The sequence below is a fragment of the Candidatus Pelagibacter communis genome (assembly GCF_012932795.1).
In the GTDB taxonomy this organism is placed as follows: Bacteria; Pseudomonadota; Alphaproteobacteria; order Pelagibacterales; family Pelagibacteraceae; genus Pelagibacter; species Pelagibacter ubique_S.
Genome location: NZ_LANA01000001.1, coordinates 56,927 through 114,597 on the forward strand (window position 1 = coordinate 56,927; position 57,671 = coordinate 114,597).

A 57,671-nucleotide genomic window follows, 5' to 3' on the forward strand; every position below is an offset into this window, starting at 1 on the left:
CTATGATCTTTGTAATGTCTTTTAAGCCAATCAATCCCTTTTAAGTTTGTAGTAAAACCATGTTGAACAACTAAATCCTTACCAAATCTTAAAACATCAGCAGCATCAAATAAAGGTTCTTCTTCTGTGGTTACAAAAAATTTATCTTCGGTCCATTTTAGTCTTTTTTGAATTCCTATTTTGTCAGATAGATAATCTTTTCTATAATCTGCATCAGTTAATCTTGGCTTTGGAGCTGACTCATGTTTCATATTAGGATCATCATCATAATATTTTTTTAATAAAGGCCTATAACAAAGATACTCAAACCATCTACATCTATAGCTCATCGTAGCCTCTAAAATTTCATTTCCTACTGTTAATAAAACATCTCTTGGAGGCATACATCCAAACATTGTGTCTGCTTCCCAATCTGGTGTTGAAGTTTTTTGATTAAAATTAATTGGGTCTGGTCTGTCTACTTTAATACCTCTTTTAATTAATATGTTGGAAAAATTATCAAGCAATTGATTTGCTTTATCAACTGTATCTTTTGTTCTTGGTCCAAATTGACCACGCATATCTGAGTCTTCTGGAACCTTGGCGTCTAATGCTGGTTCCGGTGCAGGAATACAAGTTCCATCTGCTTTACCAACAATTACATGTTTTAAAGGATCCCATTCATTCCAACTATTAACTATAGTTTTTATTTTACTCATAATTTATGATTTAATAATATTGTGTTCTGGACCAAAAGGAAATTTGGTAATATTTTCTACACTATCTTTTCCTAAAACTAATATATCATGCTCCCTATAACCACCTGCTCCTGGAGTGCCTTCAGGTATCATGATCATTGGTTCCATAGAAACAACCATATTCTCCTCTAAAACAGTGTCAACATCCTCTCGCAATTCTAATCCAGCTTCTCTTCCGTAAAAATGAGATAATACACCAAATGAGTGACCATATCCAAATGTTCGGTAGTGGAGATAACCAAGTTCCGCAAAAAGTTCATTTAATTCATGACAAATATTGGAACATTTTACACCTGGTTTAATTAATTCCAAACCTCTTTTATGAACTTTAATATTTGCTTCCCAAGCTTTCAAGGATGCATCATCGACGTTATCAATAAAAAGAGTTCTCTCAAGAGCCGTATAATACCCAGAAATCATAGGGAATGTATTCAAAGATAGAATATCTCCTGATTTTAGTTTTCTATTAGTTTTTGGGTTATGTGCACCATCTGTATTCAGTCCTGATTGAAACCAAACCCAGGTATCCATGTATTCTGCATTAGGATATGTTTTTGCAATTTCACGTTCCATTTTATCTCTTCCTGCTATTGCAATTTCAAGCTCACTTTCTCCAACCTTAATATGTTTTTTTATTTCCTCGCCTCCAAGATCAGCTATTCTTGCTCCATTTTTAATAATTTTTATTTCTTCAGCTGACTTAATCATTCTAAGTTGCATCAAACTCTTTGACACATCACTGAAGATTGAAAATGTAAAAATAGAAATTAGTTTTTCTTTAATGTCTAAAGTTACATGATCGTTCTCAATACCAATGTTTTTTGGTGGTTCATCTCTACCTACAATTGAAACTATTGCTTTTAAAAAATTATCTCTTTTCCAATCAGTAAATATCACATTATCACAATGCGATCTTCTCCAAGGTTGACTGGCATCTATATTAGCTGAAATTGTTGAGATTTTATCAGAAGTTACAACACAACCATAAGGTCTTCCAAAAGAACAATAGATAAAGCCTGTGTAATAAGCAATATTATGCATTGAAGTTAAAATAACCATATCTAGATTATTTTTACTCATTATGATTCTTAAATTATTTAATCTTCTTTGGTATTCTTGATCTGTAAAAGGAAGTTTTGCTTTATCGCCATTTTTGAGAGTAAAAAAATCTGGTCTTTCCATCTTAATTAATTTAATGCAATGAATCTTCTATTGGTTTTAATAGTAAGACTATAATAAATAATAGACATGAAAAGAAAGAAACCACCTATAATAGTATTAGTTGAAGGTATTTCATTAATTCCTAAAAATGGTACCCACACCCAAAAAATTCCACCAATAACTTCCATTAGTGATAGTAAGGTAAGCTCTGCTGCTGGTATAGCTTTTGACCCTATGGAATATAAAATCAAACCCATACAGACTAAAGTTCCATGAAAAGAAAATAAAGCACTATTATAACTCGTTGATAAAAAAACCATATCATTACTTAAAATAATTATTACTGAAACTGCAACACAAAAAAATCCAGCAAAAGCAACTGTAGTAAATTTTGGTGTTTCTTTTCTCCATCTTAAGGTTACTGAAAAAACTGAAAAACCAATTGATGAAATCATTCCAAATACAAGACCTAGTAGAGAGCTTTTTTGAGTATTCCCCAAAGCTATAATTACAATCCCAACAGTTGCAATAATAATTGCTACCCAAACATTAATTGATATTCTTTCTTTCAAAAATAAAAAACCTAATAACGCAGTAAAAAATGGCATTGCTGCCAAACAAAGTAAAGTAATAGCAGCACTTGTATTGGTAATTGAATATATAAATGTGATCATAGCAACCCCAAGTCCAGTACCACCAATAATACCTGATATTCCTATTCTAAAATAATTTTTATAAAAATTTTTTCCTTCTTCAAAAAAAAGATACAAGTTAATTACTAAAAAAATTGTTAATCCACGAGCAAAAATATACTGCCAAGGAACTAAATTTGGATCGTTCATATATCTAACTACTAAAGGACCAAAAGACCAAATTATACCAGCCATTAAAACAACAGGTATGGCTATTTTATCGTTTTTTAATTCAATCATTATTAGATATTTAATGCTAATTATTTTGCACTACAATAAAAATAGCTCTATTCAAAAAAAATTTTTGTTTGGTCCAATGGCAGAAAAGCAATCAATTAACTCTCCTTTTTTAAATTTAGACTGTCCATCTTTAAATAGACCCCATACATTTGACTGAACAAATGATTTAATTTTGAAGGATTCTTGACCTTTTAAAACCTCCAGTTCTAATTTTCCATCTTTGGTTGAAGTTAGTCTTGCTTTTAAAAATCGAATTATTTCTTTATTTTTAGAGTAATCATTTTTCAGTTTAGCTTTAAATGGTTTTTCAGCCTTAACACCTAGAATATTAAGGAGATAAGGATAAACAAAAAATCTAAAACAAGCTGAAGATGAAATAGGATTTCCAGGAAGGCCAAATATTGCTTTTTCAAAACCTTTTAATTTTGCAAATAGAATTGGTTTGCCTGGTCTTATTAAAACTCCTTTAAAAAAATTAGATAAATTTAACTTTTTAACAACGTATGGAACAAAGTCGTATTTTCCAGCGGAAACAGCTCCAGAAGTAATTATAATATCTATTTTTGATTTAATACTTTTCTCTATTTGCTTTTTAAAAAGTTTTGTGTCTTTATCTCTTAAAATTCCACCATCAATAAAATTAAACATAAAATTTTTAGATAGTGAATTTATGTAATGACTGTTAGAATTTCTAACTTTCCAATTAACAATTTTTTTATTATTAGAAATTTCATTTCCAGTTGAAAAAAATAAAATATTTGGTTTTTTTTTAACTTTTATCTTTGTAACTCCTAATGTTTTAAAAGCCAAAACATGTGCTGATTGGATGATTGATCCTTTTTTTATTATTAAATCTTTCTTTTTATAATCAGAGCCTGCAAATCTTATATGTTGGTTTTTTTTTATTTTTTTGTTTATTTGAATATATTTTTTATCTCTATTAAAAATTATTTTTTCAATAGGAATGATTGTGTCAAAGCCTCTAGGTATAAGTGCACCAGTCATCACTTCAACTGTTACATTCTTTTTAATTTTATTTATTATTGGGTTATCTCCAGCAGATATAGTTTTTAAAATTTTGAAGTTTTGAGAGTTTTTTTTATTTAACTTGTTTGTTTCGTTAGAATTAATGGCAAATCCATCGAATGCAGCATTTGTAGCTGCTGGATAATTTACAGTTGAATAGATATCTGATACATTAATTCTATTTAATGCCTTTGATGATTTTATAATTTCATCTTGAATTTTAATTTTTGATTTTATTAAAATTTTCTTAGCTTTTTTATAATTAATCATTTTAATTTTTTTTTAGTATTTTTTTTGCTTCTTCTAAATCTTCTTTGGTATTTATATTAAAAAAAGGATCAAATTTTTTAGGCTCTATATCAATTGTTTTTACTCCTATTTTATTTGCCCAATCCTCTACTTTCCTAAAATTATTATTAATCAAATCATTTTCTAATGGTTTTAATAATTTAATTGACCATAAACCAAAAATATTGTGCCTTTTATTGTTTGATTTAATAAAATAGAGCAAGCTACCTTTCGTTTTAATTCTTTTTTGATATTCATCAATAATTGAGATTTCAAAAAAGGGTGTGTCTGATGGAAATGTTGCAATCCATTGATACGATTTTTGATTTTCTTTAACCCATTTCATTGCACTTAAAACCCCTGCTAATGGTCCAAAGTCATCAAAACAATCAGGAATTATTGTTACATTTTTTATTTTTTTTGTATCTAAACTGAGGCTTGAGACAATAAGTATCTCTTCATATCTATTACTAATTTTTGATAAAACATGCTCTAACAATGTTTTATCACCAAGTTTTGTCTGGTTTTTATCTTCACCAAATCTCTTTGATTTTCCGCCCGCTAGCACAACAGCTAAAATATTGTTATCTTCCATAAATAAAATATAAAACATTAATCTCTTAATTAAAGAATTATAATGGACTTAAAAATTTTAGAAATTGCATCTGACACAAAAAACCACAAAATAGTTAAAAATCATACACACCAATCGAAAAATAAGAACCCCTTATGTGGTGATGAAATGGAAATTAGCTTAATAGTTAAAGACAATATAGTTCAAGATATAGGATATCAATGCAGATCATGTGTATATTGCCAAGCTTCTGTTAGTTTACTTTCAAAGTGGGTTATGCAAGCACCAATAGAAAAAATTTCAGATTTTGTCTCAAATGCTGAGTTTTTCTTTGATGAAAATTTTGAACAATTAAAAAAAATTAATATAAAAGATTTGAAAGTTTTTAAAAAAATAATGAATCCAGAAAATATTTCTAGAAAAGAATGTTTATTGCTTCCTTTTAAAACTCTTTCAAAAGCCCTAAAACTTTAAACTAACAATAAAAATAAAAATAAAAAAATATGATAAATACGATAAAAGAAAACTTTAACAGAGCTCTATATGCTTTAATATTTTCAATAATCACAATTGGTACCCTTTCATTCTTAAGTTTTGAAACTCCTTATGGATTGTTTTTAGCTGGATCATTTGGGTCTTCTATGGTTTTACTTTTTGGATATCCAGAAAGTCCTTTTGCTCAACCCAAAAATGTTTTCTTTGGACACCTAGTGACATCTGTAGTTGGTGTGTTAGTTTTAATGTTTCTTCCAGTTGATCAATTTTTACAAATAGCTATCGCTGTAGGTCTTGGTATTTTTGTAATGATACTTCTTGGTGTAACCCACCCACCAGCAGGTGGAAATCCTATAGTTATAATTCTAGGTGCAGTTTCTTATGATTTTTTACTAAACCCAATTATTTTTGGTTCAATAATAATAATTGTTTATGCAGTTATTCTAAATCGTTTCATTTTAAAGAAAAACTACCCAAGTAGTTGGAAAAAATAATCTTTTCCTTGTTTCAAATTTAGCCAGTTTAAATATACTGGCTAAATGAATTCTAATTATAAAATCATAAAATTTAGATCTAATAACTCGAAAGAGGTTAGTGATCAAATATCCATTGAAGAGCCATTGGAAATAATACTCAAATATAAAGATAAAGAAAATTGGATAGAAAATACTATATCCATTACGATGAGAACACCTGGGGATGATGAGGATTTAGTTACTGGCTTTCTTTTTAATGAAAGAGTAATTGAAAAAATTAGCCATATAGAAAATATTGTAGCTAGTGGTGAACCTGTTGGACAATATAAATTACAAAATAAAGTTATTATTACAATAAACAATTCAGAGAATATAGACATCGATAAAATTAAAAGAAATTTTTTGACTAATTCATCATGTGGTGTGTGCGGAAAAACTTCTCTCGAATCTTTAGAAATTATTAAGAAAGATAAAATATTGAAATCTATACCTAAAATACATCATGAAATTGTAATGAAATCTCCAGATATATTAAAACAAAAGCAATCTGAGTTTTCAAAAACTGGTGGAATTCATGCCAGCGGGTTATTTAGGGCTAATGGAGAAATTATTGCTGTAAAAGAAGATGTAGGCCGACATAATGCCTTAGACAAACTAATTGGATTCGTTTTAAAACAAAATTTACTTGATAATAGCTCTCAATTTCTAACCTGCTCTGGCCGACTTAATTTTGATTTAGTTCAAAAAGCTCTTATGGCTAATATAGGTGTCTTAATTGGTGTGGGTGCGCCAACCAGTCTCGCTATAGATTTAGCTAATAAGTTTGACATGACATTAGTTGGCTTTGTAAAAGAAGGTAGCTTTAATATTTATAGTAATAGTGAAAGAATTATAATAAAAAAATAAAAATTTTAATAGGGTAAATTGTGTCAAAAAATATCAGTAACTTATCAGGAAGAATTGGTCTTAAAAAAAACCTGTTTGAAAAAATTTCTGAGAGATCTTTAAATTCTAAAGACTCTAGTGGTATCAAAGAAATAGCTAATGAATACCACATGGGTATATCTACTATTCATGGTGCAGAGAGTTTTTATGAATTTTTAAGACCATCTCATAGAGCAAAAAAAGCTTTTGTCTGTAATGGAAGTGCTTGTATGTGTTCTGGAACACAGGAACCTTTAAAGAAAAAATTAAAAGAAAAACTAGGTGATGATAAAGTTGGTGAGATGTTCTGTCTTGGCCACTGTTATGAAAATAAAGCGTTTCACTATGATGGTGAAAACTATGCTGGCAATGATATTGATAAAATTGATGAGATAATCAAAGGAGAAGAGATTACACAGGAAAAATTTTTCTCAAAAAGTTTTGCTTCAACAAGTTTTTTAATGGATGATAAGCTTTCAAACTTAGATCAATTTAAAGATGTTTTAAATAAATTTATAAATACAGATAAACAAGAAATTATAAAGTCACTTTTAGATTCAAACTTAACAGGCAGAGGTGGTGCTGGTTTTCCAGCTGGAATGAAATGGGACTTTTGTAGAAAAGCTCCCTCTGAAAAAAAATATGTTATATGCAATGCTGATGAAGGTGACTCAGGAGCTTTCTCTGATAGATATTTATTAGAAGATCAACCACTTAAAGTTTTATTTGGAATGATTATTTGTGGATATGTTATTGGAAGTGATGAAGGTGTTTTATATATAAGAGGTGAATATCCAAAATCTATTGAAGCAATAAATGGATGTATTAACTCTTTAAAAAAAGAAGGGTTATTAGGTGAAAATATTCTTGGAACAAATTTTTCTTTTGATCTAAATATTTGTATAGGACAAGGAGCGTACATATGTGGAGAAGAAACTGCTTTAATTGCATCAATTGAAGGAAGAAGAGCAGAAGTTGATGTCAGACCACCCTTCCCTGTTACTGAAGGACTTTATAAAAAACCAACAGTTGTTAACAATGTTGAAACTTTAGCTGCGGCTACTGGTATACTTATTAATGGAGCTGATAAATTTTCAGCAATTGGAAATAAAAAATCTGCAGGTACAAAGTTAGTTTGTTTTGATAGTTTTTTTAATAATCCTGGTGTTTACGAAGTCGAAATGGGAACTCCAATGAAAAAAGTTTTAAATGATATTGGTGGAGGTTTTAAAGAACCTATTAAAGCATTACAAATTGGTGGCCCACTTGGTGGTGTTATACCAATTACTGAAGTAGAAAAATTAAACTTAGATTTTCAAGAGTTTACTGCTGCCGGTTTCATGTTGGGACACGCAAGTATAGTAAGCATTCCAAAAGACTTTCCAATGGTCGAATATATTCATCATTTATTTGAGTTCACAGCTGAAGAATCATGTGGAAAATGTTTTCCTGGTAGACTTGGTTCTTACCGTGGTAAGGAAATGTTTGACCAAGCAAAGAATAAGACTGCCAAAATTCCATTAAAGCTATTAAATGAGCTGCTAGTAACAATGAAAAAAGGCTGTTTATGTGCTTTATGTGGTGCAATACCTACTCCAATCATGAACATATTAAAATATTTTGGTGATGAAATGAAGGATGATATGGTGAAAGATAATTAATGAGCTCAGAAAAAAGAAAAATTGCATATATAGATGGTAAACCATATGAAATTGGTCCTAACCATACTTCTGTTTTAAAATTTGTAGAAAGCTATCTTGGTGAAAAAAAGATTCCTGCTTTATGTAACGATCCAAACTTAGCACCTTATGGAGCTTGTAGAGTTTGTTCAGTTGAGGTTGCTTTAGTTAAAGATGGTCCAACTAAAGTTGTAGCCTCATGTCATACACCAGTTGGTGAAAACCAACATATTTTTACAAACAATGAAAATTTAACGTCTTTAAGAAAAAATATTGTTGAACTAGTTTTAACCGACCATCCAATGGAATGTGGAACTTGTGAGGTTAATAATAACTGTGAACTTCAAGATGTAGCCAATGATTTAGGCATATCAGATCATAGATATAATGTACCAAAACAACATAGAGGTATTCCAAGAGACACCTCTCATGATTACATGAGAATGAATTTAGATAACTGCATTAATTGTGGAAGGTGTGTCAGAGCTTGTGATGAAATTCAAGGTTCATTTGTTTTAACGATGAGTGGAAGAGGATTTGAGTCTAAAATTACAACAGATAATGATGCGTTATTTGGGGACTCGTCTTGTGTATCTTGTGGAGCCTGTGCACACACTTGCCCAACAGATGCCATCTCAGATGTATATCAATCTAAGTCAGTTGCTGTTGATGAAAAAGTAAGAACGACTTGTTCTTATTGTGGAGTTGGTTGTAATCTAGAAGCTTCAATTAAAAATAATAAAGTTGTTGCAATTTCTACACCTGAAAAATCTGAAGTTAACGCAGGTCACACTTGTATTAAAGGAAGATATGCTTTTGGATTTTATGATCATCCTGACAGATTAAAAACTCCTTTAATTAAAAGGAATGGAAAATTTGAAGAAGCTTCTTGGGATGAGGCATATGACTTCATTAAAAAAGAATTAAACAGAATTACAAAAGCAAATGGACCAGATGCAGTTGCTGGTATTTCTTCGGCAAGATGTACTAATGAAGAAAATTATGTTTTCCAAAAAATGATTAGAGCAGCAATAGGAACTAATAATATAGATTGCTGTGCAAGAATTTGTCATTCACCTACGGCGTGGGGAATGCAACAAACATTTGGAACTGGAGCAGCTACAAATTCTACAGAGGATATTTACCATGCAGATTTATTTATGGTGATTGGAGCAAATCCAACAAATGCTCACCCAGTTACTGGTGCTAAAATTAAGCAACAAGTAATGAAGGGTAAAAAATTAATTGTATTAGATCCAATTACTACAGAGCTTGCTAAACTTGCTGATTATCATATTAAACTGAGACCAGGAACAAATGTAGCCATATTAAATATGATGTTGCATTATATTTTGAAAGCAAACCTTTATGACAAAGACTTTGTCAGAGATAGAACTGAAGGTTTTGCAAATTTCATTAAAGAAATTGAGAGACAAGATATGGATCATCTAGCGAAAGTTGCTGGTGTTGATAAACAGTTAGTTAAAGAAGCTGCAATTGCTTATGCAACCGCAAAAAACTCTATGGAATTCCATGGTTTAGGAGTTACAGAACAGGAGCAAGGATCTAAAACGGTAATGTTAATTGCTGATCTTGCAATGATTACAGGAAATATTGGTAGAAGAGGTGTTGGCGTTAATCCATTAAGAGGACAAAATAATGTTCAAGGTGCAGCAGATATGGGCTGTCAACCTCACCAAGGAGCTGGATACTTTGAAGTTTCAGACAAAAAAAATCAAGATTTTTATACAGAAAAATATGGAGTTGTTCATCCAACTAAACAAGGATTAAAAATCCCGGAGATGTTTGATGGAGCAATTAATAAAGATGTAAAAGCTGTCTGGATTATTGGAGAGGATATTGTTCAAACAGATCCTAATAGTGCACATGTTATAGATGCAATGAATGCATTAGAATTATTAGTAGTACAAGAAATTTTTATGAGTGAGACTGCGAAACTTGCAACAGTAGTATTACCTGGAACAACTTTCTTAGAAAAAAATGGAACTTTTACTAATACAGAAAGAAGAATTCAAAGAGTGAATCGAGCCGTACCTCCTTTGCCTGGTACTAAAACAGATGGAACAATCGTAACAGATATGATGCAAAAATTAGGATTTGATCAACCTGAATATGATGCTGATCAAGTTCTTGCGGAAATAGCAGATGTAGTTCCTTTCTTTAAAGGTGTAACAAGAGAAAGACTTGGTAAAATGGGATTACAGTGGCCAGTACAAGAGGATGGTACTGATACACAAATCTTACATGAAAAAACATTCAAATTAGGAAAAGGGCAACTTAAAAATTTTGATTGGAAAGAATCTAATGAGATAGCTACAAATAAAAAAGATTATCCATTAATTTTAACAACTAGTAGAGTTCTTCAACATTATAATGCTGCTACTATGACAAGACGTACTAAAAATATTAATATAGTTTCTGAAGACTTGCTATTAGTTCACCCTAATGATGCAAAAAAAAGAGAATTAAATACTGGTGATATTGGTAGACTTTATTCTGGCAGAGGTGAAGTAGCTTTAAAAGTAGAGGTAACAGATAAAGTTAAAGAAGGAATTGTATTTACAACATTCCACTTCCCAGAACATATGGTTAACATGGTGACTGGTCATGGAAAAGATGAAGAAACAATGTGTGCAGAATATAAAGTTTCTTCTGTAGAAATTCAAAAAATATCCAATCAATTTAAAACTGTCGTTGAACCTAAAGAAAATCAAGCAGAACTTTCATAAATACTCATTTTTTATAGGTGCTTTAAAAAATTATTAAGTTTATAATTTTAAAAATGACTAATTCAAATATTGACATTAATAAAGCAGGTTGGTCTTTTGATAATACATATGCAAGACTACCTAATGATTTATTAGTAAAACAGAACCCAATTCCAGTAAAATCACCAGAACTTATAATTTTAAATAAAGATCTATCCAATGATTTAAATTTAAATTTTACAAACATTGAAAAAGAAAATTTATCTCAGCTATTTTCTGGAAATTTATTGCCAACGGGGTCAGAGTCAATTGCACAAGCATATGCAGGACATCAATTTGGGCATTTTACAATGTTAGGTGATGGGCGAGCAGTTCTTATGGGTGAACACGTATTAAAAAATGGTGACAGATATGATATTCAATTTAAAGGATCAGGAAAAACACCATTTTCGAGAAGTGGTGATGGAAGAGCGGCGCTAGGACCAATGCTAAGAGAATATATTGTAAGTGAAGCAATGCATGAATTAGGGGTCAATACGACTAGAAGTTTAGCTGTTGTTAAAACTGGAGAAAATGTAATTAGAGAAACACATTTACCTGGTGCTGTATTAACAAGAATTGCTACTAGTCATATCCGTGTGGGAACATTCCAATATATTGCAGCCACACAAAAAGAACAAAATTTAAAAATCTTATTTGATTATGTAATCAATCGACACTATCCAAATATTAAAAATTCCAAAAATCAAGCTTTAGATTTATTAAAGACAATAATAAATGTACAAATTAATTTAGTTATCAGCTGGATGCGTGTTGGGTTTATTCATGGTGTGATGAATACAGATAATGTGTCAATTTGTGGTGAAACAATTGATTATGGTCCATGTGCATTTATGGATACTTATAGTCCCGAAACAGTCTTTAGTTCAATTGATCATCAAGGAAGGTATTCATTCTCAAATCAACCGAAGATTATTAAATGGAACTTAGCAAGATTTGCAGAGTGTATCTTAACACTTATAGACGACGACAAAGATAGAGCTATAGAAATTGCATCTGAAGCAATTAATTCATTTGAAAATATATATGAAGAAAAATGGCTTAATATGATGCGTGATAAATTGGGGTTATTTGGTGAAGATATAAATGATCAAATATTAATTATGGAACTTCTAACTTGGATGCACAAAAATAAAGCTGATTACACTAATACTTTTTGTTTTTTAATGAATGAAAAGTTTTCTGATAATAAAATTTATAATGATAAAAACTTTCTTATTTGGAAAGAAAAATGGGAGTACCGCTTAAAATTAAACAATAATAGTCCAGAAAAGTATTTAAAATTAATGCACTCAGTAAACCCAATAATTATTCCAAGAAATCATAAAGTTGAAGAAGCTTTGACAGCTGCAAACAATGGTGATTTAGAAATTATGAATAAATTATTAACAGTTTTAAATAGACCATATGAAAATCATAGTAGTATTATTGATTTTCAGTCTCCTGCACCATCAACTAATAAAGCTTATCAAACATTTTGTGGAACTTAACCCTTAGAGAACATAAGGTTCAGGTCTTGCATTGTTATCAAGAACTCTTTCGACAGAAAAATCACTTATATCAATCGTTTGATAAGATCCTGTAGAGATTAATTCAGTTAGTGCTCTTCCTATTCCAGGAGCTTGCATTAATCCTCTACCTGTAAATCCTGAAGCCATATATACATTTTCATATTTTGGATGTTTGCCAACCACCGCATTATTATCTAATTTGTTACAATCATAATAACCAGCCCATCCACCAGTTAATTTTAATTCTTCAAAAGCTGGAATTCTTTGTGCTAAGGCTGGCCATACTAATTCTTCAAAATCATTCCAAGCTGGTTCTAAATCAGTAGCATCAAATACTGAATTCGGTGAACCCGCTAAATATTCCCCACCTTCTGGTCTCCAGTAAACACCTGTTGTTAAATCACCCGTTAAGGGCATTTCTTTAATGTATTTAGGACATTTAACTCTAAAAACAGTATGTTTTTGAGGAACAACTGGAATATCTTTTAATAATTCTTTAGTCCAACATCCTGCTGCAGATATGATTGTTTTAGCTTTTATATCTGAAATACTTTTTACGTCACCTTTAATAAATTCCGCACCTAATTCAATTGCTTTACTTTTTAAAGCACCATGAAACATAAAAGGGTCAATCCATCCTTCACTTTGGTTGTCTGTATAAGTTGCTGTTTCAATGCCTTCACTGTTAATATATGGAAATATTTTTGATAATTCAGAATTTTTAATATTTTTTGTACCAGCATCACAAGCTTTGTGATTTTTTAAAGCTTTATACTGTTCCTCAGCATGCTCAGGACCAAACATTAATAAATATCCATTAGTGACCATACTTGCTGTTGGGTTTGGATTCTTTTCAGTTTTTAACAGTTCTGGTATTTGAAAAATAAATTCTCTAGCAAACTTACCTAATAAAATATTTTCTTTTTGAAAAAACTGTCTTCTAAATCCACCGAGTGATAATGGAAAAGAAGCAGTTTTATAAGTTGGGTCTCTTTCTATAACTTTAACTTTTCTACCTTCTTTAGATAAAAAATAGGCTGTAGCAGTTCCTATTATTCCACCACCAACTATTACAACATCGTCCATAATTTTTTTAATTTAATATGATTAAGCTTGAATTAAGCAATAATGCAAAGAGACACCAAAGTAAATAAGGAATCATTAAGTAATAACTGTACAAGTTGACACGCTTAAATCTCATTATAAGAATGATTATCAGTAATATTAAAATTACCAATACAATTAGAGCTAAAATAATTTTATGAAAAACAAAAAAAACTATACTCCAAGTTGTATTAAAAATTAAATGAATAAAGTAGATGTAAATAGTATTCATATCTCTATTTTTACTATGCCAGAATTTCCAGATAGCAATTGCCATAAACAAATAAAGCGTAGTCCAAACTGGTGCAAAAATCCAGTCAGGTGGATTAAATGAAGGTTTAATGATTGAAGAATACCAGGGCTCCTTAAACCCAACTGTGGCCAAACCCCCTATTACAGATGATGAAAAGGTAACAAGAGCAAATAGAAAAAAAGATAAGAATTTGTTTTTTAACATATTTCTATTATACAATAGAATATGGAAGAAAAAAAAGTTATTTGGATAACGGGTGCTAGCAGTGGAATTGGCAAAGCTTTAGCTTTAAAGTTTGCAAATGAAGGATGGATAGTAGCGGCATCTGCAAGACGTGAAAATTTATTACAAGAATTAAATAAAGAAAATTCAAATATTCACTCTTTTCCTTTGGACGTTACTAATATCGATCAATGTAAATCTGTTTTTAAAAACATCATTGAAAAATTTAACAATATTGAAATATCTATATTTGGAACTGGCATACATGACCCCAAATCAGAGAGAGAATTCAATCTTGATAAGATTAGAAAGATTATGGAAGTTAATTATTTTGGAACAATAAATTCGATTAACTCTGTTTATAATTATTATAATAATAAAAAAAGTGGTCAAATATCAATCATTTCCTCTGTTGCTGGATATAGAGGTTTACCTGCTGCAGGAGCTTATTGTGCATCTAAATCTGCGTTAACAAGTTTCGCAGAAAGCCTTCACTTTGAAATGAAAAGAAAAAATGTAAGAATTTCTCTAGTTAGCCCTGGATTTATCAAAACTCCAATGACGGATCAAAATGATTTTCCAATGCCAATGATAAAGTCACCAGAATTTGCTGCAGAACAGATCTATATAGGCTTAGTTAAGAAGAAAGGATTTGAAATTCATTTTCCGAAAGCTTTTACTTATTTTTTGAAGTTTTTAAGTATGCTACCAAGTAGTATTTATTTTAAAATTGTTGAAAAAGGGATGAAAAAAATAGATTACTAATCTTTAACAAACATAACCGTAAGTTCAGCAACTTTTATTCCAAACTTAGTCATTGTAGCTCTATTAATTGCTACTTTTTCATCTTGCATAAAAATCCAATCGTCAAAAGTAATTTTCATTTCTTTGCCCTTAATAGGTACTAATAAGACATATTCAAATTTAAAAGCAGGACCATATGAATAGCCTTTAGCCTTACCAACAACATCACCTGCTGTTCCTTCATAGTTATGTTCATCTAATTTATCAATTGTCCATTGTCTTTCTTGAACTTCACCATCATTCCAATTAAACTTTTCATTTAAAATTAATTGTTTACCATCCCACGTACCATTTAAATCAGCTGAAAATTGTCTAGTCACTTTTCCAGATCTATTTTGTAAAATTCCCCAAGCTTTAACATTTCCAGAAAGATATTCTTCGATAATTAATCTTGGTTTTTGGTCTTTAAAATCTGTTGGTTTCATATTGTTTCCTGTGCAACTGGTTAATAAAATTAATGATATAAAAGTAAATATAAATTTCATATGTTTATTTATTATATAAAGAGAATTGAATCAAATCTATATTTCTTGATTTAAAACCAGCCTCACAATATGAAAGGTAAAATTGCCACATCTTTTTAAAAGTTAAGTCAAAACCTTGATCTTTAATTATATCCCATTTTTTATTGAACTCTTCTCTCCAAACAATAAGTGTGTCTGAGTAATGATCTGCATAAGAGTTATATTCTCCAAATTTTAAACCATTAATATCAATATAATTTTGTATTTCACTTTTGGATGGTAAAAAACCACCAGGAAAAATATACTTTTGAATAAAGTCTTTCTTATTTTTATATCTGTCAAACAAACTATCATCAATTGTTATGGCTTGAATGCCAACTGTACCTGATGGATTTAAATTTTTTTTTATTGTATTAAAGTAACTGTCTAAATAATTCTGCCCTACTGCCTCAATCATTTCTATAGATGCAATATGATCATACTTTTTCTTAAGATCTCTATAATCCTTAATCTCAATGTTAACTTTTTCATTAAGCCCACATTTATGAATTCTTTCTTTAGCAAATTCAAATTGTCTTTTAGAAATGGTTATACAATCTAATTTCACATCATAATTAGTGCCTAGATATTCAGCAAAACCACCCCAACCACAGCCAATTTCAAGTATATTACTGCCAGCAGCAGGCTTTAAAAGATCAGTTAATTTTTGATATTTATTATTTTGCGCAAGGTAAAGATCTTGTTTTGAATTTTCAAATATTGCACTTGAATAAGTTAAAGATTTGTCCAACCAAAGAGAGAAAAAATCGTTACCAAGGTCATAATGTTTTGCAATATTTTCCTTACTTCTATTTTTTGTATTTTTAATAAATTTATTCTTTAAGAAATTAATTAAAGGCAAATCGAAAATACCAGAAAACTTATAAATAGTTTTTATGTTTCTAGCTGTTAATTCAATTAAATCAGAAAGATTATTAGTAATAAAAAAATCTTTCATATAAGATTCTCCCAAACCTATACTGCCACTTTTAATTAAATTGTAAGTAAGGCTTTCATCTTTAATTTTTAACGATACTTTTAAACTATCTTCTGGATTACCAAATTTTAAAACTTCTCCATCAATTTTGATTATTTCAAGGAAACCATGTTTAATTTTTTTTAGTGCATTAAATACAATTAAATCTGAAATTTTATAAATTATCATTAATTCTCTATTGTAATATTATTTTTAATCTTAATTTTTTTACTTATAAACTTAATTCCTTTTGTCCATAATTTAAATGCCTCAAAGTGTATCGCTAAAATAATCTTAAATGTCATAAGCGGATGTTTTAAATAGGATTTGATCAAGTTGGTGTTACTTAATTCACTTTTAACACCATCTTGTGATGCATAAAGAATTTTACCTTCTGGATCTTGTAAATCAATAATTACTGAAATCTTATTACCTGGTTTTAATAGTCTAAAAAAATAAATACAATTCATTGCTATAAATGGTGAAACATGAAATTTTTTTTTACAGACATGTTGTATTAAATTTTGATCTTTTTTGGCTTTAAAAACATAAGTATGTTGCTCACCAAATGTATTTTTAACTTCATAAAGAATAGATACTAAATCCGAATTTTTATCATAGATATAAAATACACTTAAAGGATTGAACACATATCCAAATATTCTAGGATAACACAAAAGTTTAATTTTAATGTTATCACAATCAATATCATTTTTTTTTAGATTATCTATTACCCAATTTTTAAGTGAACTTCCATCTCTGGGACCATGATCTTTATTAAAAAAACTAATAATATTAAATTTATCATACGAGAACAGTTTTAAAGTTTTATCTAATAACTTTATTTCTGATAAATCTATGAGCAATGAGAATACCCTATAATTGAAGGTATGAATTTTTGGTTTAAACCTTTTGTGAATTACAGTTCCAGTGTAGATATATGAATGTTTAATCATTTAGGGTTTTTAGCATTTCAATAGATGACTTTATTCCATCCTCATGAAAACCATAACCAAAATAACTCCCACAAAATAAAATATTCTTTTTATTCTGAATTTTTTGGAGATTCTTTTGGTTTAATAGTGCGTCTGTATCAAAATAAGGGTGAGTAAAACTGACTTTTTTGTATATTTTATCGGCAGAAATTTCTCTAAATGGGTTAATTGTTAAAAAGATATTTTTATCTATCTTTAGATTCTGTAACTGGTTTAACCAATATGTTACTGATGTTCTTTCAATATTATCTACACTCATTGATGAATTCCAAGAACACCATGCCTTCTTATTTTTAGGCATAATACTTTCGTCAAAATGAATAACAGCTATATTTCCTCTATATTTAAAATTTTTTAATATAAGCTCTTCATCTGAAGTTGGATTATCAATTATTTTTAAAGCCTCATCAGCATGTGTTGCAATTACAATTTTGTCATAATCAAAAAACTCATTCTCTTCACCATAAAAAATTTTAGCTCCAAAATCACTTCTAACAACTTTATTTATATTATAATTTTTAAAGTATTCTCCACTAATTTGACTTATTACCTTATCTACATAGGTTTTACTTCTATTGGCAACAGTAAACCATTGAGGTCTATCTTTTATTTTAAACAAACCATGATTTTTAAAAAAATTTAAAAAGAATGATAATGGCATTTGTGTAGCCTCATAAGGTGGCATTGACCAAATTGCTGATACCATTGGAACAATATGATAATTAATAAAATAATCTGATATTTTTATTTCTTCTAAGTATTTCCCCAATGTTATTGATTTAACTTCTTTTGTTTCTATTTTTTCACAGTTTTTATAAAAACTAATTATTTCAAAAAACATTTTAATAAACTTTAAATTCATCAAATTTTTTTTATTTGAAAAAATTCCCCCTAAACCTTTGCCACAATATTCCATATCATTATCCTTTACAGATACTGAAAATGACATATCACTTTTCTCAATCTCTATTTTATTTTCTGAAAAAAAATTAATTAAGTTTGGATAAGTATTTTTATTAAACACCATAAATCCAATATCTACTGCAACTTCTTTATTGTGGTCATAAGCAACTTTTAATGTATTTGCATGGCCACCAAATTGATTTTCTTTTTCAAATAAATCAACTTTATGTTTTTTAGATAAATAATAAGCTGCACTTAATCCAGATATACCAGCACCTACAACAGCAATTTTCATCTTGGTAAATATTTAAGCTGCAGTATCTTCGTACTCATCCATAGAAGGACATGTACAAAATAAGTTTTTATCACCATAGACATTATCTACCCTACCAACTGGAGGCCAATATTTATTTGTTTTTAAAAACTCAGAAGGATAAGCAGCCTCTTCTCTTTCATACTTATGATCCCATTTATTTGATGATAATTCAACGTGAGTATGTGGCGCATTCTTCAACGGGTTGTCAGTCTTATCAAATTCTCCTGATTGAATTTTATCTATCTCTTGTTTTATCTTTATAAGGGTAGAGCAAAACTTGTCAATTTCACTCAAACTTTCACTTTCTGTTGGTTCAATCATCATTGTACCAGCAACAGGCCAAGACATTGTTGGAGCATGATAGCCAAAATCAATCAATCGTTTTGCAATATCCTCCTCTGTTATTCCTGTATCACTCTTTATTGTTCTAATATCAATGATACATTCATGAGCTACATTGCCACTTTTACCCTTATACAAAATTGGAAAAGAGTCTTTTAGTTTATGTGCAATGTAATTTGCATTTAATATTGCAACTTGAGATGCTTTTCTCAAGCCTTCAGAACCCATCATTTTTATATACATCCATGATATTGACAAAATACTTGAGCTACCCCAAGGTGCTGCAGATACTGCTCCCATTCCAGTCACTGGTCCACAATCTTTTATTACAGAATGTTTTGGTAAAAATATTTCTAAGTGTTTTTTACATGCTATTGGTCCCATACCAGGTCCTCCACCACCGTGCGGTATACAAAATGTTTTGTGTAAATTTATATGACAAACATCAGGACCAAAATTTCCTGGTTTAGCTATTCCAACTAGTGCATTTAAATTTGCTCCATCCATATAAACTTGTCCACCATGGCTATGGATTAGTTGACAAATATCAGTTATTTTTTCTTCAAACACACCATGTGTTGAAGGATAAGTAACCATTAATGCAGCTAAATTTTCTGAGTGCTCCTCAGCTTTATTCTTTAAATCTTCATAATCTACATTTCCATACTGATCACATTTCACCACAACAACTTTCATACCAACCATTTGAGCACTTGCAGGGTTTGTGCCATGCGCAGAACTTGGGATCAAACAAACATTACGATTTGTTTCTTTATTTTTTTCATGAAATTTACGTATTACCATTAAACCAGCAAACTCACCTTGTGCTCCAGCATTTGGTTGCAATGATACTCCAGAAAACCCTGTTATTGATCTCAACCAATTTTTTAAATCAGTGAATAGCTCTCTATAACCATCCATTTGTTCTACAGGAGAAAAAGGGTGTGGTTGAGAAAACTCTTTCCATGTAACTGGTATCATTTCTGAAACTGCATTAAGCTTCATGGTGCATGAGCCCAAAGCAATCATTGATTTATTTAAGGCAATATCTGAATCTTCTAATTTTTTTAAATATCTTAGCATTTCAGTTTCTGAATGGTAACTGTTAAAAACTGGATGATCTAAATATCTTGAAGTTCTTAATAAATTTTTTGGAATATTAGATAAGCTCTCATTCATGGATTCTTTAATTGTTTCTGAACAATTAAAAATTTTCAATAATTGATTTGCTCTATAAAGGTTTTTTCTTTCATCAAAAGAAACTGCTAACATTTCAGAATTTACTTTTCTAATGTTTACTCCTTGATCTAGGGCATTTTTATAAATCTTATCAGTTTTATCTAAAGTTTTTACTGTGACAGTGTCAAAAAAATGATCTGAATAAAGTTCATAACCAGATTGTTTTAATTTATCTGCAAAATTTTTAGTTAATTGAGAAACACTTTCTGCAATTTTTTTAATACCTTTTGGACCATGATAGACAGCATAGGCTGCAGACACTATTGCTAATAATGCTTGTGCTGTACAAATATTACTTGTGGCTTTATCTCTTCTTATATGCTGTTCTCTTGTTTGAAGGGCAAGTCTATATGCTTTTTTTCCATGTCTATCAACCGACACACCTACTATTCTACCTGGCATTGATCTTTTATATTCATCTTTTGTTGCAAAAAATGCGGCGTGGGGACCTCCGTAGCCCATTGGAATTCCAAAACGTTGTGAGCTACCGACTGCAATATCAGCACCTAATTCTGCTGGTGTTTTTAGTTTAGCAAGAGCTAATAGATCACATGCAAGAACAGCTTTTCCATTATGTTTATGTATTTTACTTATAGCTTCACTAGGATCTTTAATATCTCCCAATGTGCCTGGATATTGAATAATCCCACATATAATATCTTCTTTAATATCTTTATCTTCGTCACCTACTACTATTTCTAAACCGAGTGGTTCTGCTCTTGTTTTGATTACATCAATAGTTTGTGGGTGACAATTTTTTGAAACAAAAACTTTTTTAGTCTCAGATTTAGATATTCTATAACTTAATCCCATAGCTTCTGCAGCTGCTGTTCCTTCATCTAAAAGAGAAGCATTAGCAATATCCATACCTGTAAAATCTATAATCATTTGCTGAAAATTAAGTAACATCTCAAGTCTCCCTTGTGCGACTTCAGGCTGATATGGTGTGTAAGAAGTATACCACCCTGGGTTTTCCAGTATATTCCTAAGTATTACATATGGTGTATAAGTTCCATAATAACCCATTCCAATGAAGCTTGAATAAACTTCATTTTTTTTTGCAATATTTTTTAATTTTCTAAGAGCTTTATATTCTGAGTTTGGATCTCCAATATCTAGATCATCTTTAAGAAGAATTTTTTCTGGGACAGTATCTTTTATTAATTCATCAAGATTTTGATAACCCAATTCTTTGAGCATAATACTCTGTTCATCAACAGATGGACCTATATGTCTTTGTATAAAATCTTTTTGAGCATTTTTCAACATTTAACTACCACTTTCTTTTGAAAATTTTTCGTATTCATCTTTATTCATTAATGAGTCCATTTCAGACTTGTCGGTAATTTTTAATTTAAAAAACCAAGCTTCATTCTCTGGATCAGCATTAACCTTTGCAGGATCATCAACAATTGACTGGTTGTTTTCAATAATTTCACCAGATACAGGAGTGTAAATATCACTTGCAGCTTTCGTAGATTCTACAACACCTGCATTTCCATCTTTAACAACAGAGGACCCTATCTCTGGTAACTCTACAAAAACAATATCACCTAGCATTTCGGTTGCATGTTGTGTGATTCCTATAACAGCAGTATCTCCATCTAATTTTATCCACTCATGTTCTTTTGAATATTTTACTTCACTCATTTGCTAGCTCCTTTCACATAACTTTTTTTATAAAATGGCAAATTACTTATAATTGCTGGATATTTTTTTCCTCTCACTTCTAAAAAAACCTTAGTATCAATTTTAGAAAATGAATTTTCTACGTAACCCATGGCGACTGGGGCCTGAACACTTGGTCCAAAAGTTCCACTTGTAATTTCCCCAATATTTTTATCCCCTTCACTAAATATTGAGGTTTTTTCTCTAGCTATAATTCTTCCTTCTGGCTTAATACCTACACGGATCTTACTTACTCCTTTCTCAATTTGAGATTTAATTTTTTCACATCCAATAAACCCACCCTCAAGAATTCTATTCTTTGATATTGCCCATTTTAAATTTGCTTCTACTGGGCTTTTATTGATATCCATGTCATGACCATACAAACAAAGCCCTGCCTCTAATCTCAAAGTATCCCTAGCACCTAATCCAATTAAACTAGCTCCTTCATCTATGAGTTTTTGCACAAACACCACAGCAGCATCATTTTTTATTGATATCTCAAATCCATCTTCACCTGTGTAACCAGATCTTGTGATATAAATATTTTCTTTAAGATTTTTAAATGTATCACCATTCATAAATTTTAAATCTGACACTCCATTTATTATCTTTTCTAATATTTGGACTGCTTTTGGCCCCTGTATTGCTATAAGAGACAGTTCTTCACTTAAAATCATTTCATACTTATTTTCTAACAATTTAGATAAAAGTTTAAAATCTGTGTTCTTACAAGCAGCATTTAATACAATGTTAAAACCACCTTCAACTTTTGTAATAATTAAATCATCATAAATTCCTGCTTCTTCATTCATCAAAAAACTATATTTTGACTGATTTAACTTAGCATTACTTAATTCAGCTGGAAAAATTTTTTCAAGGTCTTTAGCCAATGAGTCATCTCCTTTAATGAATAGCTGACCCATGTGTGACACATCAAAAATACCAGCATTTTCTCTTGTATTTTTATGTTCCTCAATAATTCCATTAGAATATTGGATTGGCATTTGATAACCAGCAAATCGAACAAACTTAGCTCCATGCTTTTGGTGTAAATTGTAAAGTGCTGTTTTTATATTTTCCATATTAACTAACTATACCCATCTGTATGTTTGCCTGAGAGTTTTATTCCGTCGGCGAGAACTTAATCTCTTTCCAGAGTTAATATGTTACGGTCCTTTTGCCTGAGAGATTCCTGGGTGGTTGCTCCTTCGGCGCTACGATAGTTTGTAGTCTCTCCCGTATTGAATAATAATCTACCAGATGTATGTCAGAGTCAATTAATAATTTTTTTCTTTTTTATCAGATAAAAGCAACGATGAAAACTGAAGTAAAACAGCAAATAGAATAATTGCACCTCCAATTAATGTAAATAATGATGCCCTTTCACCTGCGAATAAAAAAGCCCAAACAGGTCCTAAAACAGATTCGGATAGCATAATTACTCCAACCATTGCTGAAGGTGTGCTACGTGCACCAATAGTAATAAATATAAAACCAAAACCAACTTGAAAAAAGCCTGCTAAGAAACCTAAAAATATATCATTTGGTGAAACCATTAAATTGTGTGAATAGTAAATACATGCACTTAACCCTATTAAACATGAGCTTACTCCAGCAACAAATTGAGCAGGTATCATGTCTACTGTAGGAAATTTTCTTACAATCATGATTAAGACCGCAAATGAGATAGGCATTGTAAATGCAGCTAAATTTCCTGAAAGATTACCTGGTCTCAAATCATTTCCAATCATTAAAGTAACTCCTGTTATTGCTAATATTATTGAAACAAGAGTTATTGTTGAAATTTTTTCCTTTAGAAATAAGTAACCAAAAATTGCTAGAAATAAAATCTGTAATGATATTATAAAATTAGTATTAGCAACTGATGTATTAGACATTGCATATACATAACCACAAAATCCAAATGATAATACAATACCACCAAAAAAGCCTGGCAATCCAGATTTATAAAAAGAGCTTATAGTTTTTTTTTTATAGGTAATTATTAGAAAGGCTAAAACAGTAAGTGTAAAAAATAAAGATCTCCAAAAAAGAATTTGCCACTCAGTAGAGCCTTCAAATTTTTTAACAATAAGCCCCCCAAAACTCAAACTTAGAGCTCCCATAAAAATCAGCAATGGACCAGGAATTTTATTAATTACATTCATTTAAATATTTATTTGTCTCTTCTATGTATGCTTTAAATATATTCTGGGCTTCTTCAAGACTTACTTCCTTAAAGTTTATTTTTGTTCCAGGGGTTAATTGCCCAACTAAATCAAGATCAGCAGCAATAACTACACCAATCTTTGGATATCCTCCAACTGTTCCATGATCAGATAACATTATTATTGGATTACCATCAGCGGGTACCTGAATAACTCCTCTTACTATACCTTCCGATTTGATATTGGTATTTTTTATATTTTCTAATTTTGGACCCTTTAACCTTATGCCCATTCTATCAACAAGGTTTGTGATTAAAAAATCTTCATTAAAAAAATTGCCTATTGCATCCTTAGAAAAATAGTCAAAATTTGTACCTTTAATAATTCTAATAATGTTATCAGTAGAATAATCATAATTTATTTTTTTATTTATTGCGTTTATGGTATCTATTTTTTTAATAAAAATTTTATCATTTAAGGAATATTTTTTTCCATCATTTGGTCCAATATTTGCTTTAGTATTTATAGAATAACTGCCCCAGGTTTTTTCTAGATCAAAACCACCATTAACTGCCAAATATCCATACGTAGAATTTTTAGTTGATATTATATCTATTTGATCCTCTTCATCTAAAATATAACTTTTATAACACTCACCATCTTCAATCTCTAAATTCTTTCTAATAATCTTAAAAAAAATATCTCCAGATATTGCAAAATTAATTTTTCCATTCTTTAACTTTAAGAGAGGGCCTTGGTATGCAAACTCTACTACAGGCTCATTTAATTGATTATCAACCAATCTATTTGATAATATGTAATTTCTTTGGTCGATTGCACCACTCACAGCAATACCAACATAATATAAGTGATTTCTGCCTTTGTCTTGAATGGTAGTGTTAACTCCTGCCCTTAAAATTTCAAAATATGCTTTATTCATTCCAATTTAAATAATCTTCTTTTGTTATTTGATAAAAACTTACTTTATCACCTGGATTAACTAGAGCTGGTTGATCTAAATTTTTATCATCAAAAATTTTCTTTGGAGTGTTACCAATAATATTCCAACCACCAGGGCTTTCAAAAGTATAAATATTTGCAAATTGTTCTGTTATTCCTACTGATCCTTTGGGCATCTTTAATCTTGGCGTTTCTAATCGATCACATCTTATATTTTCATTAAGATCTCCTAAAAAAGGCATTCCAGCAATAAAACCTGTCATGTAACAAAAATATTCTTTGTTGAAATATAGTTCTAATATTTTATCTTTATCTATATTTAATTTTTTAGTTAATCTCAAAAAATCCAATCCATACTCATCATCACAACAAACTGGAATTTTAACTTTTTTATTATTGTTTTTAATATCTCTATTAATAGTTAAACCTTCTATAAAATTTTTAATTTTTTTATAGTTGGTTATTGTTAAATCAAAACTAATAATTAATTTATTATAAGAGGGTGTTAAGTTGGTTATTCCCTCAATTTTTTTATCTTTTATTAATTTTGATATATGATGAAAGTAATCTATGACACTTGCATTTATTGTTTCATTAACATCTGAGCCAAAATCACAATAAACAGCTGCGTCACCAAGATTAGATATATTTTTAATCATGTCATGTTATACTCCAGACTTTAAGTTATGGAAATTAATATCAATTGCGACCTAGGTGAAAAATCAAAGTTTCATTCAATTGAAAATGATCCAAAATTACTTAATATTGTTAATTCAGCCAATGTTGCTTGTGGATATCATGCGGGTGATAAACCAACAATGGAAATGGTTATTGAAATCTCCAAAAAAAATGGTGTTAGTATAGGTGCTCATCCATCTTTTAATGATCCTGAAAATTTTGGAAGAAAGAGAATAAATTTAAATTCTTTAGAAATAAAAAAATTAATTTTTGAACAATATGAAATATTACAAGAGATAGCCCAAAGGTATAATGAAAATGTAACACATATTAAGCCACATGGTGCTCTCAATAATATGGCTTGTGAAGATTTGGAGTTAGCAACAACACTTGCTGCTTCAATCAATGAACTTAATAAAGATATCATATATCTTGTTCCAACCGGTTCCAAAATGGAAATTGCTGCTAAAAAATTTGATATGAAAATAGCATGTGAAATATTTGCAGATAGAAATTATGAAGATGATGGAAATTTAGTTTCAAGAAAGAAAGCAAAAGCATTGATTACAGACCCTGAACAAGCAAAAAAACATGTGCTAAGTATGGTAAAAAATCAGGCCCTAAATTGTCTCAGTGGTAAACAAATACCTTGTGAAATAGATTCTATTTGCATACATGGAGATAATGATAGTTCATTATCAACTGCTAAATCTATTAAAGATAATTTGGTTAATAATGGACTAATACTAAGACCATTAAATAAATTAAATAAATTTAATTAAATATGAAAAAAATTATATATATCTTGATATTTGCTTTTGCTTTGACAACTAACACATTTTCAGCTGGTGGATCAGGCGGTGATAATGATGGCGGCAATAAAATATCTAATTATACAAAAGCACATAATTTAATTAAGTCCGCCAAAAAGTATGAAAAAAAAGGAAAAACAGAAAAAGCACAGAAGAGATATGCAAAAGCACAAAAGCTTCTTTTAAAATCTAATAAAAAAGAACCACTTCAAGCAGATACTTTAAATTATTTAGGTTTTACCACTAGAAAACTTGGAGATTATGAAAAGGGTGAAGAATTTTATTTACAAGGTTTGCAAATTGAACCTAGTCATAAAGGAATAAATGAGTACCTTGGTGAACTTTATGTTGTTACTGGAAGAATGGATATGGCTAAAGAAAGATTAGAAGTATTAAAAACTTGTAACTGCGGAGAATATGATGAGCTTAAAGAAATAATTGAAGGAACTAAAAAATCTAAGTATTAAGTTTTTAATTAATATTTGCTGACATTTTATTTGGCAACCATAATGCAATCTCAGGAAAAATTACTACAATAATAACTGCCAGTATCATAAGTAAAAAAAGTGGAAATGCACTTCTTGCAATAAATCCCATATCTTTGTTTGCCATACCTTGTAGTACAAATAAATTAAAACCTACTGGTGGAGTAATTTGAGCCATTTCAACAACTATTACTAAATATATACCAAACCAAATCATGTCGAAACCAGCCTGTCTTATCATTGGCTCTATAATAGCCATAGTTAAAACAACTGCTGATATTCCATCTAAAAACATACCTAAAATAATATAAAATATAGTTAGTACAAATAATAATGTGTATGGAGATAGGTTCATTTCATCAATCCAAATTGCTAAATTTCTAGGTAAGCCTGTGAAGCCCATCGCTAATGATAAAAAAGTTGATCCTGCTAAAATAAAAGCAATCATGCATGAAGTTTTAGTTGCTCCTAATAAGGATAGATTAAATGAATTTTTATTCAGCGTCCCTTGCAAAAAAGATAAGATTAATGCACCTACAACACCCAAAGATGCAGCTTCAGTAGCAGTCGCTATACCTGTATAAATTGAACCAATTACAGAAGAAATAAGTAAAATTACAGGAAGTAATTGTTTCGACCCCTGAACTTTTTCTAAAAAAGAAAAGCTTTCAGCTGATTTTGGCATCAATTTTTTATTTAGAATAGACCAAAAAATTACATACAACATAAACATTAACGCAATCATTATTCCAGGTAAAATTCCTGCCATAAATAGTTTTGCTATAGAGTCCTCTATTGTTACTCCATAAATGATTAATATAATTGATGGAGGAATTAATAATCCCAAAGTTCCTGATCCGGCTAAGCTTCCTAATAGCAATTTTTCAGGATATTTTCTTTTTCTTAATTCTGGGATAGACATTTTTCCTACAGTAGCTACTGTTGCTGCTGAAGACCCTGATATTGCTGCAAATAACGCACAACCCACAACATTTACATGAACTAGTCCACCAGGAAGTTTTGACAACCATGGTGATAGGCCTTTAAATAAATTTTCTGATAATTTTGTTCTAAATAAAATTTCTCCCATCCAAACGAAAAGTGGTAATGCGGTTAATGTCCAGGATGAACTAGTTCCCCATATTGTTGTTGCCATTGCATCTCCCACAGGTCTAGTTGTAAATAATAGCATACCAACTGCAGAAACAGCTATCATACTTAAAGCAACCCAAATACCTGAGCCCAATAAGAATAGTAATAAAGAAATAAAAAATATTGTTAAGTATATTTCTGTCATAATTAATTTATTTTCTTATCTAAAATTGAAAAAATTAAATGATGAAATATGCAAATAAAAAATACAAAAGAACCAATTGCTAAACTAGTTTGAGGTATCCATATAAGAATTTCATCTGCACCTTCACTTCTTTCTTCAAATTTTATTGAAATGATTACCATTTTAATAAAATAATACGCCATAAAACCGGAAAAGTAACTTGCCACTGATAAACACCATATTTCAGCCAATCTTCTCTTTTTATTTTTAAATTTTTCTAGAAATAAAGTTATTCTAATATGACCATTATTATAAAAAGTGAAAGCAAGTGCAAAAAAAGATGCTGCTGCCATACTATACCCTGAATATTCAGCTAAACCTCTTATGTAAAAACCAAAAATTCTGGAACTAATTCCAGTTAAAATAAATACTGCAACAAGTATTAAAAATATTGATGCTAAATATCCTGAAAATTTATAAACTAATTTTAAGAAATTATTTACTTTATAAATCATAATAAAAAGGCCGTTAGTTAATAACGGCCTTTTTTGCTTTAAATATTATTAATATGCAGCTAAAACAGCTTGCCCTCTAGAACCAGCTCTACTAGCCCATTCTTTAGACATGGTTGCTCCAACTTCTTTAAAGTGTTTATTTAAAGTTGAATTTACTTTGCCAACTTTCATACCAGCATCAGCTAAAGCTTTTTTATCTGCCTTGTTTCCTTTTTTAGATAGTGCCCAACCTTTTTTTTCTGCTTTGGCAGCTTCTGACATCACTAATTTTTGAGTTGCAGAATCTAATTTATTCCACGCATCTTTATTAACAATGATCATATTTTTTGGGTACCATGCTGCGATATCATAAAAATATTTTACACCATTTTCCCAAATTTTACTGTTCTTACCAGTAGTTGGTGATGTAATCATACTTTCAACTGCTCCTGTTGAAAAAGCCTGGCTTATTTCAGCTGCTTCAATTTTAGTTGGTGCCATTCCAGTAAGTTCAGCTAATCTAATTAAAGATGAATTATATGCTCTAAATTTTAAACCTTTTAAATCATCTTTAGAGTTTATTTCTTTCTTACTATAAAGCCCTTGTGCTGGCCATGGCACAGCGTATAAAAATACTAAACCTTTAGCATCTAAACCCTTAACTATCTCCGGTTTTGAAGCTTTGTATAATTTCATAGCGTCACCATATGATGAGGCTAAAAAAGGTTGAGAATCTATCTCTAACAATGGATCTTCTTTACCCAAAGCTGACATAAATCTTTCTCCTATTTGAGCCTGTCCAGTTCTCACTGCTCTAAAAATTTCTCCACCTTTGTATAAAGAGCCACCAGGATGAGTAACTATTGATAGTTTTCCACCACTTTTATCTGATACATTTTTAGCAAATTCTGTTGCATTTGCAGAATGAAAGTTTGAAGCACCATAAGCTAGAGCCATATCCCATTTTTCTGCTGAAAATGCTGTATTAGCATTTAATAAAATTGCAAAAAATAATACTAAAATTTTATTAATTATTTTCATTTTTCCTCCGATTTGTTAAGAAGCCATTTCATTACGAACTAGAATAAAAAGCAATAAAAAAATATTATACTTTAGATTGAATTATAATATTTATTCAATATTATAAAAACATCTTGATAGAAGAATTCGTAATTTTAACCCAAATTATCTTTATAGATATAATTTTAGCAGCAGATAATGCAATCATAATTGGCTTGATTGCTGCAAATTTTGTACCGAAGAATAGAAAGCAAATAATCCTTTGGGGTGTTGCAGGAGCTTTAATTTTTAAAGTTATATTTGCTCTTTTTGCTACTTATCTATTCGAATTTTATTATATAAAAATTTTAGGTGGATTTCTTTTGATTTGGATTGTTAATGATTTACGAAAAGATTTGGTAGAAATGAAGAACAAGATTAAATCTCCAATAAAAAAGTCTACAGAGCCTTCTTTTGTAAAAAGCATTTATAAAGTTTTATTTGCAGATATTACAATAAGCTTTGATAACGTGATTGGTGTAGTTGGTGCTGCAAAAGGTTATTTTGGTTATATGATATTTGGTCTTGTTTTGTCAGTAGTATTAACTGGTGCGTTAGCAACCTATTTAGCAAATTACATTCAAAAACACTTGTGGATAGCCTATGTTGGCCTAGCTTTTATTTTAATAGTTGCTCTTCAATTGATAATAGGTGGATTAAATGATTATGGTGTTTTATCAATTAACGAAACATTTAAAAAATATTTTTAATTTAGTATGAATGTTTCTTCGTAGGAAACTTACTTTTAATCACATCTTTCTTAAACTTTAACACAGCATCATTTATCTGTTTTTCAATATTGGAATATCTTTTAACAAATCTAGCATTTATTTTATTTAATCCTATAAGATCATCTGTAACTAAAACTTGTCCATCACAGTAAACTGAACCACCTATTCCAATTGTTGGTATATTAATTGTTTTTGTAATTTCTTTTGCTAAAGAACTTTCAATACATTCTAATACAATTGAAAAAGCACCTGCTTCTGTTAAAAGCTTAGAATCTTTCAAAATAATTTTTCTTTCATTCAAATCTTTACCCTTAAATTTAAAATTCTTTGCAGATTGAGGCAAAACTCCTAGATGTCCCATAACTGGAATTTTGTTCCTAATTAAAGTTTTAATTATTTGACAAACTTTTTTTCCACCTTCTACCTTTACAGCATCACATTTTGTTTTAGATATTATCTTCTTTGCGTTTCTTAATGCTTCTTTAGAATTTCGGTAGGTGTTATGAGGCATGTCTACTACCATCATAGCTTTTTTAACACCCATTCTTACACTTTTTGAGTGTTCAATCATCATGTCTAAAGTAACTTTTTTTGTTGATGAAAAATTATAGAGTACTGAGCCTAGAGAATCTCCCACTAAAATAATATCACAATGTTTGTCAATAATAGATGCAATATTTTTAGAATAAGCAGTCAGACATATAATTTTTGATTTATTTTTTTTATATTTAATCTTCGAAATTTTTTTCATAATCTTCTAAATTCTATAAAGGATTATCACTCTAATTCAATAGTGCTTGGTGGTTTTGAGGTAACATCATAAACAACTCTATTAATACCTCTAATATTATTAATGATCTGGTTAGAAATTAATTGCATAAAACCTCTTGGAAAATCAAAGAAATCAGCTGTCATTCCATCTTCAGACGTAATAGCTCTTAATAAACAAATATGTTCATAGGTTCTGTTATCACCCATAACGCCAACAGTTTTTACTGGTAGCAAGGCTGCATATGCTTGCCAAATCTTATGGTATAATCCATACTCTTTTAAGGCTTTAATGAAATAAAAGTCTGCTTCCTTTAATATTTTAATTTTTTCATAAGTTATAATCCCTGGCATTCTTATTGCTAAACCTGGTCCAGGGAATGGATGTCTAGATATAATATCTTTTGATAAATTAAGTTCTAATCCTAATTTTCTAACTTCATCTTTAAATAAAAATTTAAGTGGTTCCACCAATTTTAATTTCATTTTTTTTGGCAGACCTCCTACATTATGATGTGATTTTATCTTTGATGTTTGACTACCTGTTACAGATTTACTTTCAATTAAATCAGGATAAAGAGTACCTTGAGCAAGAAATTTGACATTTTTAATTTTTTTTGCATATCTTTCAAATATTTTGATAAATAAATTTCCAATTATTTTTCTTTTTTTTTCAGGGTCAGATACTTTAATCAGTTTGTTAATAAATTCTTTTTCTGCATTAACATAAATTAAATTTATTTTTAATTTTTTTTTAAATGTATTAACAACTTGTTTTTCTTCATTTTTTCTTAGTAAGCCATTATTGACAAAAATACATATTAATTTTTTTCCAATTGCTTTACTTAATAGCTGCGCAACTACGCTGCTATCCACACCTCCAGATAAACCACAAATTACTTTATTATTTCCAACTTGTTCTCTAATATCTTTAATTAATTTTAATTTTTGGTCTTTTGAGGACCAATTTTTTTTGACTTTACAGATAAGGAAAAGGAAATTTCGTAATAATATTTTACCTTTTTTTGTATGAGTTACCTCAGGATGAAACTGAACACCATAAAAATTATTTTTAGAGTTTTCAATTATTGTTAATTTTGAATTTTTTGTCGATGCAATCACTTTAAAATTTTTTGGCATTTTAGATACTTGATCTGCATGGCTCATCCAAACATTGCTAATATTTTTTTGGTTAAAAAAGTTTTTAGTTAAAACACTATTTGAAATTTTATTGATCGTTGCTAAACCAAACTCTCTATGTTTTGACTTTTTTACTCGTCCACCTAATTCTTTTGACAATATTTGATGTCCAAAACATATGCCCAGTATTGGCAAACCAACTTTCAAAATTTTTTTATCAAATTTAAATTTATCATTTTGATAAACATTAAGAGGGCCGCCAGAAAGAATTATTCCACTTATATTTTCTTTAATAATCTTAGTTACATTAATTTTTTTATGACTAACTATTTCTGAAAAAACTCCAAATTCCCTTATCCTTCTGGCAATTAGTTGGGTAAATTGAGATCCAAAATCTACTATTAAAATTTTATTTAGATTATTACTAAGACTCATTTTTAGGTTCTAAATTCTTTAATGAATCTAAAATAAAAGTTTTTTTATCACAAAGTTTTTTACAAATTTTGCTAAAATTTTCAGCTAACTCTTTAACTTTCGAATAATTGGATTTATTAAGCTCTATTTCCATTAGGAAATAATTTGCTTCTTCATTTTTCGGGTCTAGCAAAATGACTGTATCAATATTTTTTTGCTCTTCTTTTTTATTATCTTCAAATTTAAATATTTTAGCTAAGTAAAGATATGACTCATGATCTTTTGGATAAAATACAATGCTTCTTTGAAATAAAAATTTTGACTCATCATATCTTTTTTCATCATATTTTTTTTTACCTTCTTCAAAAAAAGTATTTTCTGCTAGCGCAAAGTTCATTAAATTAAAAATTACAAAAAAAACTGAAATTATTTTAACTATTTTTGTCATTGATATTTATTATCATTTTTTACTTTATCAACATTGTGAACCATGCTTTCATAAAAACCTGCTTTAGTTATTTTTACAAAATTTGGTTTAACTTTAAGATTATGAACTTTTTTTGCTCCAAGGTAGCCCATAGATGATTTTAGTCCACCAATTAGTTTATAAATTATATTTTTAACATCACCTTTATACTTAGCGAAACCTTCTACACCCTCTGGCACATATTTAGAGGTATCTTTTTGTTTTTTCTGAAAATATCTATCTGCTGATCCTTTATTCATTGCTCCAACTGACCCCATTCCTCTAAAACTTTTAAATAGTTTTCCATTTTTCTTAATCAATTTACCAGGTGTTTCTTCACTTCCTGCAAATAAAGATCCTATCATTACCGCATCAGCCCCTGCTGATAATGCTTTAGCTATGTCACCTGAGTATTTAATTCCACCATCAGAAATCATTTTCACTTTATTATTTTTTATACCTTTTTTAACTTCTAGTATTGCACTTAATTGTGGCACACCAATTCCTGCGACAAGTCTTGTGGTACAAATCGATCCTGGACCGATCCCAACTTTAACAATATCTACTCCAAGCTTTATTAAAAATTTTGCTGCTTCTGTGGTAGCTATATTTCCAGCGCATAATGCTGTTCTGCTTGTTTTATTTTTTTTTATTATTTTTATAATTTCTGCAACTTTTTTACTGTGTCCATGTGCTGTATCAACTACAATTAAATCTACTTTTTCTTTTAAAATTGCATCTGCCCTTTCAAGCTCTAAAGGGCCAGCCCCAACAGCCGCTCCAACTAATAATTTCAATTTTTTTACTTTTTTAATTTCTTCTATTTGTTTTTTTATGTCCAAATTTCTATGTATTACCCCTATACCTCCAGCTTTTGCTAAGGCTATAGCCATTTTACTTTCTGTCACCGTATCCATTGCAGACGATAGTAAGGGGATTTTAAGCATTAAATTAGATGATAACTTTGTGCTTGTGTCTACCTCGGAAGGTAAAACTTCTGAATATTTTGGTGCCATTGTGACATCGTCAAAGGTGAGAGCTTCTTTTATAGGATCCATAATCATTTATATATGATTCTTTTTAAAATTAAAGTTCTATCTCAAACTTTTACAAACAATAAAACTTTCCTTAGATTCTTTCCTGCTAGATTTAGGTTTAAATACCTTTACTTCTTTAAATATTTTTTTACCTAATGCAACAATTTCATTAAATGATGAGCCTAAAAAAATCTTTGAGACAAATCGTCCTTCTTCCACAAGAATTTCTTTAGAAAAATTCATTGCTTCCATGGCTAATTCTCCTGTGTAAATTGCGTCAATATCTTTGATGCCCGTTGTATTAACGGCCATATCTGACACTACAACATCAACTTTTGATTTAAAAAAACTTTTAATTTTTTCTTGTGAATCTATTTCAGTAAAATCACCTTTTATTTGAATTATATTATTAATTTCTTTCATATCTTTTAGATCAATTGACACTAATCTTCCACTCTTGACTGTTTTTGATATATATTGAGACCAACTTCCAGGAGATGCACCTAAGTCTAACACTGATATTCCATTTTTGAGTATCTTAAATTTTTCATCAATTTCAATTAATTTATATGCTGATCTTGCTCTATATCCATCCACTTGAGACTGTCTGACATAGATGTCTCTTTTTTGTTTATTAATCCAATTCTTTGAAATTCTATTTTTTTTCAATTAATAACCAAATCTTAAACTTTTAGATAATAGTCTTTTTTGAATAGTTTTAACCTTAATCAAAATATCTTTGTTTAATCTCATATCTTTATTTCCATCCCAAATTCCAGCAGCTAAATGCATAATTCCTATCTTATGGTTTGGCAAGTAAGGCTCAACAAATGTATTTTTTATTTCATCGAATTTAGGTAATAAGTTGCTAGCAATCCAATTACAATTTAGTGGCAAAAACTCAGTTTCTAATTCATCTATATATACTGACATATTGATAGCAAGACCTTCTGAACCAAAAATATTTCCACTCTTTAATGTCTGCTCAAGATTTTTTTGCCAAGAAGACCACCCTGGAGAATTTTTCTCCAATGAAAAAACACCAATATTTATATGAGGAGCAAAAGCTAGTTTTCTAGCTTTATTAATTCCAATTTTTGATTTAATTGCATGTTTAAAATTTTGAGATTTAATTATTGCTATTTTTCCAAATAACCAATTTACTTTAGACATTATCTTATATCCTGGTCCTAATGTTTGGGTAATTCCTAACTTTCCATCTTCACAAGCCTTAAAATACAATTCAACAGACTCCCAGTTATTGACCCACGCATCACAATCTATCCATAGGTATTTTTCATAGTTTGAAAAATATTTTGGAAGGAAGGCTCTTGATACTTGACTCTTTAGCCATTCTTTACCTTTAACCTTAAATGCTGGGACATCAATATCCCATTCTGCAGATTTAATTTCATCAACCTTTTTAACCAATATATCTTTTTGTTGTTTCGATAAACCAGCATCTAAAATACAAATTGCTGTATCTTTACTTTTTTCAAAACTTTTTATGGAATCTACTAATTCATTTAGAAGTTCAAAGTAATTTGAGTCAGCCAATGAAACAATTACATTTTTTTTCATTTACAAAATATCTTCTATATTGTCATTTTCATTTATATCGTTAGTGATATTTTTTTCTTTTTTTATTTTTTTATAATGAAAATAACTAACTGGGATTAAGCATAAATAAAGAAATGTACTAATAGCTAGTATTTTAAACGTGTATACTAATAAAGCTCCAAAAAATAAAACTATTCCAAACAATAAAAATTTAGTCATGGTTCTTGGTATAACAATTTTTTTAAATGAATATGTTGGAACTGTGCTTATAAGTAGTATTGAAATTATTATGAAAAACATAGGTACTATAAAATCATAATTAAATTTAAGATAAAGGTCATCTAATCCACTAAAATTTATTACCAGTGGCATTAAAACAACAATTCCACCTGCTGGTGCAGGTATACCTTCAAAAAAATTATCTTTCCAAGATGGCTCATCTTCAGAATTAACATTAAACCTAGCAAGTCTTAAAGCAACACAGACTACATACATCAAACAAACAAACCAACCTAATTTATCAAGGTATTGTAAATTCCAAAAATACATTATGAAGGCTGGCGCAACACCAAAGCTAATTACATCTCCTAAGGAGTCAAGCTCTTTACCCATCTTGGATGTTCCTTTAATTAATCTTGCTATACGACCATCCAAAGCATCCATCAATCCTGCAAATAATATTGCAATTATAGCTAGTGCAAATTTTCCATCCAAAGCAAATTTAATAGAAGATAAGCCTATGCAAACCCCAACTAATGTGATTGCATTAGGTAAAATCATTCTTGTTTTTTTATCAGAAACAATTTTAAAATTTTTTTTAGGTTGTTCCATAAATCATTTTTTAGCTAATAGTGTTTCACCAGCAATTGTTTTTTGTCCTACTTTTACTAAAGTTTCATAACTTTTAAAATAAACATCTGCTCTACTTCCAAACCTAATCATTCCAATCCTTTCTCCTTGCTGAAGTTTTTGATCTTTATTTGATTCACAAACAATTCTTCTAGCAATCAAACCTGCTATTTGTACAACAACCACTTCATCGCCTTGATTATTTATGATTTTATAATAATTTCTTTCATTATCTTCGCTTGCTTTATCAAGCGATGCATTTAAAAATTTTCCTGGTTTATAAAGTATTTCTGAAATTGTACCCTCGCAAGGTGTTCTATTTACGTGGCAATCAAAAACATTCATAAATATACTAATTTTTGTAAATTTTTGATTTTCTAAGCCCAATTCCTTTGGCCCATCAACTTCGTGTACCATTAAAACCTCTCCATCTGCTGGGCTTGTTAAATACTTTTCATTATTTATTGAAATTCGTTCTGGATCTCTAAAAAAATAATAAACCCATATAGATAATATTAAGCCAATTAATCCAAGAAATCCGTTAAGTAAATTTAAACCAATTGTTAAAAAAATTGATATAGCTAAAAATTTATATCCTTCTGTGTGAATTTTTGGGAAAATTTTATCTAACATAAGCTTCTATTTGATAATTTTTTATTAATATGTATATAAAACACTAAATTACAATTACTAATATATATTAATCATTTATGGCTAAAATAAACGTTAAAAACCCTGTTGTTGAACTAGATGGTGATGAAATGACTCGTGTCATATGGGATTTCATTAAAAATAAACTAATTTTACCATATTTAGATTTAGACATTAAATACTTCGATCTTGGTATGAAAAGTAGAGATGACTCTAATGATCAAATAACTATCGATTCAGCTAAGGCAATAAAAGATCATAGTGTTGGTATCAAATGTGCAACAATCACTCCTGACGAAGCACGTGTTGAAGAATTTAAATTAAAAAAGATGTGGAGATCTCCAAATGGAACTATTAGAAATATTCTTGGTGGAACAGTATTTAGAGAACCTATAATTTGTAAAAACATTCCAAAACTAGTTCCAACATGGACTGACCCATTGATTATTGGAAGACACGCCTTTGGTGATCAATATAGAGCAACAGATTTTAAAGTTCCAGGAAAAGGAAAAATGGAAGTTAAATGGACTGCTGAAGATGGAAGTGATCAAATAAAATATGAAGTTTTTAATTTTCCAGGGCCTGGAATTGCTTTATCGATGTACAACTTGGATAAATCTATAGAAGACTTTGCAAGGTCTTGTTTTAATTATGGTATAATAAAAAAATGGCCAGTTTATCTCTCTACCAAAAATACTATTTTAAAAACTTATGATGGTAGATTTAAAGATATCTTCCAAGAAATTTTTGATAAAGAATTTAAAATAGATTTTGAAAAACTTAGTATTACTTACGAACATAGATTAATTGATGACATGGTTGCTTGTGCTATGAAATGGAGTGGTAAATATATTTGGGCTTGTAAAAATTATGATGGTGATGTTCAATCTGATACAGTGGCTCAAGGATATGGGTCATTAGGTTTGATGACAAGTGTACTTCTTGCCCCTGATGGAAAAACTATGGAAGCTGAAGCGGCTCATGGAACTGTGACTAGACACTATAGAATGCATCAAGAAGGTAAAGAGACTTCTACAAATCCAATTGCATCAATTTTTGCTTGGACTAGAGGTTTGGCTCATAGAGGAAAATTAGATGGCAATGAAGATTTGATTAAATTTTCAACTACATTAGAAAAAGTTTGTATTGATTGTGTTGAAAGTGGCTCTATGACTAAAGACTTGGCAGTTTTAATTGGTTCATCAAGCAGTTATTTAACCACTAATCAATTTTTAGATAAACTGGATGAACAACTTAAGAAAAAACTTAATTAATTAATTTCTTAATACACTCAAAAGATTCTTGAATTTTTTCTGGCAATATGCCCCCTGCTTGAGCAAAGTCACTTCTTCCTCCTCCACCTTTGCCACCAATAACCTCTGACCCGACCCTTGCAATTTTTACAGCATCAAACTTGTTTTGTAGTGCTTTAGTTACACCTACAGCTAGTCCAACTTTATTATTATTGATTGCGTAAATTATTACTAATCCTTCACCAATTTCTTTTTTTCCTTCATCAATTAATTTTCTTAAATCTTTAAATGGTAAATCTAAGACATTTTGAAATCTAACTTTTATTCCATTAATAACTTGATCTTTAATTAAATTTTTTGTTTTATCATTTAAGATTGAGACAACAGAAAGTTGATCAAATTGTTTATTAAGATCTTTTATTAAAGTTACTTGATCCTTGTTTTGAAGATTAGGTTTTCCTCCTAATTCAATAATCTTTGTCTCTAATTTTTTTATAACTGCCTCATTTTTTTGATCAGACAAACTAGATAGGTTTTCTTTTTCTTTTAAAAAATTAACTAACTGTGCGTCTCTTAAAGCTTCAATTCTTCTTACACCTGCAGCAATAGATGATTGGCTTATAATCTTAAATTTTCCAATATCAGCTGTGTTTACAACGTGAGTTCCTCCACATAATTCAGTTGAGAAAAATTTACCTTCTTCGTCTCCCATTGACAAAACTCTTACTTCATCACCATATTTTTCTCCAAATAAAGCTAAGGCACCATTTTCAACGGCTTCTTTAGGTGTCATTACTCTTGTTTTCACCTCTGACCTTTTTTGAATTATTGAGTTAACATAATGTTCAATTTTTCCCATCTCATCTTCTGAGATAGGTTTCATGTGACTAAAGTCAAATCTTAAACGATCAGACTGAACTAAAGATCCTTTTTGAGTTACATGCTTACCTAAAACTCTTCTTAATGCTTCATGTAATAAATGTGTAGCAGAATGGTAGGCTCTAATATTGTTTCTTCTTTGTGTATCTATTCTTAATTCGACACTATCTTTTAATTTAACCGAACCTTTTATAACTTTTCCATAATGAACAAATAAATCTCCTAGTTTTTTTTGGACATCAGACACTTCAAATTCAAAAACTTCATTAGAGATTACTCCTGTATCAGCAACTTGCCCTCCAGACTCGCCATAAAAAGGTGTTTGATTTGTAATTATTATTCCTTCATCATTTTCTTGTAGATCTTGGGCTTCTTTATTATTTTTAATAATTAAAGTGACTACACCTTCTGCTTTATCTGTAGAATATCCTAAAAAATCAGTTGCCCCTAAACGATCTTTTATATCAAACCATATTTGATCAATCGTACTATCCCCTGATCCTTTCCAATTTTGTTTTGCAAGTTCTTTGCTTTCTTTCATTAATAAATCAAACTTCTCCCCATCTACCCTCAGTGATTTATTTTTCAAAATATCTTCGGTTAAATCTAATGGAAAACCAAATGTATCGTAAAGTTTAAATGCTACTTCACCAGGTAATATTTTTTCTACTTTCTCTAACTCTTCATTTAAAATTTTTATTCCTCTATCTAGTAAAACTAAAAACTTTTCTTCTTCTGTTTTTAAAGTTTCTTTAATTAAAGATTGTGCTCTTTCTAACTCAGGATAATTGTTAGACATTTCTTCTAGGAGTGTTTTAAAAATATTATAAAAGACTGGTTTTTTAGAACCTAGCAAATGTGAATGTCTCATTCCACGTCTCATAATTCTTCTAAGCACATATCCTCTTCCTTCATTAGAAGGTAGAACTCCTTCTGCTAATAAAAATGAACTTGCTCGTAAATGATCAGCTATCACTCTAAAACTAGATTGATTAGTCTTGTTAACTTTAACATTTAAAGAGTCTGACACTGATTGTATTAACTTTTTAAAATGATCTGTTTCATAGTTATCATGTGTTCCTTGTAATAACGCAGCTATTCTCTCGAGACCCATACCCGTATCCACAGATGGTTTTGGTAAATCTATTCTTTTATCTTTTGAAATTTGCTCATATTGCATGAATACTAAATTCCAAATTTCTATAAACCTATTACCATCTTCATTTTTAGTGCCAGGTAAGCCACCCTCTAAATGCTCACCATGATCATAAAATATTTCAGAACATGGTCCACAAGGCCCTGTATCACCCATAGACCAAAAGTTATCCGATGTTGCTACCTTGATTATTCTATCATCACTAAAACCAGCTATTTTCTTCCAAAAGTTAAATGCTTCTTCATCGTCATGATAAACTGTTACATAAAGACGATTTTTATCAATTCCAAACTCTTTAGTTATTAAATTCCATGCATAACTAATTGCCTCTTCCTTAAAATAATCTCCAAATGAAAAATTTCCAAGCATTTCAAAAAATGTGTGGTGTCTTGGTGTGTAACCTACATTTTCAAGGTCGTTATGCTTACCACCTGCCCTTACACATTTTTGTGAGGTTGTTGCTCTTACATAATCTCTTTTTTCTAATCCAGTGAATACATTTTTAAATTGTACCATTCCTGAATTTGCAAACATTAATGTTGGATCATTATTTGGAACTAAATTACTAGACTCAACTACTCTGTGATCATTTTTTTCAAAATAATCTAAAAAAGTTGTTCTGATTTGATTTAGTGTTTTGTCAGCCATATAATTAAAATACAGCTTTTTTATTTGATGTCTAGATAAGTGTAGGGAAAAAAGGCGCTTAAATTAAGCGCCTTTTAATAATTAAAGATGACTTTAACTAATTCTTTTTAGATGGAGGTGTTACTTCTTCCTTTGTTTCCACTTTAGGTTCTTCTATTTGATCTTTTGCTGCTTTTTCAGGATCAAGTGGATTACCTTCAATTTTTTTTGCTATCACACCAGCTTTTTCTCTAATTGCCATTTCAATTTCTGCTGCAATTTTAGGATTTTGCTCTAAGTAAGTTTTCGCATTTTCTCTTCCTTGGCCAATTTTTTCACCTTTATAAGCATACCAAGCTCCAGCTTTTTCAACGATGTCAGCTTTTGCACCAAGATCAACTAATTCACCTACTTTACTAATACCTTTGCCGTACATTAGGTCAAATTCAACAACTTTAAATGGAGGTGCTACTTTGTTTTTAACCACTTTAACCCTTGTTGAGTTACCAATAATTTCATCTCCATTTTTGATTGCACCAATTCTTCTAATATCCATTCTTACAGATGAATAAAACTTAAGTGCATTTCCACCAGAAGTAGTCTCTGGACTTCCAAACATAACTCCAATTTTCATTCTAATTTGGTTAATAAAAATCATCATTGTATTCGTGCTTGAGATTGAGCCTGTTAGTTTTCTTAAAGCCTGACTCATTAATCTTGATTGAAGTCCTACGTGGTGATCTCCCATTTCTCCTTCAATTTCAGCTCTAGGTGTTAGTGCTGCAACAGAGTCGATTACGATTACAGAAATTGATCCTGATTTGACTAATGTATCAGCTATTTCTAGAGCTTGCTCACCAGTATCGGGTTGTGAAATTAATAATTCTTCAGTATCTACTCCAAGTTTTTTTGCATAAATTGGATCTAAAGCATGCTCTGCATCTATAAACGCACAAATTCCTCCAGCTTTTTGGGCTTCTGCTAAAACTTGTAATGCTAAAGTTGTTTTACCAGATGATTCTGGTCCATAAACTTCAATAACTCTTCCTTTTGGTAAGCCACCTATTCCAAGCGCCACATCTAAGCTTAATGATCCAGTTGAAACTGACTCAACATCCATTGCTCTTCTTTGACCGAGTTTCATTACCGATCCTTTTCCAAAATTATCGATAATTTGGCTCATTGCCGCGTCCAAAGCTTTATTTTTTTCGTTACCTTCTGCTTGTTGTGCTTTTGTAGTTTTAACTACTTTTAAGTTGTTTTTAGTCATTTTATGCCCTTTTTATTAAATAATTAGTGTTCGAATCGTGTTCTAAATGTACACATTTTGTTCTCATTATCAATAGTTTTTTTTTAATTAAATATTGGCTTAATTATTGGAGTTTTAGATATTTGTTACTTAGTAAGCCAACTGATTGAAGTAATTTAAATCTTGAAAGTAAATAATTTCTTTCAGAATCTGCAAGGCTTATTTTTGAAGTTAATAAAATTGAGTTTGATTGAATAACATCCAGTGTTGATCTTCCAAGGCCAGATTCGTACTCAACCGTTATCCCTTCATTTGCAATTTCTGCAGCTTTTACTTGTGACTTAACTGAATTTAGTAAGCTTTTTGAAGATTGTAAACTTAACCATGCACTTGCAACACTAGCTTGATTTGTTTTCATGGCATTATCAAATAATAGTTTATTTCTATTCTTTAAATTTTTACTTCTATTTAATGAAGCAGTGTTTTTTCCACCATTAAAAATTGGCCAAGAAACAGTTGCAGTTAATACTTCTTTATCTCTTTCATTAATTGTTGAACTTGTATCTTCAGTTTTTGATCTATTAAAAGACATTGTTGCAGAAGGGGAAAGCTCTGATCTTGCAATTGTAACATCTTTTTCTGATTGTTCATATTCTAATTTAGAAATAATTAAGTTTGGATTGTTTATTTTTGAGATTTCAATTGCACTATCTAAATCTGAAGGAACTTCAAAGGCAAAATCTAGTTTTTCATCTAAAGTGTTAGGATCATTGATTGGGCCTATTATTTTTTCATATATTAGTTTAGCTGTAACAACTTCATTTCTTGCTTGTATAAATTTCGCTTGGGCACCTGCTAGTGAAGACTCAGACTGTGCTAAATCTGTAAAAGTAATTTGACTTCTTTCTAATCTTGCTTGATCTGTTTCTACTTGTCTTTCTAATAAATTAATATTATTTTGATTAATCTTAAATTTTTTATCTGCAGATATAAATCCTGAATAAGCTTCTGCAGCTTTGTATAAAATTTCTTGCTCTGTTTTTAAAAGTTTTGCATCAGCTAGACTTATTCCAATTTTACTTTTTTCCATTCCTGCAAGACCAGCAAAACCTTGGAACAGTTTTTGTTCTATAACTACTGATTGACTTTGAGGGTCAACATCTGTGATGGTAGAATTTGTTCCACTTCTATCCGTTAGCTTTTCTGTGCTTTCTTGGCTCTTAGAACCTGAAAGAGTAACAGTTGGTAAAAATTCACTTTTTGATATATTTAAATCTTCTTTTGAAACTTGAATATTTTCTCTTTCAGCATTTAATTCTGGATTATTAATATAAGCTTGGAGTAATGCTTCTGATAAAGAAACTGCAAAAGCTTTTTGGTTAACCAAAACTAATGTTAATAATAATAATAATATTTTTTTCATTATTTTTTAAATTTCATATTTTGAATTTGATGTCTGCTATTTAAATTCATAATTATAGATGAGTTTTTTATAGCATCTTTAAACATTTGTTGAGTTATTCTTTGATATGTTTGCATAAAATTTATTACATCTCCAATACTCATAATTTTAAGGTCCTTTTTATTTTTTGTTTGTATCCGAAGTTTTCTCTCTTGTTTTAACCTCCAATTTCTCAATAAATTAAAATTTTTAGCCTTCAAATACAATAATTCATCTAACTGATTAAATAGTGTCTTATATTTTGTTTTCAATTGATTATTAACGTGAGACCTCCATTTAAGCTTTTTATCATAAACTTTTTCAAATGAATTAACTGGTTTTTTTAGTTGTTTGGCAGTTTGAGATTTGGCGCCAACACACCAACCTTCAAAAATTACCACGTCTGGTTTGAATTTAAGTTTATACCATAAGCTTTTTTTATAACGATCATCTATTGATTTATTAAATTTAGGAACTGTTAGGTTTTTAAACCTCTTTGACTTAACTTTTTTAAAAAATTTTAACATTAAATCTACGTCATGAGTGCCTGGAACTCCTCTTGTCATTAATAAAGAGTGCTTATTTTTAGATAATAATTTTCTATCTTTTCTCGTCTTATAAAAATCATCAATTGAAATTTTAAAAACTTTTAATTTAAAATACTTTTGTAAAATTAATGTTAAAATTGATGAGATAGTAGTTTTACCTGAGCCTTGACCTCCTGCCAAACCTATTATTAAAGGTTTTTTTTTATTAGTTCTCTTTGATATCCAAAAACTTATTGGGATTAAAAAAGATTTAATCATCTTTTCTTTATTTTTAAATTTATCTCTCTTTGTTTCTTGAGAAGAAATAAATTTAAAACAATCTTTTTTTACTTTAATAAAACAATCATTAACTTGTTGCATAAAAAAACTATTTATTATCAAGTGGATGGTTATGACCATCATTTACAGCAACATCTTTTAAATCAAAAGTATTTATTTCATTTATACAACCAAGATTAAATCCTGTCATAGCTGGATTAGCCCTTGGATTGTGATGAGTATAAATCCCACAGTTAGAACAAAAATAGTGCTTTGCAACTTTTGAATGAAATTGATAAAGTTTTAATTTGTCTTTACCTTTAACTATTTTAAAATCTTCGTTCTTAACCATAGACATAACTGCATTTTTTCTTTTACAAATTGAACAATTACATTGTAATACTTTTTGTAAATCTCCATCTAAATTTATTTCTGCTTCTACTTCTCCACAATGGCATGTTAATTTTTTCATTTATATTTCTTTTATAGGTTTATATCAATTTTAAACATAGCCTCGTTTCTTCTAAGCATAGGCAGTGTAAAAGGTTTATCATATGTTGCTTTAATGGGTGAACTTAAAATCAATATATTGTTTTTTTTTAATTCATTTTTTAAAATATCTTTATGTTTAATAAAATTTTTATCAGAAGCCCTTCCTGAGTATTTTATAACCGCATAGTAACCACCTTTTATATTTAATATCTTGATATCTGAGTTGGATGGCCTTGGTGTGTTGTCTTTATTAAATTTTGAAGGTAAGTAAAATTGCATAGTCATACTTCCTTTTTTTTCTATTTGAGTAACTGGTGTTGTCATACTGATTTCTTCTTTATTCTCATTATTGCCTGAAATATAATTAAATAATTTTCTAAAACTACTACCTTGATTGGAAGTTATTGTTTCAATTGCTAAACGATCAGAATACTTTCTAATCTCATAAACTTGATTTTGTTTCACCACTTCATAATTTACTTCTTCGTAAGCCACGACTTTAAAAGCTATAATTAAACTCAGAACTATGATTGAGAAAACTTTTATCATTTTAATATGAGGTTTAAACTATCTCTGGTTGAAGTTATCCACAAGAGCACAAAATGTAGTTTTGATGTTCACGTTTTGATTCACCTTTGATTCAGTTATAGACTCAAAATACAACTTCTTGCATGTACTGTATAACTGGTCTATAAATAAGAACAAAACAAGAACATGAAACTAACTATACCCTTTTATCTACATAAAGCAGGTGCTGGCTTTCCTTCTCCTGCAACAGACTACATCGAAGAAGATGTAGATCTTAATGTTCACTTAATCAAAAATGTTCCAGCTACTTTCATCATTAGAGTTCAGGGGAAATCAATGACTGATGTTGGTATTTATGATGGTGACCTATTGGTTATTGATAGAAGTTTAAAACCTAAAAACTTTTCAACAGTAGTTGCAAATGTTCATGATGAGTTAGTTGTTAAAAGTTTTGTTAAATCAAAAGACGGTCAATTTTTAACATCTGGTTCAAAAAATATTGAAGATAAAATAATTATTGGAGACGAATCTGAAATATTCATTTGGGGGGTTGTGACTTATGTCATCCATTCAACATACTAAAAAGATAGCACTAGTAGATTGTAATTCATTTTATGTTTCTTGTGAAAGATTATTTAATCCTAAAATTAGAAATAAACCTGTAGTCGTTTTATCTAACAATGATGGTTGTATTATATCAAGATCAACTGAAGCAAAAGCTCTTGGTATTAAAATGGGAGAACCTTATTTCAAAGCCAAAGATATAATACTTAGAAATAAAGTTTATGTATTTTCTTCAAACTATTCTTTGTATGGAGATTTATCTAGAAGAGTAATGAGAACTTTAAAAAGATTTAATCCAATATTAGAAATATATTCTATTGATGAAGCTTTCTTAGATTTAAGTAATTATCCTGATAATGAAGTTGAAGATGTTGGAAAAGAAATTAGAAGCATTGTTTTACAGTGGACAGGGATACCAACAAGCATCGGTATTGCTAAAACAAAAACACTAAGTAAGATTGCAAATCATATAGCAAAGAAAAAACAATCTGGTGTTACAAACTTAATAGGAATTGAAAATATTGATCCATTATTAGAAAAAATAGATATCAATGATGTGTGGGGAGTTGGTAAGCAAATGACAAAATTTTACCAGAAAAATGGAATTTACAATGCTAAACAGTTAAAGAGTATGTCAAACACTTGGATTAAAAAAAGTTCTAATGTTTTAAGCTCTAGGACTGCATTAGAACTTAGGGGCATTCCTTGTATTTCTTTGGAAACCAAAAATTCGAAAAGAAAAAGCTGTGTAGTATCAAGATCATTTGGTACTAGAGTTGAAAAATTTCAAGAACTTCAAGAAGCTGTTGCAAGTTACTGTTTAAACGCTTCAGAAAAAATTAGATCAGAATCTTTAATTGCAAAATCAATAACGGTATCTGTTAGAACAAGTCCTTTTCAAAATAGAGGAGTATATTATTCAAATGCTAAAACTATAGATTTTCCAATTGCCACAAATAACAGTATTGAAATAGTTAAAACTGCTTTGATTACATTAAATGAAATTTTTATAAATGGATATAGATATCAAAAAGCAGGTATAGCATTGACTGGCTTAACTTGTTCAGATGGTAATAAAAATTTATTCTCTTCAGAAAAAGATGAGAAGATTAAAGGCTTAATGAAGTCTATTGATAGTACAAATTATAGATATGGGCGATCAACACTAAGTTTAGCTAGTGCTGGGGTCAACAAAAAGTGGAATATGAGAAGAGATTACTCTTCAAAAATAGATACTGCTGACTTTCATTCGTTACCAATAATAAAAGCTATTTAATCAAATATTGCTTTTACATCACCAAATGCTGATGATGTAACTTCTATTACTTTTTTCTCATTAATTGGAACTGGAAACCCATATGCTCCCGTTAATATCAAGTCACCTTTTTTTAAAATATTATTTATTTTAGCTTGCTCCTTAACTAACCAAGCTACTTCAGATAACATATCATGAGGCCATTCTTTATCAGGCCAAGCACCTACTGTTTCCTTATCATAAATAAGTTTTAGGTCAGTAAATTGATTACTTTTAGGAAATTTATTTTCAAGCCCTAAAATAACTCCAGCATGAATAGCGTTATTTGCAAGAAGCTCTGCTCCATGAGGAGCATCTCCATAAAAAACTAAATTATGAATCTCTATTAGGGGGTAAATTGATTTAATAGATTCTAGTATGTATTCGAAAGAAATAAGTTCAGGTTCCAAATCACGATTTAATATAATTCCAAATTCTGCCTCCATAGCAGGGTTTGAATAATCTTTTTTACTTAATGATATCCCACTAGCATGCAATTCCTTTTGCCAAAGTGTCCCCCAAGCAGGTTGAATAAAACCCATTTTCTTTTGAGTTTCTTTTGCGACACATCCTATCTTATAACCAATGATTTCCTCTCCCCTCTTTTTTCTTAACTTAGAAACAGCTGATTGGATAAGTGAGGCTTCAATATTATTTATCTGTATTTTATTCTTAAATATTTTTCCAGGATCTTTTAAATCATAATCTTCTAAAATTTTTTTTGCAAATAGGTCAATGTCTTTTTGAGTTAATGCAGACATTACTTAAGTGTATCTATTTTTTCAATATTATCTAAAGAATTATTAAATTCTGAAATATTTTCTCTTTTAGATAATATCATCACTGAAATCATCATAATGATAACACCAATAACTGGTATTAATGTAATCATTGAAATTTTTCCTATCATTAAAAATAAGTAAGCAATTAAGAACAGTATAGACCTAATTAACAAAGTTGTTTTAAAAACTGCAATAATTGAAAGAGAATGCTTTAATAAATTTAAAAAACTCATTTTAGATGGGCCAAAATATCTTGTACCTCTTTCGGAAGGAATAGACTTTCTATTTTTTGCTACTTTTGCTAATGACCCCGAAAAACTACTCCATGTTGCCGCCTCATTAACCATTTCGTCAACTACTGACTTTGGTAGACATGTATAGTTTCCATATTTAATTGTCTGACCTGTAAAAACAAGAGTTAAATACTTGTGAGCTAAATAACAAAACTTAAATATAAAACCTTCAGATCTTTTTATTCTATTAGCAGTAACAGCTACATCTGGATATTCTTTAACTTTTTCAATCAATAAACTTAATTCTTCAGGTCTATCCTCTCCATCGCCATCCATTGGAATTACGTAATCGAAGTCTTCTTTTTCATTAATGTATTTTAATCCTGCAGCATTACATCTTGCGTGACCTCTGTTTTCTTTAATATTGATAATTTGAACAGACTTTAAATTATTTAAATCAGCTGAAAATTCTGGTCTATTTTCAGTAGATGTATCGTTGAAAATTATTACTGAAAACTCACCATCCAATTTTGAAACTTCTAAATTAATAACTTTTAAAAGTTTAAAAACTGATTGCCAATCATTATAAACAGGAATTAAAATTTTTATTTTGTTCATCTGTTTCCTACACAGATATTATCAATACATGTAAATTTTGATAATAAATTTAACTTATCTTTTGTAATTGGCCCTTCCCAAGTAGGTCTTGATCTTAAATGATATGAAAGGTTTCCAGCATACCATTCATCTCCAAGCACAACATTTATGGGTTCTTTGTGATCTTGACTCCAGACATATTGAGTTTTTATAGCTATTTCTTTTCCAGGATAGTCCGTTCTCTTATCTGTTTCTGTTAAAGAAATATAAGCATAAGCAAATGGAGAAAAAATAAATAGAATTAAAAAGACTGATATAAAGCCATTTAATTTTTTTAGATTTATTTGTTTTTGGAATATATAGACAACCAATACCCCAATGAACAAATAAAATGGTGTCATCCACATTGTTCTAATTTTTGACCCAATTAAAATTGAGGTTAAAAGCATTAACCCTATTGGAACTAAATTAATGAATATTAAAAATAATAATTTATTATCTTTTAAGGAAATTTTAAATTTAAATTTATTTATTAAAAAAAATGACATAATACCAAATGGAATTAATAGTCCTAATTGTTTGCCTAAAAATATTAATGGATAAATTACATGATCTAAAAAGCTTGAATTTTCTAACCCAGTTCTTGCCAGTCCATAAGTGATGGTTATATAGTTATTACTCGTTAACCAAACCAGATGTGGAACTAATAAAACAAAAAAAACTTCTAGAGATACTAAAAACTTAAAATCAAATTTTTTATATCTTTTTATAAAAATTACATAAAAAAATAATAGGTTTATCGCTATTAAAAGATAAATAAAAAGATATTTTGATAAAAAACCTACTGCTGCAAATACTCCTAATAAGAAACAATCCTTGAACGTTATCTGTTGTTTATCAAATAATTTCCAAGAATAATAAACACATAATGACCAAAAAGGTAATTGGCAAACATTTACATTAAATTCTGGTGTTGTGAAATTATAAAAATAAATACCTTCAAGTAAAAGAACTGATACTAAACTTAAAGTTTTATTTTTAAATAAATCATCTGCAAATTTAAATACAAAAATAAAAGCTATAACTACAAATATTTGACTTAATAAATAATAAACCCAATCTTGTGATCCAAATATTTGATAAAAAATTTCAAGAAAAAAAGCAACTGCTGGAGGGTGCTTATTAAAACCCCAATCTAAGTTACTGCCCCATGCTAAATGTTCAATCGTATCAAGTGGTAAATTATTATTTGTTAAAGTAGGAATTAACGTCCACAAAATTAAATGGATTGTAAGAAAAATATAAAGCAGCTTATTTGTATTTTTTCTATTAATTAACATTTAATTGGTTTTATATGAATTAAGCTTACTTGACACGTATTTATTGCTGAATATACTCCGGCCACTAAATTTTATATATATGCCTAAAATCTCAAAATCATCTACTAAAAAGACCAAAACTAAAACAAAAAAAGTTGGAGTTGCAATCAAAAAACCTAAAAAAATAATAAAAAAAAATTCTGTCAAAGAAAAAAAAGCAAAAGAGCCAATTAAAATTTCAAAAAATTATACACCTAAAGATACTGAAAAGTACATGTGTGATAAACATTTATCATTCTTTAAAATAAAACTCACTGAATGGAAAAAAGAATTAGTTAGAGCAAACAATGAAGCTCTGTACCATGGGTCAATGGATGACAATAGTGTTTCTGCAGATGTTGTTGATCAAGCAAGTTCTTACACAGATAAAACAGTAGAAATGAAAGCAATCAATAGACAAATAAAGTTAATTTCTAAAATTGATCAAGCATTATTAAGAATAAAAAATAATACCTATGGATTTTGTGAAGAAACAGCAGAGCCAATCGGACTAAAAAGATTGATGGCCAGACCGGTTGCAGACCTTTGTATTTCGGCACAAGAAAAGCATGAAAAAGAAGAAAAAGTATACGCTGATGATTAATCTAAAGTACTTTCTTAATTTGCATCAAGCACAGCATGTAAAAACTGTTTAGTTCTCTCATTTTGTGGATTATCAAATAGTTGCTGAGGAGGTCCTTGTTCAAATATTTTTCCTTCATTAAAAAAACAAACACGATCTGATATTTCTCTAGCAAAACCCATCTGGTGAGTAACCATGATCATAGTAAGATCATATTTTTTGTTTAAAGATCTAATTACATTTAAAACCTCCCCAACAACCTCTGGATCCAATGCTGATGTAATTTCATCTAAAAGCATAACTTTAGGTCTCATGGCTAGAGCTCTTGCAATTGCAACTCTTTGTTGTTGGCCACCTGACAATCTTGAAGGATGCTCATCTTTCTTATCTGAAAGTCCAACTAAATCCATCAAATCTAATGCTCTCTCTTCAGCTTCTTCTTTTTTCATTCCCAGCACTTCAATTGGGGCTTCGATACAATTTTGAAGAGCCGTCATGTGAGGAAAAAGATTAAATTGTTGAAATACCATTCCAATTTTTGATCTTCTTTTTCTTAAATATTTCTCATCTGCAAAAACTAATTTTTCTTTTTCTGGCATATGAGTTAAAGGTTCACCATCTAAATAAATAATGCCTTGGTTAATTCTTTCTAAAGTCATTAAAACTCTTAAAACTGTTGTTTTTCCAGATCCTGATGGACCAATAATTGAAACCATCTCGTTCTTTTTTATTTCTAAATTAAGTTTATCTAAAACAACAAGGTCTCCATATTTCTTGGTAACATCAGAAAATTTTACCAAGATATCATTAGAGTCTTTTTTATTATTCATTTAATATTTTACCTTTCCTTGTGCTTTATTTACTGATTTTTCTAATTTTCTAATACCCATAGCAGCTGGGACTGAAAGAATTAAGAAAATAATTCCTACTATAGTATAAGGTTCAAGATATCTATAATGATAACCACCTACTGCTGTTGCTGCATGAAATAATTCAGCAACTCCAATAGTTGAAAGAAGAGGTGTATCTTTAAATATTCCAACTAAATAATTTCCCATACCAGGAATTGCTATTGGAAATGCTTGAGGCAAAACTATTCGTCTATAAGTATAAAAATTTGTGAAATTTAAAGCTCTACAAGCTTCCCACTGAGTTTTTGGAACACCTTCTAATGCACCTCTATAAACTTCTGATAAATAGGTTCCAAAATGAAGTCCAATTGTAATCATTCCACAAACCCAAGCTGACAAAGTAATACCAAATTGAGGGAGAACAAAATAAACAAAAAATAATTGAATTAACAGTGGTGTTGATCTAATAAATTCAACAATCTCTCTATTAATCATGTTGACTATTTTAATTGGTGTTCTTTGGCCTAATAAAAATAATAATCCAACAATAGTTGCTATGGCATAACCTATGCCTGCTGCCATTATAGTGTTTAATGTAGCCCATAACATTTGTGGCAATATTTGAAAAGTAAAGTCCCATTTCCATTCTGCATTCATATTAAATTTTACCCCTTCCAACTTTTCTTGCCGCAAGAACTTCTAGCCACCTTAAAAAAGGGACTAAAAAAAATCTAGAAATAATGTAATATATTAAAAGTGCTGTTCCAAAACATTGGGCTGACAGCCATGTAATTGCATTAATTTGTTTTGCTTCAAATGTTAAATCAACAACAGTTACTAATGCAACTAGAGCTGTTGCTTTTAAAAGCTCTACAGTTAAGTTTGCTACAGGAGGAAGTATAATTGGAAAAATTTGAGGAATGATAATATTTTTCATTCTTTTAAAAGGACTAAAATTTAATGCATGGGCTCCTTCCCACTGTCCTTTGGGTACTGCTAATATTCCACCCCTGACAATTTCAGCTCCATATGCTCCAAAATTCATTCCTATTGCGACAACTCCCGCAGTAAATGCCTCTAATGAGATACCAAAAAAAGGTAATACGTAATAAAACCAGAACAGTTGAACCAACAAAGATGTTCCTCTAAAAAATTCTATATAAACAGTCGCTATACCTTGAATGGCTGAATTATTTGACACTCGCATCAACCCAAAAATTATAGAGATAATCACATATAAAATAGTAGCACAAATCAACACCTTGAGTGTAGTAACTGTTCCTAGCAGTAGTGTAGATCCATGCTCAGCTAAAAATGAAAAATAATTCACGTTTAAAACCTTTTATTAAATTTAAAAAAAAATCAGGCGACTTTTATTCATCGCCTGATCAAATTAATCTATTTTTTATTACTTAGTTGAGCAAGCCCACTCTGTACTCATTGATGGAGGTGGAAGCTGAGCTTTATCATACCCATACTCACCTGCTCTTTTTAACATTGTTGCTGGGTTAGCCATAACTTTTGCTAACGCTTTATTAAAGTTATCTCTAAATTCAACATCAGTTTTTCTAAAACCAATACCAACTACGTTTAAAGTTTCTTTAGGCATCAATTTAGGATCAGTTACTTCAAACTTGCCGCCAGTTTTTGCTTCATGTTCTTTTGCACCAAAAAATGTTTGAACAGCAACATCAGCTCTACCAGCTTTCATCGCAGCCAGAATTCCAACTTCACCTTCAACTAACATCATTTGGCTATCAGGCACACCATACTTTTTAGCAGCTTCAACAGTGTTAAATCCAGCACCAGTTACAAGTTTTGCCCCTGTTCTGATAACATCTGCATAGTTATTAATTCCTTTAGGGTTGCCTTTTGGAACTAACATAGCATCACCAAAAACACCTATAGGGTCTGAAAAGTTCATGTTTTCACACCTACTTTTAAGAATATACATACCACCAGTTACCATATCTGAACGATTTGCATTTATTCCTGGAATTAATCCTGACCACTCAAATACTTTAGTTTCATGTTCAGTAATTCCCATTTCCTCAAGAACTGTTAAAGCAATCATATTAACAAATCCTAGAGCTTCACCATTATCACCAGCATAAGCCCACGGTACAGCAGTACCAAAACCGAGTCTTAATTTGTGACCATCTTTTAATCTTTCAGTTAATGTTGCTGCACTAACTGAAGAAATACTAAAAATGATTACAAGAAAAACTCCTATTGATTTTAAAAATTTATTCATTTTTTTTCCCTATTTAAGTTTATTTAAATAATTAAAACAAAATTGAACTTGTTTGTACATCAAAAAAATCTAATTTAAACTCAACTATAAATTGAATTTTAACTTCTTAAGTTAACTTGTTTCCAATACCTATTTCACCATCATCTAAAGCAGTTAAATAAATTCCCATTTCAAAATGATCATATGTTTTTTTCAATGATTGAAGTAAATTAAAAGAATTATCATCTGTTTGTGGTTTTAAATTAATTGCTACACATCTTGGTATGTTTTTTTCAACTTTAAAAGAAACACCATTAATCTTAATAATTTTACCAATCCATTCTCTCTCTTTCCAAGGTTCAATTCCATCAATACAAATATTTCCTCTAAATATTGATGTTTCAATCTTCTTGCCGATTTTTTTCTGAAAATCATTTATACTTTGTATATTTAAAAGTGAAACTGAATTAACAAAATCAACTTTGTTTGAGATCGATGTATCAAAAAAAGGTAATTCTTCGTTTTTCATTAAAACTATTGGTTCCTTTAAAGAATTTTCTAATTCTATAATTTTATTTGAGAGTAATTGGCGTTCTTTTAGCTCACTCACATTAATTGTTAAAATTTCCTTATCTTTAAAAGTTAGTGTTAATTTGTTTTCCTTAAAAAAAAAGTTATATTTATTTAAAACTGGAGAATTTTTAAGAGTTAAAACTTTATTCCATTTACCTTTTCTCTCCTCTGGGTTTTTTTCAAATAATAGTGCTTTGTCTGGTTCTAAATCTTTAGCAAATGCAAAAATTCTATCTCCTACGATTCCAATTTTCTTTTTAATTTCACACTTTTCAATTGTTTGAAAAGATACAGATTTTACTGGACAATAATTTATTGAAGAAATAGTTGTGCTCATATAATATTTATAAATAATATGTCTAAATTGACCTCAAATCAACTTCAAGAATATAATGATAACGGTTATGTGGCTCCAATAGAAGTCTTAACTAAAGATCAAGCATTTGAGATAAGAAAAGAAATAGAAAATATCGAAACTAAATGGCCTAATGAACTGAAAGGGGCTGGAAGAAATTATGTGCATATGATTTCTCCCATACTTGATGAAGTTTGTCATAATTCTAAAATGTTAGATGCTGTTGAGAGCATAATTGGAAAAAATATTCTTATTTGTGGAACCACTTTATTTATCAAAAACCCACATGAAAAAGGATTTGTAAGTTTTCATCAAGATGCAACTTATATTGGATTAGAACCACACAATTGGGTAACTGCATGGTTAGCAATAACTGATGCTAATGAAGAAAACGGTTGTATGAGGATGTGGTCTGGTTCACATAAAGATAACATCAGACATCATGAACAAAAATATGATGAAGGTAATCTATTAACTAGAGGTCAAACAGTTGAAAACGTCCCTTTAGATAAAACAACTCCTTTAGTTTTAAAAGCAGGGCAAATGTCATTACATCATCCAACTATAGTTCATGGTTCAGGACTAAATAAAAGCAAAGATAGAAGAATTGGTTTTGTTATTCAAAGCTATATTGGCACCAATGTAGAACAAGTTTTGGGTAAAATGTATGTTCAACAAGCAAGGGGAGATGATACTTTTAAATACCATCAACATACAAAAAGACCACATAAAATAATGAGTTCAGAAGATATTGAAATAAGAAAGAAAGCAAATGATGACCTTCAAAGAATCTTTTATCCTGGGTTTACAAAAAAAAGAGATCTATAATTAATAATGAAAAAAAATAAATCTAGGAAAAATTCAATTGCATTTAGTTTTGCTAAAAAACATATTTTTTATTATTATGCTTTGATTTGGATAATTTTATTATTATATTTATTTAATTAAATGAATAAAAAATTAATATTAATTGTTGTTATTGTATTGGTTATAGAGCTATCTGGAAATGGTATTTTAAGCTCTATATACAGACTGATAGGTTAAAAAATTAAGGTTTAGGAGGAAATTCGTTTTTATTCATAAATTGATACCCTTTTATTACAGCTTCTCTTTTAGATATATCAGTATACCATCTTGATAAATTTTTATAATTCTTAAGCCCAATATCATGCCACTCATGCCTCGCAATCCAAGGCCATGTTGCAATATCTGCAATTGTATAGTCATTCCCAGCCAAGTATTTTGATAAAGACAATCTTTCATCTAGCTCTCCATAAAGTCTTTTTGCAATCTTAAAAAACCTTTCTTCTCCAAATTGGCTTTTACCTGGATTATAATGATGAAATTGATGATGCTGTCCAAGCATTGGACCTATAGTTCCCATCTGTGCCATCAGCCATTGGTTTATAACATTGCGATCTTTAGCTTCATAAAATTTATTATATTTTTCTGCTAAATACATAAGGATCGCTCCAGACTCAAAAACAGATTTTTTATTTTCATGATCTACAATTACAGGTATTTTACTAAATGGACTTATCTTTTTAAAATCAGGTTTAAATTGATCATCTTTTGATAAATCCATTGCTGTAACTTTAAAATCACAACCTATCTCTTCTAATAATATACTTATTTTTTTTCCATTTGGAGTATCAGAACTAAAAAGTTCAATCACTCCTTCACACCCAGTCGCTCTTTAACTGTTTTTGAAGATGTGGTGAATTCAAACCTATATTTTTCATCTGGTTTTGCATATTTAAAACATCCTCTAGCAGCAAGAGCACCCTCATGAAAGCCTGATAGAATTAATTTAAGTTTTCCAGGATAAGAGCAGATATCACCAATTGCAAAAATTCCCTCTTTATTAGTTTCAAAACTTTCAGTATTAACTGGAACTGTTTTTTTATCTAAATTTAAACCCCATTCTGCAATAGGTCCAAGTTGCATTATCAGACCAAAAAAACCTAGCACATAATCTGTTTTAATTTCTTTTATAGTTTTATCATCATGTTTTATATTAATACTTTCAACTTTATCTTTCCCTTGAACAGAATCCATTTGATATTTTGTGTAAATTTCTATTTTGCCTTCTTCTTTTAATTGATGAATTTTATCAATACTTGCTTGCATTCCTCTAAAATCATCTCTTCTATGGACTAATATAACTTTAGATGTACTTGATAGCTCAATTGCCCAATCTAAAGCAGAATCTCCACCTCCAAAGATACAAACTGTCTTATCTTTAAAAACTGTTTTATCTCTAATTGAATAAAGTATTTCTTTTCCCACAAACTTATCAATTTCTTTTGTTGAAAATTTTCTTGGCTCAAAAGAGCCTACTCCTGCAGC

General features: G+C 29.6%; 59 protein-coding genes and 1 riboswitch (2 of these 60 running past the window's edge). Of the genes, 15 read left to right on the forward strand and 44 right to left on the reverse strand.

Annotation, left to right across the window (positions count from 1 at the left end; genetic code table 11):
- The 5 genes in view from VP91_RS00330 to VP91_RS00350 are tightly spaced (at most 51 nt apart) and all read right to left on the reverse strand, a layout consistent with a single transcriptional unit that may run on beyond the window.
- Positions 1 to 698, reverse strand: partial view of a serine/threonine protein kinase gene (locus VP91_RS00330; protein WP_169035462.1) — the 5' portion only. The gene continues 418 nt to the left of window position 1, outside the view; only the first 698 of its 1,116 coding nucleotides appear in the window; it begins with the start codon at positions 696 to 698; its stop codon lies beyond the left edge, outside the window.
- A 3-nt stretch (positions 699 to 701) separates the two neighbouring features.
- Complete coding sequence (locus VP91_RS00335; RefSeq protein WP_169035463.1) at positions 702 to 1,919, reverse strand: aminopeptidase P family protein; 1,218 nt, start codon at positions 1,917 to 1,919, stop codon at positions 702 to 704.
- A gap of 5 nt (positions 1,920 to 1,924) precedes the next feature.
- Positions 1,925 to 2,830 (reverse strand): DMT family transporter, encoded by a 906-nt coding sequence (locus tag VP91_RS00340; RefSeq protein ID WP_169035464.1) that lies wholly within the window; start codon positions 2,828 to 2,830, stop codon positions 1,925 to 1,927.
- A gap of 51 nt (positions 2,831 to 2,881) precedes the next feature.
- The gene (locus VP91_RS00345; RefSeq protein ID WP_169035465.1) at positions 2,882 to 4,126 is read right to left on the reverse strand and encodes a molybdopterin molybdotransferase MoeA; all 1,245 of its coding nucleotides are present in this window, start codon (positions 4,124 to 4,126) and stop codon (positions 2,882 to 2,884) included.
- A gap of 1 nt (position 4,127) precedes the next feature.
- Positions 4,128 to 4,757 carry a molybdenum cofactor guanylyltransferase gene (locus VP91_RS00350; protein WP_248289189.1) on the reverse strand — a complete coding sequence of 210 codons (630 nt, stop codon included), beginning with the start codon at positions 4,755 to 4,757 and terminating at the stop codon, positions 4,128 to 4,130.
- A 24-nt stretch (positions 4,758 to 4,781) separates the two neighbouring features.
- On the opposite strand from VP91_RS00350, the gene VP91_RS00355 reads away from it, so the two are divergent.
- Genes VP91_RS00355 through VP91_RS00380 form a run of 6 tightly spaced genes read left to right on the forward strand, consistent with a single transcriptional unit; the run spans position 4,782 to position 12,571 of the window.
- Positions 4,782 to 5,192, forward strand: coding sequence for an iron-sulfur cluster assembly scaffold protein (locus VP91_RS00355; protein ID WP_169035466.1), 411 nt, complete (start codon positions 4,782 to 4,784; stop codon positions 5,190 to 5,192).
- Positions 5,193 to 5,221: 29 nt separating this feature from the next.
- On the forward strand, positions 5,222 to 5,707 hold the full coding sequence (locus VP91_RS00360; protein ID WP_169035467.1) for an HPP family protein: 486 nt from the start codon (positions 5,222 to 5,224) through the stop codon (positions 5,705 to 5,707).
- Between the two features lie 45 nt (positions 5,708 to 5,752).
- Positions 5,753 to 6,595, forward strand: a complete 843-nt coding sequence (gene fdhD / locus VP91_RS00365; RefSeq protein WP_169035468.1) for a formate dehydrogenase accessory sulfurtransferase FdhD — start codon at positions 5,753 to 5,755, stop codon at positions 6,593 to 6,595.
- A 20-nt stretch (positions 6,596 to 6,615) separates the two neighbouring features.
- Complete coding sequence (locus VP91_RS00370; RefSeq protein ID WP_169035469.1) at positions 6,616 to 8,274, forward strand: NADH-ubiquinone oxidoreductase-F iron-sulfur binding region domain-containing protein; 1,659 nt, start codon at positions 6,616 to 6,618, stop codon at positions 8,272 to 8,274.
- Positions 8,274 to 11,042, forward strand: coding sequence for a formate dehydrogenase subunit alpha (gene fdhF, locus VP91_RS00375; protein WP_169035470.1), 2,769 nt, complete (start codon positions 8,274 to 8,276; stop codon positions 11,040 to 11,042). The genes VP91_RS00370 and fdhF overlap by 1 nt, the downstream gene beginning before the upstream one ends.
- 53 nt (positions 11,043 to 11,095) lie before the next feature.
- A complete protein-coding gene (locus VP91_RS00380) occupies positions 11,096 to 12,571 on the forward strand; it encodes a protein adenylyltransferase SelO (protein WP_169035471.1) in 1,476 nt (491 codons plus the stop codon).
- A gap of 3 nt (positions 12,572 to 12,574) precedes the next feature.
- Here VP91_RS00380 and VP91_RS00385 read toward each other — a convergent pair whose 3' ends face one another.
- Positions 12,575 to 13,678, reverse strand: a complete 1,104-nt coding sequence (locus VP91_RS00385; protein WP_169035472.1) for an NAD(P)/FAD-dependent oxidoreductase — start codon at positions 13,676 to 13,678, stop codon at positions 12,575 to 12,577.
- Positions 13,679 to 13,685: 7 nt separating this feature from the next.
- The gene (locus tag VP91_RS00390) at positions 13,686 to 14,153 is read right to left on the reverse strand and encodes a TspO/MBR family protein (protein ID WP_169035473.1); all 468 of its coding nucleotides are present in this window, start codon (positions 14,151 to 14,153) and stop codon (positions 13,686 to 13,688) included.
- A gap of 21 nt (positions 14,154 to 14,174) precedes the next feature.
- Between VP91_RS00390 and VP91_RS00395 the strand changes: the two genes are divergently transcribed.
- Complete coding sequence (locus VP91_RS00395) at positions 14,175 to 14,936, forward strand: SDR family NAD(P)-dependent oxidoreductase (protein ID WP_169035474.1); 762 nt, start codon at positions 14,175 to 14,177, stop codon at positions 14,934 to 14,936.
- Here the strand turns inward: VP91_RS00395 and VP91_RS00400 are convergent.
- The 10 genes from VP91_RS00400 to VP91_RS00445 all read right to left on the reverse strand — a co-directional run bounded on the left by VP91_RS00400 (position 14,933) and on the right by VP91_RS00445 (position 25,707).
- Entirely contained in the window at positions 14,933 to 15,460 is a 528-nt protein-coding gene (locus tag VP91_RS00400; RefSeq protein ID WP_169035475.1) for a DUF3833 domain-containing protein, read from the reverse strand. The two genes, VP91_RS00395 and VP91_RS00400, sit on opposite strands and share 4 nt — an antisense overlap.
- A gap of 4 nt (positions 15,461 to 15,464) precedes the next feature.
- Positions 15,465 to 16,643, reverse strand: coding sequence for an SAM-dependent methyltransferase (locus tag VP91_RS00405; RefSeq protein ID WP_169035476.1), 1,179 nt, complete (start codon positions 16,641 to 16,643; stop codon positions 15,465 to 15,467).
- Positions 16,643 to 17,410, reverse strand: a complete 768-nt coding sequence (locus VP91_RS00410; protein WP_169035477.1) for a DUF1365 domain-containing protein — start codon at positions 17,408 to 17,410, stop codon at positions 16,643 to 16,645. The genes VP91_RS00405 and VP91_RS00410 overlap by 1 nt, the downstream gene beginning before the upstream one ends.
- A complete protein-coding gene (locus VP91_RS00415; protein WP_169035478.1) occupies positions 17,403 to 18,647 on the reverse strand; it encodes an NAD(P)/FAD-dependent oxidoreductase in 1,245 nt (414 codons plus the stop codon). Before VP91_RS00415 ends, VP91_RS00410 begins: the two co-directional genes overlap by 8 nt.
- A gap of 12 nt (positions 18,648 to 18,659) precedes the next feature.
- The gene (gene gcvP / locus VP91_RS00420; protein ID WP_169035479.1) at positions 18,660 to 21,518 is read right to left on the reverse strand and encodes an aminomethyl-transferring glycine dehydrogenase; all 2,859 of its coding nucleotides are present in this window, start codon (positions 21,516 to 21,518) and stop codon (positions 18,660 to 18,662) included.
- Complete coding sequence (gcvH, locus tag VP91_RS00425) at positions 21,519 to 21,899, reverse strand: glycine cleavage system protein GcvH (protein WP_169035480.1); 381 nt, start codon at positions 21,897 to 21,899, stop codon at positions 21,519 to 21,521. It abuts the gene before it with no gap.
- Positions 21,896 to 23,002: a glycine cleavage system aminomethyltransferase GcvT gene (gcvT, locus tag VP91_RS00430; protein WP_169035481.1), complete on the reverse strand. Its 1,107-nt coding sequence runs from the start codon at positions 23,000 to 23,002 to the stop codon at positions 21,896 to 21,898. Before gcvT ends, gcvH begins: the two co-directional genes overlap by 4 nt.
- Before the next feature lie 77 nt (positions 23,003 to 23,079).
- Positions 23,080 to 23,169, reverse strand: a riboswitch (glycine riboswitch).
- A 28-nt stretch (positions 23,170 to 23,197) separates the two neighbouring features.
- On the reverse strand, positions 23,198 to 24,088 hold the full coding sequence (locus VP91_RS00435) for a DMT family transporter (RefSeq protein ID WP_169035482.1): 891 nt from the start codon (positions 24,086 to 24,088) through the stop codon (positions 23,198 to 23,200).
- Complete coding sequence (locus VP91_RS00440) at positions 24,075 to 25,028, reverse strand: biotin-dependent carboxyltransferase family protein (RefSeq protein WP_169035483.1); 954 nt, start codon at positions 25,026 to 25,028, stop codon at positions 24,075 to 24,077. Before VP91_RS00440 ends, VP91_RS00435 begins: the two co-directional genes overlap by 14 nt.
- Positions 25,021 to 25,707 (reverse strand): allophanate hydrolase subunit 1, encoded by a 687-nt coding sequence (locus tag VP91_RS00445; RefSeq protein ID WP_169035484.1) that lies wholly within the window; start codon positions 25,705 to 25,707, stop codon positions 25,021 to 25,023. Before VP91_RS00445 ends, VP91_RS00440 begins: the two co-directional genes overlap by 8 nt.
- Positions 25,708 to 25,734: 27 nt before the next feature.
- On the opposite strand from VP91_RS00445, the gene VP91_RS00450 reads away from it, so the two are divergent.
- Together VP91_RS00450 and VP91_RS00455 are read left to right on the forward strand one after the other, a co-directional pair.
- Positions 25,735 to 26,508, forward strand: coding sequence for a 5-oxoprolinase subunit PxpA (locus VP91_RS00450; RefSeq protein WP_169035485.1), 774 nt, complete (start codon positions 25,735 to 25,737; stop codon positions 26,506 to 26,508).
- Between the two features lie 2 nt (positions 26,509 to 26,510).
- On the forward strand, positions 26,511 to 27,005 hold the full coding sequence (locus tag VP91_RS00455; protein ID WP_169035486.1) for a tetratricopeptide repeat protein: 495 nt from the start codon (positions 26,511 to 26,513) through the stop codon (positions 27,003 to 27,005).
- A 4-nt stretch (positions 27,006 to 27,009) separates the two neighbouring features.
- On the opposite strand, the gene VP91_RS00460 is transcribed toward VP91_RS00455, so the two are convergent.
- From VP91_RS00460 to VP91_RS00470, 3 genes are read right to left on the reverse strand one after another with little or no spacing between them, the layout of a single operon-like run.
- On the reverse strand, positions 27,010 to 28,320 hold the full coding sequence (locus VP91_RS00460) for a TRAP transporter large permease (RefSeq protein ID WP_169035487.1): 1,311 nt from the start codon (positions 28,318 to 28,320) through the stop codon (positions 27,010 to 27,012).
- A gap of 2 nt (positions 28,321 to 28,322) precedes the next feature.
- The gene (locus tag VP91_RS00465; RefSeq protein ID WP_169035488.1) at positions 28,323 to 28,814 is read right to left on the reverse strand and encodes a TRAP transporter small permease; all 492 of its coding nucleotides are present in this window, start codon (positions 28,812 to 28,814) and stop codon (positions 28,323 to 28,325) included.
- Between the two features lie 48 nt (positions 28,815 to 28,862).
- Positions 28,863 to 29,834, reverse strand: a complete 972-nt coding sequence (locus VP91_RS00470; protein ID WP_169035489.1) for a TRAP transporter substrate-binding protein — start codon at positions 29,832 to 29,834, stop codon at positions 28,863 to 28,865.
- Between the two features lie 113 nt (positions 29,835 to 29,947).
- On the opposite strand from VP91_RS00470, the gene VP91_RS00475 reads away from it, so the two are divergent.
- Positions 29,948 to 30,562, forward strand: coding sequence for a YjbE family putative metal transport protein (locus tag VP91_RS00475; RefSeq protein WP_169035490.1), 615 nt, complete (start codon positions 29,948 to 29,950; stop codon positions 30,560 to 30,562).
- A gap of 1 nt (position 30,563) precedes the next feature.
- Here VP91_RS00475 and panB read toward each other — a convergent pair whose 3' ends face one another.
- The 8 genes from panB to VP91_RS00515 are packed head-to-tail and all read right to left on the reverse strand — an operon-like array spanning position 30,564 to position 37,450.
- Positions 30,564 to 31,334, reverse strand: a complete 771-nt coding sequence (panB, locus tag VP91_RS00480) for a 3-methyl-2-oxobutanoate hydroxymethyltransferase (RefSeq protein ID WP_169035491.1) — start codon at positions 31,332 to 31,334, stop codon at positions 30,564 to 30,566.
- Positions 31,335 to 31,360: 26 nt separating this feature from the next.
- Positions 31,361 to 32,926: a glutamine-hydrolyzing GMP synthase gene (gene guaA / locus VP91_RS00485; protein WP_169035492.1), complete on the reverse strand. Its 1,566-nt coding sequence runs from the start codon at positions 32,924 to 32,926 to the stop codon at positions 31,361 to 31,363.
- The gene (locus VP91_RS00490) at positions 32,916 to 33,353 is read right to left on the reverse strand and encodes a hypothetical protein (RefSeq protein WP_169035493.1); all 438 of its coding nucleotides are present in this window, start codon (positions 33,351 to 33,353) and stop codon (positions 32,916 to 32,918) included. The genes guaA and VP91_RS00490 overlap by 11 nt, the downstream gene beginning before the upstream one ends.
- Entirely contained in the window at positions 33,350 to 34,429 is a 1,080-nt protein-coding gene (guaB, locus tag VP91_RS00495; RefSeq protein ID WP_211181487.1) for an IMP dehydrogenase, read from the reverse strand. Before guaB ends, VP91_RS00490 begins: the two co-directional genes overlap by 4 nt.
- A gap of 36 nt (positions 34,430 to 34,465) precedes the next feature.
- Positions 34,466 to 35,077, reverse strand: coding sequence for an RlmE family RNA methyltransferase (locus VP91_RS00500; protein ID WP_169035495.1), 612 nt, complete (start codon positions 35,075 to 35,077; stop codon positions 34,466 to 34,468).
- Positions 35,078 to 35,989, reverse strand: coding sequence for a glycosyltransferase (locus VP91_RS00505; protein WP_169035496.1), 912 nt, complete (start codon positions 35,987 to 35,989; stop codon positions 35,078 to 35,080).
- Positions 35,990 to 36,799, reverse strand: coding sequence for a CDP-diacylglycerol--serine O-phosphatidyltransferase (gene pssA / locus VP91_RS00510; protein ID WP_169035497.1), 810 nt, complete (start codon positions 36,797 to 36,799; stop codon positions 35,990 to 35,992).
- A gap of 3 nt (positions 36,800 to 36,802) precedes the next feature.
- Positions 36,803 to 37,450, reverse strand: coding sequence for a phosphatidylserine decarboxylase (locus VP91_RS00515; protein ID WP_169035498.1), 648 nt, complete (start codon positions 37,448 to 37,450; stop codon positions 36,803 to 36,805).
- 77 nt (positions 37,451 to 37,527) lie between these two features.
- Here VP91_RS00515 and VP91_RS00520 point away from each other — a divergent pair, with 77 nt between their 5' ends.
- A complete protein-coding gene (locus VP91_RS00520; RefSeq protein ID WP_169035499.1) occupies positions 37,528 to 38,742 on the forward strand; it encodes an NADP-dependent isocitrate dehydrogenase in 1,215 nt (404 codons plus the stop codon).
- Here the strand turns inward: VP91_RS00520 and alaS are convergent.
- From alaS to VP91_RS00550, 6 genes are all read right to left on the reverse strand, one after another.
- Positions 38,735 to 41,404 (reverse strand): alanine--tRNA ligase, encoded by a 2,670-nt coding sequence (gene alaS, locus VP91_RS00525; RefSeq protein WP_169035500.1) that lies wholly within the window; start codon positions 41,402 to 41,404, stop codon positions 38,735 to 38,737. The two genes, VP91_RS00520 and alaS, sit on opposite strands and share 8 nt — an antisense overlap.
- Positions 41,405 to 41,501: 97 nt before the next feature.
- The gene (gene recA, locus VP91_RS00530) at positions 41,502 to 42,653 is read right to left on the reverse strand and encodes a recombinase RecA (RefSeq protein WP_169035501.1); all 1,152 of its coding nucleotides are present in this window, start codon (positions 42,651 to 42,653) and stop codon (positions 41,502 to 41,504) included.
- Between the two features lie 103 nt (positions 42,654 to 42,756).
- On the reverse strand, positions 42,757 to 44,055 hold the full coding sequence (locus tag VP91_RS00535) for a TolC family protein (protein ID WP_169035502.1): 1,299 nt from the start codon (positions 44,053 to 44,055) through the stop codon (positions 42,757 to 42,759).
- On the reverse strand, positions 44,055 to 44,981 hold the full coding sequence (locus tag VP91_RS00540; protein ID WP_169035503.1) for a uridine kinase: 927 nt from the start codon (positions 44,979 to 44,981) through the stop codon (positions 44,055 to 44,057). Before VP91_RS00540 ends, VP91_RS00535 begins: the two co-directional genes overlap by 1 nt.
- Positions 44,982 to 44,988: 7 nt before the next feature.
- A complete protein-coding gene (locus VP91_RS00545; protein WP_169035504.1) occupies positions 44,989 to 45,351 on the reverse strand; it encodes a GFA family protein in 363 nt (120 codons plus the stop codon).
- A gap of 11 nt (positions 45,352 to 45,362) precedes the next feature.
- Entirely contained in the window at positions 45,363 to 45,920 is a 558-nt protein-coding gene (locus VP91_RS00550) for an SOUL family heme-binding protein (RefSeq protein ID WP_169035505.1), read from the reverse strand.
- Positions 45,921 to 46,085: 165 nt separating this feature from the next.
- Here VP91_RS00550 and VP91_RS00555 point away from each other — a divergent pair, with 165 nt between their 5' ends.
- Together VP91_RS00555 and VP91_RS00560 are read left to right on the forward strand one after the other, a co-directional pair.
- A complete protein-coding gene (locus VP91_RS00555; RefSeq protein ID WP_169035506.1) occupies positions 46,086 to 46,481 on the forward strand; it encodes a LexA family protein in 396 nt (131 codons plus the stop codon).
- Positions 46,459 to 47,739 (forward strand): Y-family DNA polymerase, encoded by a 1,281-nt coding sequence (locus VP91_RS00560; protein WP_169035507.1) that lies wholly within the window; start codon positions 46,459 to 46,461, stop codon positions 47,737 to 47,739. Before VP91_RS00555 ends, VP91_RS00560 begins: the two co-directional genes overlap by 23 nt.
- Here VP91_RS00560 and VP91_RS00565 read toward each other — a convergent pair.
- The 3 genes from VP91_RS00565 to VP91_RS00575 are packed head-to-tail and all read right to left on the reverse strand — an operon-like array spanning position 47,736 to position 50,709.
- A complete protein-coding gene (locus VP91_RS00565) occupies positions 47,736 to 48,518 on the reverse strand; it encodes a hypothetical protein (protein ID WP_169035508.1) in 783 nt (260 codons plus the stop codon). The genes VP91_RS00560 and VP91_RS00565 overlap by 4 nt on opposite strands.
- Complete coding sequence (locus tag VP91_RS00570; RefSeq protein ID WP_169035509.1) at positions 48,518 to 49,390, reverse strand: glycosyltransferase family 2 protein; 873 nt, start codon at positions 49,388 to 49,390, stop codon at positions 48,518 to 48,520. The genes VP91_RS00565 and VP91_RS00570 overlap by 1 nt, the downstream gene beginning before the upstream one ends.
- On the reverse strand, positions 49,387 to 50,709 hold the full coding sequence (locus VP91_RS00575) for a glycosyltransferase family 39 protein (RefSeq protein ID WP_169035510.1): 1,323 nt from the start codon (positions 50,707 to 50,709) through the stop codon (positions 49,387 to 49,389). The genes VP91_RS00570 and VP91_RS00575 overlap by 4 nt, the downstream gene beginning before the upstream one ends.
- A gap of 79 nt (positions 50,710 to 50,788) precedes the next feature.
- Here VP91_RS00575 and VP91_RS00580 point away from each other — a divergent pair, with 79 nt between their 5' ends.
- Positions 50,789 to 51,331 carry a TraR/DksA family transcriptional regulator gene (locus VP91_RS00580; protein WP_169035511.1) on the forward strand — a complete coding sequence of 181 codons (543 nt, stop codon included), beginning with the start codon at positions 50,789 to 50,791 and terminating at the stop codon, positions 51,329 to 51,331.
- A gap of 14 nt (positions 51,332 to 51,345) precedes the next feature.
- On the opposite strand, the gene ehuA is transcribed toward VP91_RS00580, so the two are convergent.
- From ehuA to VP91_RS00605, 5 genes are all read right to left on the reverse strand, one after another.
- Complete coding sequence (gene ehuA / locus VP91_RS00585) at positions 51,346 to 52,140, reverse strand: ectoine/hydroxyectoine ABC transporter ATP-binding protein EhuA (RefSeq protein ID WP_169035512.1); 795 nt, start codon at positions 52,138 to 52,140, stop codon at positions 51,346 to 51,348.
- A complete protein-coding gene (gene ehuD, locus VP91_RS00590; RefSeq protein ID WP_169035513.1) occupies positions 52,141 to 52,818 on the reverse strand; it encodes an ectoine/hydroxyectoine ABC transporter permease subunit EhuD in 678 nt (225 codons plus the stop codon). It abuts the gene before it with no gap.
- A gap of 1 nt (position 52,819) precedes the next feature.
- Entirely contained in the window at positions 52,820 to 53,491 is a 672-nt protein-coding gene (gene ehuC, locus VP91_RS00595; RefSeq protein WP_169035514.1) for an ectoine/hydroxyectoine ABC transporter permease subunit EhuC, read from the reverse strand.
- A 78-nt stretch (positions 53,492 to 53,569) separates the two neighbouring features.
- On the reverse strand, positions 53,570 to 54,415 hold the full coding sequence (locus VP91_RS00600) for a transporter substrate-binding domain-containing protein (protein ID WP_169035515.1): 846 nt from the start codon (positions 54,413 to 54,415) through the stop codon (positions 53,570 to 53,572).
- 106 nt (positions 54,416 to 54,521) lie between these two features.
- A complete protein-coding gene (locus tag VP91_RS00605) occupies positions 54,522 to 55,304 on the reverse strand; it encodes an MOSC domain-containing protein (RefSeq protein WP_169035516.1) in 783 nt (260 codons plus the stop codon).
- 18 nt (positions 55,305 to 55,322) lie between these two features.
- Between VP91_RS00605 and VP91_RS00610 the strand changes: the two genes are divergently transcribed.
- Positions 55,323 to 56,150 carry a phytanoyl-CoA dioxygenase family protein gene (locus VP91_RS00610; protein ID WP_169035517.1) on the forward strand — a complete coding sequence of 276 codons (828 nt, stop codon included), beginning with the start codon at positions 55,323 to 55,325 and terminating at the stop codon, positions 56,148 to 56,150.
- 220 nt (positions 56,151 to 56,370) lie between these two features.
- Here the strand turns inward: VP91_RS00610 and VP91_RS00615 are convergent, their stop codons facing one another.
- Together VP91_RS00615 and VP91_RS00620 are read right to left on the reverse strand one after the other, a co-directional pair.
- Complete coding sequence (locus VP91_RS00615) at positions 56,371 to 56,997, reverse strand: glutathione binding-like protein (RefSeq protein WP_169035518.1); 627 nt, start codon at positions 56,995 to 56,997, stop codon at positions 56,371 to 56,373.
- Positions 56,994 to 57,671 carry the 3' portion of an NAD(P)/FAD-dependent oxidoreductase gene (locus VP91_RS00620; RefSeq protein ID WP_169035519.1) on the reverse strand. 339 nt of this gene lie beyond the right edge of the window, so 678 of the gene's 1,017 nt are visible here — the last part of the coding sequence; the start codon falls outside the window, past its right edge — the gene reads right to left on this strand; the stop codon is at positions 56,994 to 56,996. The genes VP91_RS00615 and VP91_RS00620 overlap by 4 nt, the downstream gene beginning before the upstream one ends.

Bases quoted from the DNA above. Each gene is read 5' to 3' on its own strand.
- VP91_RS00335 (WP_169035463.1), bottom strand. From the start codon at position 1,919: ATGGAAAGACCAGATTTTTTTACTCTCAAAAATGGCGATAAAGCAAAA.
- VP91_RS00340 (WP_169035464.1), bottom strand. From the start codon at position 2,830: ATGATTGAATTAAAAAACGATAAAATAGCCATACCTGTTGTTTTAATG.
- VP91_RS00345 (WP_169035465.1), bottom strand. From the start codon at position 4,126: ATGATTAATTATAAAAAAGCTAAGAAAATTTTAATAAAATCAAAAATT.
- VP91_RS00350 (WP_248289189.1), bottom strand. From the start codon at position 4,757: ATGTTTTATATTTTATTTATGGAAGATAACAATATTTTAGCTGTTGTG.
- VP91_RS00355 (WP_169035466.1), top strand. From the start codon at position 4,782: ATGGACTTAAAAATTTTAGAAATTGCATCTGACACAAAAAACCACAAA.
- VP91_RS00360 (WP_169035467.1), top strand. From the start codon at position 5,222: ATGATAAATACGATAAAAGAAAACTTTAACAGAGCTCTATATGCTTTA.
- fdhD (WP_169035468.1), top strand. From the start codon at position 5,753: ATGAATTCTAATTATAAAATCATAAAATTTAGATCTAATAACTCGAAA.
- fdhF (WP_169035470.1), top strand. From the start codon at position 8,274: ATGAGCTCAGAAAAAAGAAAAATTGCATATATAGATGGTAAACCATAT.
- VP91_RS00380 (WP_169035471.1), top strand. From the start codon at position 11,096: ATGACTAATTCAAATATTGACATTAATAAAGCAGGTTGGTCTTTTGAT.
- VP91_RS00385 (WP_169035472.1), bottom strand. From the start codon at position 13,678: ATGGACGATGTTGTAATAGTTGGTGGTGGAATAATAGGAACTGCTACA.
- VP91_RS00390 (WP_169035473.1), bottom strand. From the start codon at position 14,153: ATGTTAAAAAACAAATTCTTATCTTTTTTTCTATTTGCTCTTGTTACC.
- VP91_RS00395 (WP_169035474.1), top strand. From the start codon at position 14,175: ATGGAAGAAAAAAAAGTTATTTGGATAACGGGTGCTAGCAGTGGAATT.
- VP91_RS00400 (WP_169035475.1), bottom strand. From the start codon at position 15,460: ATGAAATTTATATTTACTTTTATATCATTAATTTTATTAACCAGTTGC.
- VP91_RS00405 (WP_169035476.1), bottom strand. From the start codon at position 16,643: ATGATAATTTATAAAATTTCAGATTTAATTGTATTTAATGCACTAAAA.
- VP91_RS00410 (WP_169035477.1), bottom strand. From the start codon at position 17,410: ATGATTAAACATTCATATATCTACACTGGAACTGTAATTCACAAAAGG.
- VP91_RS00415 (WP_169035478.1), bottom strand. From the start codon at position 18,647: ATGAAAATTGCTGTTGTAGGTGCTGGTATATCTGGATTAAGTGCAGCT.
- gcvP (WP_169035479.1), bottom strand. From the start codon at position 21,518: ATGTTGAAAAATGCTCAAAAAGATTTTATACAAAGACATATAGGTCCA.
- gcvH (WP_169035480.1), bottom strand. From the start codon at position 21,899: ATGAGTGAAGTAAAATATTCAAAAGAACATGAGTGGATAAAATTAGAT.
- gcvT (WP_169035481.1), bottom strand. From the start codon at position 23,002: ATGGAAAATATAAAAACAGCACTTTACAATTTACACCAAAAGCATGGA.
- VP91_RS00435 (WP_169035482.1), bottom strand. From the start codon at position 24,088: ATGAATGTAATTAATAAAATTCCTGGTCCATTGCTGATTTTTATGGGA.
- VP91_RS00440 (WP_169035483.1), bottom strand. From the start codon at position 25,028: ATGAATAAAGCATATTTTGAAATTTTAAGGGCAGGAGTTAACACTACC.
- VP91_RS00445 (WP_169035484.1), bottom strand. From the start codon at position 25,707: ATGATTAAAAATATATCTAATCTTGGTGACGCAGCTGTTTATTGTGAT.
- VP91_RS00450 (WP_169035485.1), top strand. From the start codon at position 25,735: ATGGAAATTAATATCAATTGCGACCTAGGTGAAAAATCAAAGTTTCAT.
- VP91_RS00455 (WP_169035486.1), top strand. From the start codon at position 26,511: ATGAAAAAAATTATATATATCTTGATATTTGCTTTTGCTTTGACAACT.
- VP91_RS00460 (WP_169035487.1), bottom strand. From the start codon at position 28,320: ATGACAGAAATATACTTAACAATATTTTTTATTTCTTTATTACTATTC.
- VP91_RS00465 (WP_169035488.1), bottom strand. From the start codon at position 28,814: ATGATTTATAAAGTAAATAATTTCTTAAAATTAGTTTATAAATTTTCA.
- VP91_RS00470 (WP_169035489.1), bottom strand. From the start codon at position 29,834: ATGAAAATAATTAATAAAATTTTAGTATTATTTTTTGCAATTTTATTA.
- panB (WP_169035491.1), bottom strand. From the start codon at position 31,334: ATGAAAAAAATTTCGAAGATTAAATATAAAAAAAATAAATCAAAAATT.
- guaA (WP_169035492.1), bottom strand. From the start codon at position 32,926: ATGAGTCTTAGTAATAATCTAAATAAAATTTTAATAGTAGATTTTGGA.
- VP91_RS00490 (WP_169035493.1), bottom strand. From the start codon at position 33,353: ATGACAAAAATAGTTAAAATAATTTCAGTTTTTTTTGTAATTTTTAAT.
- guaB (WP_211181487.1), bottom strand. From the start codon at position 34,429: ATGGATCCTATAAAAGAAGCTCTCACCTTTGACGATGTCACAATGGCA.
- VP91_RS00505 (WP_169035496.1), bottom strand. From the start codon at position 35,989: ATGAAAAAAAATGTAATTGTTTCATTGGCTGACTCAAATTACTTTGAA.
- pssA (WP_169035497.1), bottom strand. From the start codon at position 36,799: ATGGAACAACCTAAAAAAAATTTTAAAATTGTTTCTGATAAAAAAACA.
- VP91_RS00515 (WP_169035498.1), bottom strand. From the start codon at position 37,450: ATGTTAGATAAAATTTTCCCAAAAATTCACACAGAAGGATATAAATTT.
- VP91_RS00520 (WP_169035499.1), top strand. From the start codon at position 37,528: ATGGCTAAAATAAACGTTAAAAACCCTGTTGTTGAACTAGATGGTGAT.
- alaS (WP_169035500.1), bottom strand. From the start codon at position 41,404: ATGGCTGACAAAACACTAAATCAAATCAGAACAACTTTTTTAGATTAT.
- recA (WP_169035501.1), bottom strand. From the start codon at position 42,653: ATGACTAAAAACAACTTAAAAGTAGTTAAAACTACAAAAGCACAACAA.
- VP91_RS00535 (WP_169035502.1), bottom strand. From the start codon at position 44,055: ATGAAAAAAATATTATTATTATTATTAACATTAGTTTTGGTTAACCAA.
- VP91_RS00540 (WP_169035503.1), bottom strand. From the start codon at position 44,981: ATGCAACAAGTTAATGATTGTTTTATTAAAGTAAAAAAAGATTGTTTT.
- VP91_RS00545 (WP_169035504.1), bottom strand. From the start codon at position 45,351: ATGAAAAAATTAACATGCCATTGTGGAGAAGTAGAAGCAGAAATAAAT.
- VP91_RS00550 (WP_169035505.1), bottom strand. From the start codon at position 45,920: ATGATAAAAGTTTTCTCAATCATAGTTCTGAGTTTAATTATAGCTTTT.
- VP91_RS00555 (WP_169035506.1), top strand. From the start codon at position 46,086: ATGAAACTAACTATACCCTTTTATCTACATAAAGCAGGTGCTGGCTTT.
- VP91_RS00560 (WP_169035507.1), top strand. From the start codon at position 46,459: ATGTCATCCATTCAACATACTAAAAAGATAGCACTAGTAGATTGTAAT.
- VP91_RS00565 (WP_169035508.1), bottom strand. From the start codon at position 48,518: ATGTCTGCATTAACTCAAAAAGACATTGACCTATTTGCAAAAAAAATT.
- VP91_RS00570 (WP_169035509.1), bottom strand. From the start codon at position 49,390: ATGAACAAAATAAAAATTTTAATTCCTGTTTATAATGATTGGCAATCA.
- VP91_RS00575 (WP_169035510.1), bottom strand. From the start codon at position 50,709: ATGTTAATTAATAGAAAAAATACAAATAAGCTGCTTTATATTTTTCTT.
- VP91_RS00580 (WP_169035511.1), top strand. From the start codon at position 50,789: ATGCCTAAAATCTCAAAATCATCTACTAAAAAGACCAAAACTAAAACA.
- ehuA (WP_169035512.1), bottom strand. From the start codon at position 52,140: ATGAATAATAAAAAAGACTCTAATGATATCTTGGTAAAATTTTCTGAT.
- ehuD (WP_169035513.1), bottom strand. From the start codon at position 52,818: ATGAATGCAGAATGGAAATGGGACTTTACTTTTCAAATATTGCCACAA.
- VP91_RS00600 (WP_169035515.1), bottom strand. From the start codon at position 54,415: ATGAATAAATTTTTAAAATCAATAGGAGTTTTTCTTGTAATCATTTTT.
- VP91_RS00605 (WP_169035516.1), bottom strand. From the start codon at position 55,304: ATGAGCACAACTATTTCTTCAATAAATTATTGTCCAGTAAAATCTGTA.
- VP91_RS00610 (WP_169035517.1), top strand. From the start codon at position 55,323: ATGTCTAAATTGACCTCAAATCAACTTCAAGAATATAATGATAACGGT.